The sequence below is a fragment of the Arcicella rosea genome, assembly GCF_040543805.1.
GTDB classification, from domain to species: Bacteria; Bacteroidota; Bacteroidia; order Cytophagales; family Spirosomataceae; genus Arcicella; species Arcicella rosea.
Map to the genome: position 1 here is coordinate 115,343 of NZ_JBEUMS010000007.1, position 57,671 is coordinate 173,013.

The 57,671-nt window shown below is 33.6% G+C and carries 45 protein-coding genes (1 of these 45 cut by a window edge); 26 read left to right on the plus strand and 19 right to left on the minus strand.

The features are described 5' to 3' along the window. Positions 1-384 precede the first annotated feature (384 nt). Positions 385-1,140: a hypothetical protein gene (locus tag ABID42_RS10845; RefSeq protein ID WP_367283681.1), complete on the minus strand. Its 756-nt coding sequence runs from the start codon at positions 1,138-1,140 to the stop codon at positions 385-387. Positions 1,141-1,213: 73 nt separating this feature from the next. Further along, the gene (locus ABID42_RS10850) at positions 1,214-1,876 is read right to left on the minus strand and encodes a hypothetical protein (RefSeq protein ID WP_367283682.1); all 663 of its coding nucleotides are present in this window, start codon (positions 1,874-1,876) and stop codon (positions 1,214-1,216) included. 280 nt (positions 1,877-2,156) lie between these two features. On the opposite strand from ABID42_RS10850, the gene ABID42_RS10855 reads away from it, so the two are divergent. Next, the gene (locus tag ABID42_RS10855) at positions 2,157-3,035 is read left to right on the plus strand and encodes an exonuclease domain-containing protein (protein ID WP_367283683.1); all 879 of its coding nucleotides are present in this window, start codon (positions 2,157-2,159) and stop codon (positions 3,033-3,035) included. A gap of 71 nt (positions 3,036-3,106) precedes the next feature. On the opposite strand, the gene ABID42_RS10860 is transcribed toward ABID42_RS10855, so the two are convergent. After that, the gene (locus ABID42_RS10860) at positions 3,107-5,374 is read right to left on the minus strand and encodes an aconitate hydratase (RefSeq protein WP_367283684.1); all 2,268 of its coding nucleotides are present in this window, start codon (positions 5,372-5,374) and stop codon (positions 3,107-3,109) included. Between the two features lie 441 nt (positions 5,375-5,815). Between ABID42_RS10860 and ABID42_RS10865 the strand changes: the two genes are divergently transcribed. From ABID42_RS10865 to ABID42_RS10890, 6 genes are all read left to right on the plus strand, one after another. After that, on the plus strand, positions 5,816-8,587 hold the full coding sequence (locus ABID42_RS10865) for a bifunctional aconitate hydratase 2/2-methylisocitrate dehydratase (RefSeq protein WP_367283685.1): 2,772 nt from the start codon (positions 5,816-5,818) through the stop codon (positions 8,585-8,587). 359 nt (positions 8,588-8,946) lie between these two features. Next, the gene (gene topA, locus ABID42_RS10870) at positions 8,947-11,442 is read left to right on the plus strand and encodes a type I DNA topoisomerase (protein ID WP_323258964.1); all 2,496 of its coding nucleotides are present in this window, start codon (positions 8,947-8,949) and stop codon (positions 11,440-11,442) included. Positions 11,443-11,601: 159 nt separating this feature from the next. After that, positions 11,602-12,300 carry an SIR2 family NAD-dependent protein deacylase gene (locus ABID42_RS10875; protein ID WP_367283686.1) on the plus strand — a complete coding sequence of 233 codons (699 nt, stop codon included), beginning with the start codon at positions 11,602-11,604 and terminating at the stop codon, positions 12,298-12,300. 87 nt (positions 12,301-12,387) lie between these two features. Continuing rightward, positions 12,388-13,269: a tetrahydrofolate dehydrogenase/cyclohydrolase catalytic domain-containing protein gene (locus ABID42_RS10880; RefSeq protein WP_323258968.1), complete on the plus strand. Its 882-nt coding sequence runs from the start codon at positions 12,388-12,390 to the stop codon at positions 13,267-13,269. A 169-nt stretch (positions 13,270-13,438) separates the two neighbouring features. After that, entirely contained in the window at positions 13,439-14,380 is a 942-nt protein-coding gene (locus ABID42_RS10885) for a ribose-phosphate pyrophosphokinase (protein WP_323258971.1), read from the plus strand. 79 nt (positions 14,381-14,459) lie between these two features. Further along, positions 14,460-15,026 carry a 50S ribosomal protein L25/general stress protein Ctc gene (locus tag ABID42_RS10890; RefSeq protein WP_323258973.1) on the plus strand — a complete coding sequence of 189 codons (567 nt, stop codon included), beginning with the start codon at positions 14,460-14,462 and terminating at the stop codon, positions 15,024-15,026. Positions 15,027-15,105: 79 nt separating this feature from the next. Here the strand turns inward: ABID42_RS10890 and ABID42_RS10895 are convergent, their stop codons facing one another. From ABID42_RS10895 to ABID42_RS10910, 4 genes are all read right to left on the minus strand, one after another. After that, on the minus strand, positions 15,106-15,966 hold the full coding sequence (locus ABID42_RS10895; protein WP_367283687.1) for a nucleoside phosphorylase: 861 nt from the start codon (positions 15,964-15,966) through the stop codon (positions 15,106-15,108). Positions 15,967-16,051: 85 nt separating this feature from the next. Continuing rightward, on the minus strand, positions 16,052-17,032 hold the full coding sequence (gene trhO, locus ABID42_RS10900) for an oxygen-dependent tRNA uridine(34) hydroxylase TrhO (protein WP_367283688.1): 981 nt from the start codon (positions 17,030-17,032) through the stop codon (positions 16,052-16,054). A gap of 279 nt (positions 17,033-17,311) precedes the next feature. Continuing rightward, entirely contained in the window at positions 17,312-18,637 is a 1,326-nt protein-coding gene (gene mtaB / locus ABID42_RS10905; RefSeq protein ID WP_367283689.1) for a tRNA (N(6)-L-threonylcarbamoyladenosine(37)-C(2))-methylthiotransferase MtaB, read from the minus strand. A gap of 152 nt (positions 18,638-18,789) precedes the next feature. Further along, positions 18,790-19,815 (minus strand): glutamine synthetase beta-grasp domain-containing protein, encoded by a 1,026-nt coding sequence (locus tag ABID42_RS10910; protein ID WP_323258982.1) that lies wholly within the window; start codon positions 19,813-19,815, stop codon positions 18,790-18,792. Between the two features lie 548 nt (positions 19,816-20,363). Here ABID42_RS10910 and ABID42_RS10915 point away from each other — a divergent pair. The 6 genes from ABID42_RS10915 to ABID42_RS10940 all read left to right on the plus strand — a co-directional run bounded on the left by ABID42_RS10915 (position 20,364) and on the right by ABID42_RS10940 (position 26,484). After that, entirely contained in the window at positions 20,364-22,568 is a 2,205-nt protein-coding gene (locus ABID42_RS10915; RefSeq protein ID WP_323258984.1) for a glutamine synthetase III family protein, read from the plus strand. A gap of 88 nt (positions 22,569-22,656) precedes the next feature. Further along, a complete protein-coding gene (locus tag ABID42_RS10920) occupies positions 22,657-23,220 on the plus strand; it encodes a hypothetical protein (RefSeq protein WP_323258986.1) in 564 nt (187 codons plus the stop codon). An 11-nt stretch (positions 23,221-23,231) separates the two neighbouring features. After that, positions 23,232-24,125, plus strand: coding sequence for a CPBP family intramembrane glutamic endopeptidase (locus ABID42_RS10925; protein ID WP_367283690.1), 894 nt, complete (start codon positions 23,232-23,234; stop codon positions 24,123-24,125). Between the two features lie 28 nt (positions 24,126-24,153). After that, positions 24,154-24,855 (plus strand): 16S rRNA (uracil(1498)-N(3))-methyltransferase, encoded by a 702-nt coding sequence (locus ABID42_RS10930; protein ID WP_367283691.1) that lies wholly within the window; start codon positions 24,154-24,156, stop codon positions 24,853-24,855. 31 nt (positions 24,856-24,886) lie between these two features. Then, complete coding sequence (locus tag ABID42_RS10935; protein WP_367283692.1) at positions 24,887-25,564, plus strand: DUF4159 domain-containing protein; 678 nt, start codon at positions 24,887-24,889, stop codon at positions 25,562-25,564. A 155-nt stretch (positions 25,565-25,719) separates the two neighbouring features. Continuing rightward, positions 25,720-26,484 (plus strand): acyl-CoA desaturase, encoded by a 765-nt coding sequence (locus tag ABID42_RS10940; protein WP_323258994.1) that lies wholly within the window; start codon positions 25,720-25,722, stop codon positions 26,482-26,484. A 137-nt stretch (positions 26,485-26,621) separates the two neighbouring features. Here ABID42_RS10940 and ABID42_RS10945 read toward each other — a convergent pair whose 3' ends face one another. Together ABID42_RS10945 and ABID42_RS10950 are read right to left on the minus strand one after the other, a co-directional pair. Further along, entirely contained in the window at positions 26,622-27,920 is a 1,299-nt protein-coding gene (locus tag ABID42_RS10945) for a dihydrolipoamide acetyltransferase family protein (RefSeq protein WP_367283693.1), read from the minus strand. Further along, a complete protein-coding gene (locus ABID42_RS10950; RefSeq protein ID WP_367283694.1) occupies positions 27,911-29,149 on the minus strand; it encodes a competence/damage-inducible protein A in 1,239 nt (412 codons plus the stop codon). The genes ABID42_RS10945 and ABID42_RS10950 overlap by 10 nt, the downstream gene beginning before the upstream one ends. 150 nt (positions 29,150-29,299) lie before the next feature. Here ABID42_RS10950 and ABID42_RS10955 point away from each other — a divergent pair, with 150 nt between their 5' ends. The 3 genes from ABID42_RS10955 to ABID42_RS10965 all read left to right on the plus strand — a co-directional run bounded on the left by ABID42_RS10955 (position 29,300) and on the right by ABID42_RS10965 (position 31,617). Then, positions 29,300-30,022, plus strand: a complete 723-nt coding sequence (locus ABID42_RS10955; protein ID WP_323258999.1) for a DUF4197 domain-containing protein — start codon at positions 29,300-29,302, stop codon at positions 30,020-30,022. Positions 30,023-30,111: 89 nt separating this feature from the next. Beyond that, complete coding sequence (gene gldC / locus ABID42_RS10960) at positions 30,112-30,462, plus strand: gliding motility protein GldC (protein ID WP_323324841.1); 351 nt, start codon at positions 30,112-30,114, stop codon at positions 30,460-30,462. A 126-nt stretch (positions 30,463-30,588) separates the two neighbouring features. Next, positions 30,589-31,617, plus strand: a complete 1,029-nt coding sequence (locus ABID42_RS10965) for a thioredoxin family protein (RefSeq protein ID WP_367283695.1) — start codon at positions 30,589-30,591, stop codon at positions 31,615-31,617. Positions 31,618-31,690: 73 nt separating this feature from the next. Here the strand turns inward: ABID42_RS10965 and ABID42_RS10970 are convergent, their stop codons facing one another. From ABID42_RS10970 to ABID42_RS10995, 6 genes are all read right to left on the minus strand, one after another. Then, positions 31,691-32,401 carry a hypothetical protein gene (locus ABID42_RS10970; protein ID WP_367283696.1) on the minus strand — a complete coding sequence of 237 codons (711 nt, stop codon included), beginning with the start codon at positions 32,399-32,401 and terminating at the stop codon, positions 31,691-31,693. A 461-nt stretch (positions 32,402-32,862) separates the two neighbouring features. Then, positions 32,863-33,483 (minus strand): fibronectin type III domain-containing protein, encoded by a 621-nt coding sequence (locus tag ABID42_RS10975; RefSeq protein ID WP_367283697.1) that lies wholly within the window; start codon positions 33,481-33,483, stop codon positions 32,863-32,865. A gap of 932 nt (positions 33,484-34,415) precedes the next feature. Next, the gene (locus ABID42_RS10980; RefSeq protein ID WP_367283698.1) at positions 34,416-35,054 is read right to left on the minus strand and encodes a hypothetical protein; all 639 of its coding nucleotides are present in this window, start codon (positions 35,052-35,054) and stop codon (positions 34,416-34,418) included. Between the two features lie 131 nt (positions 35,055-35,185). After that, the gene (locus ABID42_RS10985) at positions 35,186-35,926 is read right to left on the minus strand and encodes a hypothetical protein (protein ID WP_367283699.1); all 741 of its coding nucleotides are present in this window, start codon (positions 35,924-35,926) and stop codon (positions 35,186-35,188) included. Between the two features lie 87 nt (positions 35,927-36,013). Further along, positions 36,014-36,895, minus strand: coding sequence for a hypothetical protein (locus tag ABID42_RS10990; protein ID WP_367283700.1), 882 nt, complete (start codon positions 36,893-36,895; stop codon positions 36,014-36,016). A 314-nt stretch (positions 36,896-37,209) separates the two neighbouring features. Then, positions 37,210-38,157, minus strand: a complete 948-nt coding sequence (locus ABID42_RS10995; protein ID WP_367283701.1) for a hypothetical protein — start codon at positions 38,155-38,157, stop codon at positions 37,210-37,212. A gap of 737 nt (positions 38,158-38,894) precedes the next feature. On the opposite strand from ABID42_RS10995, the gene ABID42_RS11000 reads away from it, so the two are divergent. Continuing rightward, positions 38,895-39,545 carry a PAS domain S-box protein gene (locus ABID42_RS11000; RefSeq protein ID WP_367283702.1) on the plus strand — a complete coding sequence of 217 codons (651 nt, stop codon included), beginning with the start codon at positions 38,895-38,897 and terminating at the stop codon, positions 39,543-39,545. Positions 39,546-39,699: 154 nt separating this feature from the next. On the opposite strand, the gene ABID42_RS11005 is transcribed toward ABID42_RS11000, so the two are convergent. Next, positions 39,700-42,348: a glycoside hydrolase family 2 protein gene (locus tag ABID42_RS11005; RefSeq protein ID WP_367283703.1), complete on the minus strand. Its 2,649-nt coding sequence runs from the start codon at positions 42,346-42,348 to the stop codon at positions 39,700-39,702. Between the two features lie 432 nt (positions 42,349-42,780). On the opposite strand from ABID42_RS11005, the gene ABID42_RS11010 reads away from it, so the two are divergent. Then, a complete protein-coding gene (locus ABID42_RS11010) occupies positions 42,781-45,273 on the plus strand; it encodes a PIG-L family deacetylase (RefSeq protein ID WP_367283704.1) in 2,493 nt (830 codons plus the stop codon). Between the two features lie 83 nt (positions 45,274-45,356). After that, the gene (locus tag ABID42_RS11015; protein WP_367283705.1) at positions 45,357-45,791 is read left to right on the plus strand and encodes a CHRD domain-containing protein; all 435 of its coding nucleotides are present in this window, start codon (positions 45,357-45,359) and stop codon (positions 45,789-45,791) included. A gap of 143 nt (positions 45,792-45,934) precedes the next feature. Here ABID42_RS11015 and ABID42_RS11020 read toward each other — a convergent pair whose 3' ends face one another. Continuing rightward, positions 45,935-48,565, minus strand: a complete 2,631-nt coding sequence (locus ABID42_RS11020) for a DUF5686 and carboxypeptidase regulatory-like domain-containing protein (RefSeq protein ID WP_367283706.1) — start codon at positions 48,563-48,565, stop codon at positions 45,935-45,937. 169 nt (positions 48,566-48,734) lie between these two features. On the opposite strand from ABID42_RS11020, the gene ABID42_RS11025 reads away from it, so the two are divergent. After that, on the plus strand, positions 48,735-49,679 hold the full coding sequence (locus ABID42_RS11025; protein ID WP_367283707.1) for a glucosaminidase domain-containing protein: 945 nt from the start codon (positions 48,735-48,737) through the stop codon (positions 49,677-49,679). Between the two features lie 5 nt (positions 49,680-49,684). Here the strand turns inward: ABID42_RS11025 and ABID42_RS11030 are convergent, their stop codons facing one another. Continuing rightward, positions 49,685-50,491: an alpha/beta hydrolase gene (locus ABID42_RS11030; RefSeq protein WP_367283708.1), complete on the minus strand. Its 807-nt coding sequence runs from the start codon at positions 50,489-50,491 to the stop codon at positions 49,685-49,687. A 260-nt stretch (positions 50,492-50,751) separates the two neighbouring features. Between ABID42_RS11030 and ABID42_RS11035 the strand changes: the two genes are divergently transcribed. The 6 genes from ABID42_RS11035 to ABID42_RS11060 all read left to right on the plus strand — a co-directional run bounded on the left by ABID42_RS11035 (position 50,752) and on the right by ABID42_RS11060 (position 57,284). After that, a complete protein-coding gene (locus ABID42_RS11035; protein ID WP_323259031.1) occupies positions 50,752-51,456 on the plus strand; it encodes an esterase family protein in 705 nt (234 codons plus the stop codon). Between the two features lie 74 nt (positions 51,457-51,530). Next, entirely contained in the window at positions 51,531-52,514 is a 984-nt protein-coding gene (locus tag ABID42_RS11040) for an ATP-grasp domain-containing protein (RefSeq protein WP_323259033.1), read from the plus strand. 58 nt (positions 52,515-52,572) lie between these two features. Next, positions 52,573-53,670 carry a carboxylate-amine ligase gene (locus ABID42_RS11045; protein WP_323259035.1) on the plus strand — a complete coding sequence of 366 codons (1,098 nt, stop codon included), beginning with the start codon at positions 52,573-52,575 and terminating at the stop codon, positions 53,668-53,670. Between the two features lie 139 nt (positions 53,671-53,809). Then, the gene (locus ABID42_RS11050; RefSeq protein WP_367283709.1) at positions 53,810-54,682 is read left to right on the plus strand and encodes a type 1 glutamine amidotransferase; all 873 of its coding nucleotides are present in this window, start codon (positions 53,810-53,812) and stop codon (positions 54,680-54,682) included. Positions 54,683-54,705: 23 nt separating this feature from the next. Next, complete coding sequence (locus tag ABID42_RS11055) at positions 54,706-55,902, plus strand: hypothetical protein (protein ID WP_367283710.1); 1,197 nt, start codon at positions 54,706-54,708, stop codon at positions 55,900-55,902. A gap of 152 nt (positions 55,903-56,054) precedes the next feature. Beyond that, a complete protein-coding gene (locus ABID42_RS11060) occupies positions 56,055-57,284 on the plus strand; it encodes an exo-beta-N-acetylmuramidase NamZ family protein (protein WP_367283711.1) in 1,230 nt (409 codons plus the stop codon). 4 nt (positions 57,285-57,288) lie between these two features. Here ABID42_RS11060 and ABID42_RS11065 read toward each other — a convergent pair whose 3' ends face one another. Beyond that, a protein-coding gene (locus tag ABID42_RS11065; RefSeq protein WP_367283712.1) for a tetratricopeptide repeat protein crosses the window boundary here: on the minus strand, positions 57,289-57,671 show its 3' portion. Its footprint extends 169 nt past the window's final position; only the last 383 of its 552 coding nucleotides appear in the window; the start codon falls outside the window, past its right edge — the gene reads right to left on this strand; its stop codon occupies positions 57,289-57,291.

The following is a 57,671-nucleotide window of genomic DNA, read 5'->3' on the forward strand; positions in this document are numbered from 1 at the left end:
GCTTTTGTAAGAAATATTCAATATCTTTGTGAACCACAAGTTTGGTTTCTTGTGGTTTTGTTTTGTTATAAGAAAGCCCTCAGATAATATTTGAGGGCTTTTTACTCTTTAATAGCCCTAAAAAAAGGGCAATGGCAGTAAAATGGCACTTAGATTTACAAAAAATGATTGAGGATAAATCAGAAAAGAAAAGTCACCTATTAGTACCACCATCATTAGTGAAATCCAGCGGAAAATCTGGATGATACATCAAATTTTGGGCTTATAATATGGATACTAAGGAAAAAAGTAGAGTCCGTATAAAAGTAAATTTCTCCCAACAGAACAGATAACAGAAAAAAAAATCCTGCTGATATGGCAGGATTAGGCAGTTATTTTGGCAAGCTATTTTTTCTTTAACCTATCTGAAATTTCATGTATTTTTTTATTGTTTTCTTCAGATAACTTAATAATTTCCTTTTCACTTTGAATCGTTTTGGATAGATGTTTAACGTCAACATTTCTCAAAGCTTTTATTATATCATCTAATCCAATTGAAGCAATTAGTAAATATATATTAAGAAATCGCTTGAATAGTGATACATTTTTTTTGTCATCAAATTCAAACACTGGAAAATCTTCTAATATGTTACTAATCATGTATTCTATTAGAAATATTTTTGACAAATCATATTCTGATAAAGTATATTTTTGGTTATAAAATGATATTGCTGGCCCTTTGAGTCCAGCAAATATTTCAACATCTCTTTCTTCAGGTGTTGTGATTTCTAAATTATCCAAACACTGTTTAATGTTATCTTTGATTTTTGAAATATCAAATTTTTCATTATCAATAACTATACTTTCCAATTTATCAATCTGTTGAACTAAATAATCAAATTTATGTGTTTCTTCAATTTGTAAATTTGATTTCCTCTGCTCGTTAAAAGCTACATATACAAGTATCGCACCAGCTAGGTTAATAAAAGGGCCAGTCATACCACCAATTGTATCTCCAATTGTTCCGTATGGTTCTAAATTGAGTGCTGGAAATCGCTGGCATAAAATGTCAACATAAAAAATAGGGAAGTAGAAAATGAATGAGATTCCTAATAGAATAATAATCAAAGTTACAATCCAATGAGAATACCAATTTTTCATATTTTTTTTATTAATCTCTGATAAATTAAACACTGTAGATACCCTGTGATACTTATACTTAATTAACACAGAATTAATTAGGCATTTCAGCCTCATATTTATCAGCAAGTAATTCAGCTTCTAAATAACTTACTGTAATATCTATTAGAGTTTTTAAGTCATGAATACTCTTACTTTCCCATTTCCTGATATAATGTGTTTCATCATTTCCTAACCAAACGGCCCTTTCAGCAACTTTTTTTAACCTTGGATTGTCAATCCATTGTTTGATACAATTTCCAAGAAGAGCTTTTTTAATATCTTCTTCTTTTTCAGGGTGCTTTGAAATCAAATAGTCTTTAATTAAAAACTCAAGAGCTTTTCTATAACCAATCCCACAAATATCAATTAATTCCATTTGCTCTGCTTGAAAAGCCTGATTATAAATAGATTCAAATGATGGAGAAACTTCAGTTATAGTGTCATTAAAACTCTTTCGATTTAAATTTTGAAGAAATGAAAGCCCATTCAAATTATAAGAACCATAATATGAGTCGAAGCTATAATTTCCAATAAATGTTTTGTTACATTTTGTATTTGGACACTTCATGAAGACCTCAGCAATATTATGGTCAATAATTGTAGTTCCAATATAAATATTTGGAGTTATTTTTTGGAAACAGAAAGGGCACGTATCAGGTATTCCTATCATTTTTCTGGTTTCCCCAGATGTTAATTTAATTTGAAATGAATCCATATAATTTCTTCTTCTAAAACGGCAATCTCAAGCTTTTTTGAAATTCATGAGCTTTACCTTGATTTTTCCTCAAGGTAATAATTTCTTCCCCAAAAACTTTCTGTAATACTCAAAATCTTTTTGTTCAGCATCAATATTTGCAAATTCTTGGAGATCTTTTTAATCATAAATCTGATACTTTTATGATTATGTGATCCTAAAAAAGGCTTTTTATGTTTTAATTAGTAAATTAGTCCTGATTAAAATCATTAGACCTATCAATAATTATAAATATCATAAAATGAATTTTGTTGCAATAGATTTTGAAACTGCTAATAACGCTCAAAGTAGTGCTTGTGCTTTAGGGCTTGTGAAAGTGGAAAGTGGCGTTATTGTTGAAAGAAGAGAATGGTTAATAAAACCAACGCCTTTTGAAATGGGTTTTTATCAAAATAAGGTCCATAAAATTGAATTAATGGATTTGGTAGATAAACCTGCTTTTGACGAAATATGGGATGAATTAAAACCACTTTTAGAGAACCAAGTAGTCATTGCGCATAATGCGAGTTTTGATTTTGGAGTACTAAATAGTGTTTGTTCGCATTATAATATTAAGCCAATAAAGTTTACAAGGATGTGTTCGATTGCTTTGTCAAGAATGGCATGGCACAACGAGAGGGGTTATGGGTTAAGTACTTTGGTGAAATCTAAACTTGATAATTATAGTTTTAACCATCATGATGCTTTAGCCGATGCTGAAGCTTGTGCTCAGTTGGTGCTTAAAGTGTTAAACGTACTTTCTTTATCAAGTATTCAAGAAATTCAATATTATAAATCTAGCAGGCTACAAATTAAACGTTCCTCTAGGGTAAAGACAATCAAGAAGGTTTTTGAAGGAACTATCAATGAGTGCTTAAATAATCCTTTTAGAAAAAAAGAAGTAGTTTTTACTGGAACATTAGAGTATTTTGTCAGAAAAGAAGCTGAGGCTTTGGTGAAAAAAATAGGAGGGTTTCCTGCTCAATTTGTCAGTAGTAGAACAAAATATCTTGTTGTTGGTCAGTACGACATTAATAGAACTAAGTCTTCGAAAATTCAAAAAGCTGAACAACTGGCATTAGAAGGATATAATGTTAAAATAATTGGAGAAAAAGAGTTTATTGAAATGATGTCGGTATAAAATTAATCAAAACAAAAACAGCCTTCAACAATTTTACTTGATGAAGGCTGTTTTGCATATTGATGTAATAATTATTTCCCTAAATTAGCACGAATGATATTCAATGCACCACCTGCTTTAAACCATTCAATTTGTTGGTCGTTGTAAGAGTGATTTACTGCAATTGTATCGCTTGAACCGTCTGCGTGGTTCAAAACTACTTGCAATTGAACACCCGGAGCAAATGTTGTTAAACCAATGATGTCGATAGAATCGTCTTCTTGGATTAAGTCATAATCTGCTTCATTGGCAAAAGTAATCGCCAACATTCCTTGTTTCTTCAAGTTAGTTTCGTGAATACGAGCAAAAGATTTTACTAATACTACACGAACCCCTAAGTGGCGAGGTTCCATCGCTGCATGTTCACGAGAAGAACCTTCTCCGTAATTTGAATCACCCACTACGATTGTTCCGATACCAGCAGCTTTATAAGCACGTTGCGTTGCAGGAACTGGACCGTATTCACCGATTAATTGGTTCTTAACGTTGTCTGTTTTTTCGTTGAAGTAATTCAACGCACCAATCAACATGTTGTTAGAAATATTATCTAAGTGTCCACGATATTTCAACCAAGGACCAGCCATTGAGATATGGTCAGTAGTACATTTCCCTTTCGCTTTTATTAATAATTTCAAACCTTTAAGGTCTGTGCCTTCCCAAGCTTTGAATGGGTCTAACAATTGAAGACGGTCAGACGTTGGTGAAACTTTTACTTCTACTGAAGAACCATCTTCAGCAGGAGCTTGGTAACCAGCATCTTCTACGGCGAATCCTTTAGTTGGTAATTCATCACCTGTTGGAGCGTCTAATTTTACTTGCTCGCCAGCTTCATTAGTTAAATAATCTGTTAAAGGATTGAAAGTTAAATCACCTGCAATCGCCAAAGCAGTTACTAATTCAGGAGAACCTACGAAAGCATAAGTATTTGGGTTACCATCGGCACGTTTTGCGAAGTTACGGTTGAAAGAGTGAACGATTGTGTTTTTCTCACCCTTCTCAGCACCCGGACGAGCCCACTGACCAATACAAGGGCCACAAGCATTAGAGAATACTTTACCGCCAATGCTCTCGAAAGTATCAATAAAACCATCACGTTCAATAGTATAACGTACTTGTTCAGAACCCGGAGTGATTGTATATTCTGCTTTTGTTTTTAAGCCTTTTGCCGCTACTTGTCTTGCTAAAGAAGCTGCACGAGAAATATCTTCATAAGATGAGTTGGTACAAGAACCAATCAAACCAACTTCTACTTTGGTTGGCCAGCCGTTTTTCTCGGCTAATTCTTTCATTTTAGAAATAGGCGTTGCTAAATCTGGTGTGAAAGGACCATTCAAATGCGGTTCTAAAGTATCTAAATCAATTTCAATTACTTGGTCGAAATAAGTAGCTGGGTCAGCATAAACTTCTGGGTCAGCAGTTAAATGTTCTTTTACTGCATCAGCTAAAGCAGCCACATCAGCACGACCTGTTGAAGCTAAGTAGCGAGCCATAGATTCATCATAACCAAAAGTTGAAGTAGTAGCACCGATTTCAGCACCCATGTTAGCAATTGTACCCTTACCTGTACACGACATTGAAGTAACGCCTTCGCCAAAATATTCTACTACAGCACCAGTACCACCTTTTACTGTAAGGATACCTGCTACTTTCAAGATTACGTCTTTTGCAGAAGTCCAACCGTTTAATTTACCAGTTAACTTAACACCGATAAGTTTAGGGAATTTCAATTCCCAAGCTAAGCCAGCCATTACGTCACAAGCATCAGCACCACCCACACCAATGGCAATCATACCCAAACCACCAGCATTTACCGTATGTGAGTCAGTACCAATCATCATACCGCCCGGAAAAGCGTAATTTTCTAATACTACTTGGTGAATAATACCTGCACCGGGTTTCCAGAAACCTAAACCATATTTATCTGAAACTGAAGAAAGGAAGTCATAAACTTCTTTATTTTTATTAACTGCAACTGAAAGGTCAGTTTTTGATTCTACTTTAGCTTCAATTAAGTGATCGCAGTGAACAGTAGAAGGAACTGCTACTTTTGGGCGACCAGCCTGCATAAATTGTAAAAGAGCCATTTGTGCAGTGGCATCTTGCATGGCTACACGGTCTGGAGCAAAATCAACATAAGAAACACCTCTTTTAAAAGTACTTGTAGGAGTACCTTCCCACAAGTGAGAATAAAGGATTTTCTCAGTTAAAGTAAGCGGTCTGCCGACAAGTTTACGGGCTGCCTCAACACGAGCTGGCATACGTTCGTAAACTGCTTTAATCATTTCAATGTCAAAAGCCATAGTATGTTTTTTTTTAAGAATTCTTGAAACTTTAAGATTAAAGAATAAGGATTTATTTATAAATCTAAATAATCTAATTACTATTTTCAATATAAGAGAAACAAATTTCAAATATTTTAAGTTCTTTGCAACCTGTGAGCATACTGACAACGGCAAAAAAAGTAGATTATAACATAATAAGGTTTTATTCTTGATTAGGATTTAGGATGAATCTTATGCTAATCCTCTTAATTATCTAATAAAACAAATAAAAATTATACAAATCAAAGAAAATATATGTTAAAAACGCCTATTCGATAAAAAATTTTTAATTCGAAGTTGCTTTTTATAAATTTGTGAGACAGATTTTCACAGAAAAACGCTATTTTACCTTCTGACGAGAAGTTTGTTAATATAAAAATACTCAAGGATAAATACTATAATAACTGTAAATAATTCAATATGAACTTTTATAACGATTACCTTAAAGAAATCGAGGAAAGAAAAACACAAGGACTTCATCCTAAGCCAATTGATAGTGCTGAATTGGTAAGCGAAATCATTGAACAAATTAAAGTTTTGGGCAAGGAACACCGTGCTGATTCACTTCAGTTTTTCATTTATAACACTTTGCCAGGAACTACTCCTGCGGCTGGTGTAAAGGCTAAGTTTTTAAAAGAGATTATACTTGGTCAGTCTGTTGTAGAAGAAATAACACCTGATTTTGCTTTCGAATTGTTGTCACACATGAAAGGTGGCTCTTCAATTGAAGTATTATTAGATTTGGCTTTAGGAGATGACGTTGCTATTGCAAAACAAGCTGGGGATGTATTGAAAACGCAAGTTTACTTATACGACGCAGATTTAAAACGCCTGAAAGATGCTTTTGAAAGTGGTAATGCAACAGCAAAAGAAATCATCGAAAGTTACGCTAAAGCAGAGTTTTTCACGAAACTTCCAGAAATACCTGAAGAAATTAAAGTAGTTACATTTATCGCAGGCGAAGGTGATATTTCAACAGATTTACTTTCTCCAGGAAACCAAGCTCACTCACGTTCTGACCGTGAATTGCACGGAAAATGTATGATTTCTCCAGCTGCTCAAGATGAAATCGAAGCATTAAAAGCTCAGCACCCAGACAAATCTGTGATGTTAATTGCTGAGAAAGGAACAATGGGCGTAGGTTCATCAAGAATGTCTGGCGTAAATAACGTGGCACTTTGGACAGGTAAGCAAGCAAGCCCTTACATTCCTTTTGTGAACTTTGCTCCAATTGTAGGTGGTACAAATGGTATTTCTCCAATTTTCCTTACAACAGTTGATGTAACTGGAGGTATCGGAATTGACCTTAAAAACTGGGTTAAAAAAGTAGATGCAGACGGTAAAGTTGTTCGTAACGAAAATAACGAACCTATTCTTGAACAAGCTTATTCTGTGGCTACAGGTACTGTACTTACGATTAATACAAAAACGAAAAAATTATACAATGGCGAGCAAGAGTTGATTGATATTTCAAGATCTTTCACTCCTCAAAAATTGGAATTTATCAAAGCAGGTGGTTCTTATGCCATTGTATTTGGTAAGAAAATCCAAACATTCGCTTCTCAATTATTAGGTATTGCTATTGCGCCAGTATTTGCTCCTTCTAAAGAAGTTTCTCATGAAGGACAAGGGCTTACAGCGGTTGAAAAAATCTTCAACAGAAACGCAGTAGGTTCTACACCGGGCAAAGTTTTACATGCAGGTTCTGATGTTCGTGTGCTAGTAAATATCGTAGGTTCTCAAGATACTACTGGTTTAATGACAGCCCAAGAATTAGAGTCAATGGCAGCAACTGTTATTTCTACTACGGTTGATGGTGCTTATCAATCTGGTTGTCATACAGCTTCAGTTTGGGATAAAAAAGCGCAAGCTAACATTCCAAAATTGATGAAATTCATGAATGATTTTGGTTTGATTACTGCTCGTGACCCTAAAGGTGTTTATCACTCAATGACGGACGTAATTCACAAAGTATTGAATGATATTACTGTTGACGATTGGGCAATTATCATCGGTGGTGACTCGCATACTCGTATGTCGAAAGGTGTTGCTTTTGGTGCTGACTCTGGAACGGTTGCTTTGGCACTTGCTACTGGTGAGGCTTCTATGCCAATTCCTGATTCTGTAAAAGTTACTTTTAAAGGTAGCATGAAAGAATATATGGACTTCCGTGATGTTGTTCACGCTACTCAATCACAAATGCTTCAACAGTTTGGTGGAGAAAACGTGTTCCAAGGTAGAATTATTGAGGTTCATATTGGTACGCTTACTGCTGACCAAGCCTTTACATTTACAGACTGGTCTGCGGAAATGAAAGCAAAAGCTTCTATCTGTATTTCTGAAGATGCTACTTTGATTGAATCATTGGAAATTGCGAAAAGCAGAATCCAAATCATGATTGATAAGGGCATGGACAATAAAAACCAAGTGCTTCAAGGATTGATTGATAAAGCGAACAAGAGAATTGCTGAAATTCAATCGGGTGAAAAACCAGCGCTTAGACCTGATGCTAATGCAAAATATTATGCTGAGGTAGTGGTTGACTTAGACCTAATCGCTGAACCAATGATTGCTGACCCAGATGTAAACAATGCAGATGTTTCAAAGAGATATACTCACGATACTATCAGACCATTGTCTTATTATGGTGGCGATAAAAAAGTAGATCTTGGCTTTATTGGTTCTTGTATGGTTCACAAAGGCGATATGAAAATTTTGGCGCAAATGCTTAAAAACATTGAAGCTCAAAATGGTAAAGTAGAATTCCAAGCACCACTTGTTGTTGCTCCTCCAACTTACAATATAGTAGATGAATTGAAAGCAGAAGGCGACTGGGAAGTATTACAGAAATACTCAGGTTTTGAGTTTGATGATAATGCCCCTAAAGCAGCAGCACGTACTTCTTACGAAAAAATGTTATACTTAGAGCGCCCTGGTTGTAACCTTTGTATGGGTAACCAAGAAAAAGCTGCTAAAGGCGATACTGTAATGGCTACTTCTACTCGTTTGTTCCAAGGTAGAGTTGTGGAAGATACAGATGCTAAAAAAGGAGAATCTTTACTTTCATCAACACCAGTAGTAGTTCTTTCTACAGTTCTTGGTAGAACTCCAACTATCGAAGAATATGTAAAAGCAGTTGAAGGTATCAATTTGACTAAATTTTCTCCATCACACATCAAGTTGGTGAAATAATAGCATAGCATATATTAAAAAAGCCTGAGCATACACTCAGGCTTTTTTGTTGTTTAGATAAAGGAGAAAAAAATGAAGCTTTCTAAAACTTATTTCATATAATCAGTCAAATTAATGTAGGCTGTTGTCTAATTTTCATTTCGAATAAATAATAGAATTCTGCAATTTTATGACTGTTATCAAAAAAATGGACTACATTTTGAAATGAAGTTTATATATTTGGCAAAATATAAAAGGTAGTGGTCTTCTTATCAAGCATTTTATACCCCATAGGGCATCAAAATTGAAGGGTTTTAGCCCTAAAGAATAAATATTTCGTAAATAATTTCGATTGTTTACTCCACCAATCAAAATAATTAATGTCGAAAAACTTAGTAATAGTAGAGTCTCCAGCAAAGGCAAAGACCATTGAGGGATATTTAGGAAAAGATTTTACCGTAAAATCTTCATTTGGTCATGTCCGAGACTTACCTAAAGAAAATGATGCCATCGACATAAAAAATGGTTTCAAACCTACTTATATTATCTCACCAGAAAAGATAAAAGTAGTAAACGAACTTAAATCAGCCGTTAAATCAGCAGATGAAGTATGGCTGGCAACGGATGATGACCGTGAAGGTGAATCTATCTCATGGCACTTAAAAGAAGCTCTTGGGCTTGCAGACAGTACTAAAAGAATCGTTTTTCGTGAAATCACGAAAAAGGCTATTCAAAATGCCATTCAAAATCCAAGAACGATTGATGTAGATTTGGTAAATGCACAGCAGGCTCGTCGTGTATTGGATAGATTAATTGGTTTTGAACTTTCACCAGTACTTTGGTCGAAAGTGAAAAAAGGTTTATCAGCAGGTAGAGTTCAATCGGTAGCAGTAAGAATTGTGGTTGAAAGAGAAAGAGATATTGAAAATTTTGATTCAAAATCTTCTTTCAAAATCGTTGCTTTATTTCCCTTAGCAGGCGGAAGAGTCTTACAGGCTGAATTACCAAAGAACTTTGAAACAGAAGCCTTGGCGAAAGCATTTTTAGAAAAATGTATTGGTGCTGAATTCAAGATTAAGAATTTAGAAACAAAACCTGCTAAAAAATCTCCAACTGCTCCTTTTACCACTTCTACTTTACAACAAGAAGCTTCTCGTAAATTAGGTTATTCGGTGGCATCAACGATGATGTATGCTCAGAAACTGTATGAGGCAGGTAAGATTTCTTACATGAGAACTGACTCAACCAGTCTTTCTGATGAAGCAATAGGCAAAGCAAAAGAAGCCATCACCAATGCGTATGGTGTTGATTATGTACAAACTCGTCAGTATAAAACAAAAGATGAATCGGCTCAGGAAGCTCACGAAGCCATTCGTCCGACAGATTTTGCAGAGAGTACTATCGTTGGCGATGCCAAAGAAAGACGTTTGTATGAATTGATTTGGAAACGTGCTATCGCTTCACAAATGGCAGATGCACAATTAGAAAGAACTACGGCTACTGTCGGAATTTCAACTACTGCTGAAGAATTAATTGCTCAAGGTGAAGTTATTAAATTCGATGGTTTCTTGAAAGTATATTTAGAAAGTAAAGACGATGAAGAAGATGAGGATAATTCAAAAATGTTACCTCCTTTAAATATCGGTCAAATCCTGAATTTAGATACTTTAAAAGCAACAGAGCGTTTTTCTCGTCCTCCAGCACGTTATACAGAAGCTAGTTTGGTTAAAGCCTTAGAAGATAAAGGAGTGGGTCGTCCTTCTACTTATGCTCCAACAATTTCAACGATTATCAAGCGTGAATATGTTGTAAAAGAAGACAGAGAAGGCAAGGAGCGTAGTTTCAAGGAGATTGTGTTGAAAGACAATAAAATTTCTGAAAAGACAAGTAAAGAAACTTACGGCACAGAAAAAGCTAAACTTTTCCCTACTTCAGTAGGAATGGTGGTAAATGATTTCTTAGTTGAAAATTTCAAAGAAGTAGTAGATTTTAAATTTACTGCTGATATGGAAGATGAATTCGATGAGATTGCCAAAGGAAAAGTAGAATGGTCGAAAATGATTGATAATTTTTATCAAGGGTTCCACCAAACGATAGAAGACAGTAAAAGTGTTGATAGAAATACAGTAGGTTCATCTCGTGATTTAGGAATTGACCCAAAAACAGGAAAGCCTGTTTCTGTAAGATTAGGTAAATTTGGACCTTATGTTCAATTAGGCGAAGCGAAAACCAAAGACGATGAAAAACCTGTTTACTTCAACCTTAAGAAAGACCAGTTAGTAACTACGATTACTTTAGAAGAGGCTTTGGCGCTGATGGAGTTGCCAAAATTACCGAGAGAAGTAGGTTTCTTTGAAGATAAACCAATGGTAATTGGTGCCGGTAAAATGGGACCATATATTCGACATGATGATAAATATACCAGTTTGCCAGCCACTGAAGACCCTTTTACAGTTACTGAAGAAAGAGCGATTGAGTTGATTTTAGAAAAACGTCAAGTTGATGTAGGCAGTGCAATCGGTACTTTTGAAGGCGAGCCAATTACAACTGGCAAAGGTAGATTTGGTCCTTATGTAAAACATAATGGTAAATTCTACTCGTTAGGAAGAGGCGAAAATATTGATACTATTACGAGTGAAAGAGCGATAGAAATCATTCTTAAAAAGCGTGATAGCGAAGCCAATAAATACTTGAAAGAATTCCCTGAAAATGATTCAATTAAAGTAGTCAATGGAATGTATGGTCCATACATTCAGATTGGGAAAAGAAATATCAAAATTCCAAAAGATACCAAACCAGAAGATTTAACATTAGAGGATTGTATCAAACTAGGCGAAGAAGCACCAGCTCCTTCTGCTAGAGGAAAGAAAAAGTAAATTTAATAATTGAGTAATTTAATGAATGAGTGATTTGTGATTATTCTTTTTGAAAGTCATTTATACGAATGTCATTTAATCTTAAATATTTTAAAGAAAGGTTGTCGATTTTTGATTGGCGACCTTTTTTTGATTTGAAAATTAAATTTAAAATCAAAGATGAAATCTACCAAAAAGAAATTAGTCGTATTAACTGGTGCTGGTATTTCAGCAGAAAGTGGCATTCCTACTTTCAGAGCATCGGATGGACTTTGGGAAAACCATGCCATTGAAGATGTGGCTACTCCGCAAGGCTTCAAGAAAAATCCTGAATTAGTGCTACGCTTTTATAACGAACGAAGAGCTAAATTAGACCATGTTGAACCGAATGAAGGACATAAAATTTTGGCTCGTTTAGAAAAATATTATGACATACAAATCATCACACAAAATGTAGATAACCTTCATGAACGTGCTGGTTCAAGCAATGTACTTCATCTTCATGGCGAATTAACGAAAGCTCGTTCTAGCGTTGATGAAAATTTGGTCTATGAAATCGGCACTAAAGCAATTAATTTAGGTGATAAATGTGAAAAAGGTTCTCAGCTTCGTCCACATATTGTTTGGTTTCATGAAGATGTCCCTTTAATACATGATGCCATTGAAATTGTTGAAAGTGCAGATATTTTTGTGGTTGTTGGTACTTCTTTACAAGTATATCCTGCGGCTGGTTTGGTAAATTATGTGGCAGGTTTTGTGCCTATTTATATTATCGACCCCAAAAAACCAGAAACAGCCACCCGAAAAAACATGGCTTTTATTGAATATGTAGGCAGTGTTGGCTTGGCTAAATTGTGGGATATTCTGGTAAATGATTGAGATGTAGCGTACAGATAAACCAAATTCTTTTGCTTAACCAAAAACTAGCCGTAATTTTGTGGCTTCAAAATTACAAAAAACAGAACCATGCAAATTATAGACGGGAAAGCAGTTGCTGACGAAATCAAGAAAGAAATCGCATTGGAAGTAGCTGAAATCAAAGCATCTGGTGGTAAAACACCACATTTAGTAGCCATTTTGGTAGGAAATAATGGTGCTTCTGAAACCTATGTTGCCAACAAAGTAAAATCTTGTCAAGAATTAGGATTTAATTCAACATTACTTCGTTTCGACCCAAGTATTACTGAAGCTGAATTATTGGCTGAAGTACAAAAAGTAAATGATAATGATGATATGGATGGATTAATTGTTCAATTACCACTTCCAGACCATATCAATCCCGATAAAGTAATGGAAACGATTGCGCCAAGTAAAGATGTTGATGGTTTTCATCCAATCAATATTGGTAGAATGGCAAAAGGTCTTCCTGCTTATATTTCTGCGACGCCTCAAGGAGTATTAGATTTATTGGCGTATTATAATATTGAAACTTCTGGAAAACATTGTGTTGTGGTGGGTCGTAGCCAGATTGTAGGCTTACCGATGTCTATTTTGATGCAACGCAATACTAAAATTGGTAATTGTACAGTAACACTTACGCATTCAAAAACGAAAGATTTACCAGCTGTTTGTGCTAGTGCTGATATTTTAATTGCAGCTTTGGGTCGTGCAGAGTTTATCACAGCTGAATATGTTAAAGATGGCGCTGTAGTAATTGATGTAGGTTTGACTAGAGTAGAAGACCCAACTAAGAAGTCTGGTTTTGCTTTGAAAGGTGATGTGAAATTTGATGAAGTTGCTCCGAAGTGCTCTTTCATCACGCCAGTTCCTAAAGGAGTAGGACCAATGACGATTGTTTCCTTGATGAAAAACACTTTGCTTTCAGCAAAAAAGGTGATTTACCAATAAAATGTAGTACTTTATTTGGGTGTTTGAGGCTTAATTATTTATTGTTTGAAAAATCGACTGTTCAGTGCTGTTTAAGCGAATGATTTTTTGTACTTTTGCGGTAAATTTCAGAAAAAGTATTTCCAAGATAATTTTGAATTAAGAGAGCCTTACAAAACTCTCCAAAAAAATGGCTGCTATCAATCAAGTTAAGATTTTCACAGGATCATCTTCCGAATATTTAGCAAAAGAAATTGCTCGCTTTTACGGAAAAGATTTAGGTTTGTCTTCTGTTCAACGTTTTTCAGATGGTGAAATGTCACCAAGTTTTAACGAATCTATCAGAGGATGTGATGTATTCATCATTCAATCAACTTTCCCACCAGCTGATAATATGCTGGAGCTTTTGTTAATGATTGACGGTGCTCGTCGTGCTTCTGCTCACTATGTTACGGTTGTTATTCCTTATTTCGGGTATTCTCGTCAGGATAGAAAAGACAAACCAAGAGTAGGTATCGGAGCAAAATTAGTAGCTAATTTATTAACAGCTGCTGGTGCTGATAGATTAATGACTTTAGATTTACATGCTGGACAAATTCAAGGTTTCTTCGATTTCCCTGTAGATCACTTAGAAGGAACAGCTATTTTTGTTCCTTACTTAAAATCATTAGGATTAGATAATTTACTTTTTGCTTCTCCTGATGTTGGTGGTGTGGTTCGTACTCGTAATGTTGCTAAGTTCTTCAATGCTGAAATGGTAATTTGCGATAAACAACGTAAACGTGCTAACGAAGTAGCAACAATGCAATTAATTGGGGATGTTACTGGTGCAGACGTAGTTTTAGTCGATGACTTAATTGATACTGGCGGTACCATGTGTAAAGCTGCTCAGTTAATTATGGACAAAGGTGCAAAATCTGTAAGAGCCATCGTAACACACCCTGTACTTTCTGGAAAAGCGTATGAAAACATCAATAATTCTGTATTAACTGAGTTGGTTGTAACAGACACAATTCCATTAAGAGAAGCTAGTGATAAAATTAAAGTATTATCAGTAGCAGAATTATTCGCCAAAGCAATTGGCAGAATTCGTGACCATGAATCTATCAGTTCATTATTTATAAAAAATTAATTTAAACGGTTGATTGAAGATAGTGCTCAAGGAATAATTTCCTTGAAATCGACAGGCTTTCAACACAAATCACTCAAAAATGAGAAAGATTGAAATCGTAGGGTATAACAGAGAAACCCTTGGAACAAAATCAGCAAAAGATCTTCGTAACGAATCTTTAGCTCCATGTGTATTATACGGTGGTGAAAAACAAATTCACTTTGCTGTACCAATGATTCTTTTCCGTGAATTATTATATACTCCAGAAGTATCAGAAGTAATCTTAAACATCGAAGGTGAAATTCACCATGCTATCGTTCAAGATTCACAATTCCACCCAGTATCAGAAGTTCTTCTTCATGTCGATTTCTTAGAAATCGTTGAAGGTAAAGAAATCAAAATTGACGTTCCTGTGAAAGTTATTGGTGATGCACCAGGCGTTCGTAAAGGGGGTAAAATGGTTCAAAAATTACGTAAAGTAACTTTGAAAGGTTTATCAGACAATATTCCTGATTTTATCGAAGCTGATATTACTGGCTTAGATTTAGGACAAACATTGAAAGTGGCTAAATTGAAGGCTGAAAACGTTGCGATTTTAAATAATCCTTCGGCTCCAGTTGCTACAATTGACATCCCACGTGCTTTAAGAGGAAAAATTAACTCATAGTAGTTAATTTCCAATTTCACTGATAGGTTTTATAAAGAGGCTGTTTCTTCAATTATTGAAAGAAACAGCTTTTTTTATGTTATTTTGAGAGCTTTTCTAAAGCTAGTTTAATTAAATTATCAACCGCCCTTTCAGGATTTTTAGCAAAATCGTTCGTCATTCTACTGGCAAGAATAGCACTGATTGATAATACTTCATGACCTAGCACTTTCCCCATTAAATAATAGCCTGCTGTTTCCATTTCAAGATTAGTCAATAATAAATTATCATGTCTGAATGAATTAAATTTTTCTAACAGATTTTCAATTTTAGGACTATATCTTAAAATTCTACCTTGAGGAGCATAAAATCCTGGACAAGTAACGGTATTGCCTTCAAACCAATCGACTGGAGAATCTTCCATAAACAGGTTGTACAAAGGCTCACTTCCAGCATTAGCATAAGGCATAAAATCTAAAGCAAAATACTTTTTGATAGATTCTGTGATAGAATTGTTTTGAGAAGTATAAAAATAACCTAGTGCATCAAAGCCAATACCTTGTTTAGAAACTACGATGCTTTCCATTGGAATCTCTTTTTGTAAGCTGCCAGAGGTGCCTAGCCTAATAATATTTAAGGATTTATGTTGATCAAAAGGTGTTCTCGTTGCTAAATCGATGTTGGCTAAAGCATCAAGTTCATTCATTAAAATTTCGATATTATCAGTACCAATTCCACTAGAAATAACGCTAAGACGTTTTTTGCCAAGGTAGCCAGTATGAGTAACAAACTCTCGTTTATTAATTTTTACTTCAACGCTATCGAAATATTTAGAAACTTTTTCTACTCTTTCGGGGTCACCAACGGTAATGATAGTATCAGCAATATCGTCTGGACGAAGATTCAAATGATAGATACTTCCATCAGCATTTGTAATTAAATCAGTTGGTGAAATGGTCATAGTCTTAATGATTTTAAATGAAAAAACTAGAGGCATTGTAATTGCTACAATACCTCTAGTTGAATATACTCGTCAAATATATAAATTATGCGTTTTGTTCCAAAGGGCTTTTTGTTAATTTTCTACTTTTGAAACCAAATTCAGGAGTATAATTATCCGACTGCTTAGAATAATATCCTTTTACATTATAAGGGCGTTTGCGTGGATGATTTTTACATGCTACAGAACAAGCTCCATCCATTTCTAACAAACAAGTAGCACAAATAGGTAAATGCTCATTACATTCTGGATTAGCACAGTTTACCATATCTTCTGTATCAGTTTTACAGATATGGCATTTTGAGATAATAACAGGGTTTACAGTATTTACTTCTGTTTTTACTCTGTTATCAAATACATAGCATTTCCCTTCAAAATCTTCACCACCTTCTTCTAAACCATATTTAATAATTCCGCCATGTAATTGATAAACATTTTCGAAACCACGCTCAATTAAATAAGCAGAAGCTTTTTCACATTTTATGCCACCAGTGCAATAAGTAATGATTTTTTTATCTTTCAAATGTTCAATCTCTTGCACGTGTTCAGGCAATTCACGAAGCGTTTCCATATCAAATGTTACTGCTCCTTTGAATTTTCCTATGCTGTGTTCATAATTAGAACGCATATCAACTAAAACAACATCAGGGTCATTCTTCAACATTTCTTTGAAATCTGCTGGCTCTAAATGCTTTCCTGTTCTTACTCTTGGGTCAACTGGTAAATCAGAATTGACAATTTCTTCTTTTACTCTTACATGGAGTTTAGCAAAAGCGTGTTCTTCGTGCTCTTCAACTTTAAAGTCGAAATTAGAACCTGCAAAAATTGGGTCATTTTCTAACCAATTCATGTAACGTTCGCAGTCTTCAGCCAAACCTGAAACCGTACCATTTAATCCTTCAGAAGCAACAATGATACGACCTAATAAACGATTTTCTAAACAAAATAGATGATGCTTTTCTCGATAAGTATCCGCATCAGGGATAGGAGTGTAATTATAATAAAGAATTACTCTGTATGGCTTCATCTTCAACATGAGTTTACAGCGTGAATGTATTCTTATCAAAAAAACTTATTCGTGACCTAAAATATTTGATAAGAGATACTAAAACGAATAAGCGAGTGCAAAGATACGAAAAAGGGGAGTTTTGACGTAGAAATTTCTAATTTCCAAAAATGCTTTTTGTCATTTTTTATGTGATAAGAACAATTATAGGCTTTGTTTTTCAGCAATTTAGGAGTAAAATGAGAACGAGACCATCCTTTTAAGAATAGCCTCGTTAAAATATTGCAATACCAATAAATCTTAATGTGTTTCATAAACCTCAACTTCTTCAACTTCTACAAGCATATTTTCATTGATGGTCGAAAGCTTTACTTTTTTAGTTTCATTAATCAAAATTGGGTCATATTTGGCAGTTACTCTGATATAATTTTCAGTGAAACCCTGCATTTGTCCATTTTCAACATCTTCTTCAAAAAGTACTGTAAATGAATCTTCTAAATTTTCTTCGTAAAAAAATCTTCTTTTTTTATCAGATAAGATATGAAGCATTTTTGAGCGTTCTGATCTTTTACTCATTGGTACCACAGGTTTGATAGCCAATGCTGAAGTATTTTCTCTTTCTGAATAAGTAAAAACGTGCAAATAACTGATTGGTAATTCGTTCAAGAAATTATATGTTTCTAAAAACTCTTCGTCTGTTTCTCCTGGATGACCTACAATTACATCAACGCCAATACAACAATTAGGCATTAATTCTTTGATTTTGGTAACTCTATCTACATAAAGCTCTCTTTTGTAGCGTCTTTTCATCAAGGCCAATACTTTATTTGAACCGGACTGTAAAGGGATATGAAAATGAGGAACAAAGCGTTTTGAGCTTGCTACGAAAGCTATAATTTCATCAGTCAATAAATTAGGCTCAATTGAAGAAATTCTAAAACGTTCAATTCCTTCAACTTCGTCCAAGGCTTTTACTAAGTCTAAAAAAGTATTTTCTCTTTTTCCGTTTTGAAGACCAAAATCTCCAATATTTACGCCTGTTAAAACGATTTCTTTTGCGCCACTTTCAGCAATTTCACGAGCTGCTTTTAATACATTTGCTATGGTATCTGAACGACTTCCCCCTCTAGCTAAAGGAATCGTGCAATAAGCGCAAGGATAATCACAGCCATCTTGTACTTTCAAGAAAGTACGAGTTCTATCGTTCAATGAATATGAAGTATGGTATTCTACAGCTTCTTCAATATTTTGATTATAGACTTTAGCTTTATTGCCCGAAGGTTCTTTTACAAAACCATCTAATAAATCTATCAATTGGAATTTTTCTGCTGCACCCAATACCGCATCTACTCCTTCAATATCAGCAATTTCCTGTGGTTTCAATTGTGCATAACAACCAATGATTGTTACGTAACCATCAGGATTTATTTTATTGGCTTCTTTTACAATTTTCTTACACTTCTTGTCAGCATTTTCGGTCACTGAACAAGTATTGATGATGAATATGTCTGGCTTTTGATTGAACTCAACTTTTTGATAACCTTTTTGCTCAAACATTCTTGAGATAGTTGAGGTCTCAGAATAGTTAAGTTTACAGCCTAATGTATAAAATGCTACTTTTTTCATACTGCAAAGATAGTTATCAAGATTGAAATTTATAGCTAAAAAAGTAAAAGTAGCTGGATATTAGATTCATAATTAGCTGATTATCTGATATAACAATAAAAAAGCTCGACTAAATTAGCCGAGCTTCCTTATTATTATATGTTGTATCAAAATTAGATAACTGCAGTTTTAACAGTTTTAATGATACGAGCAGCCACTTTGTATGGATCAGCAGCAGAGTTTGGACGACGGTCTTCTAACCATCCTTTCCATCCTTTTTGAACTGCAGCGATTGGAATACGGATTGATGCACCACGGTCAGATACTCCATAAGAGAATTGATCGATAGATTGAGTTTCGTGTTTACCAGTCAAACGTAAGTGGTTGTCAGCACCATATACTTCGATATGTTCTTTCACGAAAGGAGCGAATGCTTGACAGATAATGTCGTAAGTTTCTTTCTTACCAGCTGTTCTAAGAGCAGTGTTAGAGAAGTTAGCGTGCATACCTGAACCATTCCAGTCAGTATTACCAAGAGGTTTACAGTGATAGTTAACCCAAACACCGTATTTCTCACAAGTTCTTTCCAATAAATAACGAGCTACCCAGATTTCATCACCAGCTTGTTTAGCGCCTTTAGAGAAACATTGGAACTCCCATTGACCAGCAGCAACTTCAGCATTGATACCTTCAACGTTCAAACCAGCTTGAAGACAATATTCTAAATGCTCTTCAACGATATTACGTCCATAAGCATTTTTAGCTCCAACTGAACAATAATATGGTCCTTGTGGACGAGGGTAACCGTTTGAAGGGAAACCTAAAGGAAGATTTGTAGCTAAATCGTATAAGAAGTATTCTTGTTCAAAACCAAACCAGAAATCATTGTCATCATCTTCAATCGTAGCACGACCGTTAGACTCGTGTGGATTACCTTCAGAATCTAAAACTTCGCACATTACAAGATATGATGGAGTTCCCAATAAAGAACGCTCAGGATCTTTGCAAATGAAAACAGGTTTCAATTGACAGTCAGAAGAACCACCTGGAGCTTGTTCTGTTGATGAACCATCAAATGACCACATGTCGCAATCCTCTAATTTACCGCTAAAATTATTTTCAATTTTAGTTTTACTACGAAGGCTCTGAGTTGGTTTGTAACCGTCCAACCAAATGTACTCAAGTTTAGCTTTTGCCATGATTTTGTTATTGGATTTTTATTTATTTGGTTAATTTCCTTATTTCTTGCTACAAATTTATACTTCAAAAGTTGAATTTCACAAGAAAAAAATGATTTTTATGAAATTTTTAAACATGGCTCTGTTTTTTCGATTGATTTGAACTATTCTAATGCGTCAAACAATTGCCATATTTCAATTGATGAAATTATATTTTGTTATTATCAAAATTACAATACTTTATTTTGTAAATCAAAATTTTCGCAGAATAAAATGTAAAGTTCTTGAAATAGTTAAATTTTTTCTTTAGTTATTTTAATGCTGATAAAATTGTGATATTTGAAGGTTATTCATTTTTGATAAAAAAGTTGATTTTTGGCTATTTTTTTAAATTTTAAGAGGGATTAATTAATAAAAAATAAATTTCAATTACATTTATGCGTGAGTTTATTATTTAGTGGAATTAAAAGGTAGAGATTGAAATGTAATCAGTAGTTTGCTTGAGGCTTCAGTCAAAACCCTGAGTGAAATATCCATTAACATTAAAAAAATAATCTGAAAAATTTTATATGGCAATTGCAAGATTTAAAGCACTTGAGTTAGCTCAGTCTCGTCCGACTGTACCGGTTAAAATACCGACAGAAAAAGTAACCGATTATTACGGAAGTAATACTTTTAATGATGAAGTAATGCGTTCCTTATTAAGTCCAGAAGCTTATCTGAAAATTACAAATGCGATTGAGGATGGTAAGAAAATTGATAGAGAAGCCGCTGATGAAGTTGCAGCTGCGATGAAATCATGGGCTTTGTCGAAAGGAGTAACACATTATACACATTGGTTTCAACCATTAACGGGTACTACTGCTGAAAAGCATGATGCTTTTTTTGACATTACAAGTAAAGGTAAAGCTGTTGAAAAATTCAAAGGTTCAGCATTAGTTCAACAAGAACCTGATGCTTCATCTTTCCCAAATGGCGGCATTCGTTCTACTTTTGAAGCCCGTGGTTATACAGCTTGGGATCCTTCGTCTCCAGCCTTTATTATGGAAAACGTAGCAGGTACTGCTACTTTATGTATTCCTTCGGTTTTTGTTTCTTACACTGGCGAAGCATTAGATTACAAAACACCTTTATTGAAATCAAGTGAATTGATTGATAAAGCTGCAACTAAAGTAATGAATGAATACTTTAGTCGTGAAGTATCAAAAGTTTCTGCTTCTGTTGGTATTGAACAAGAGTATTTCTTGGTAGATGAAGCATTGTACAATGCTCGTCCAGATTTGATGATGTCTGGAAGAACAGTTTTTGGACATTCGCCAGCTAAAGGCCAGCAATTAGAAGACCATTACTTTGGATCAATTCCTTCAAGAGTAAATGCTTTTATGGTTGACTTTGAATTGGAAGCTTTGAAATTAGGCATGCCAGTTCGTACTCGTCACAACGAAGTTGCTCCAGCACAATTTGAGGTTGCTCCAACTTTTGAAGAAGCAAATTTAGCTTGTGACCACAATGCTCTTTTGATGGATTTGATGAATAAAGTAGCTGCAAAACATAAAATGCGTGTGCTTTTTCATGAAAAACCATTTTCAGGTATCAACGGTTCTGGTAAACACAATAACTGGTCTTTGGCTACAGATACTGGTGTCAACCTTTTAGGGCCATCAACTAAACCAAAAGAAAACCTTCGTTTCCTTACTTTCTTTGTAAACACAATCAAGGCTGTTCACGATTATGCTGATTTATTACGTGCTTCTATCGCAACAGCAGGGAACGAACATCGTTTAGGCGCTAATGAAGCTCCTCCAGCGATTGTTTCAATCTTCATTGGAACAGAAATGACTCGTGTATTGAACGATTTAGAAAATCTTTCAGAAATGCACGATATTAAATTAGAAAAAGGAGATAATGTTTATTTAAGATTGGGAATCAATAAAATTCCAGCACTTTTATTAGATAACACTGATAGAAATAGAACATCACCTTTTGCTTTTACAGGTAATAAATTTGAATTTAGAGCAGTTGGTTCTTCTGCCAATTCTGCCGCACCTATGACAATCCTTAACACGATTGTGGCTAACCAATTATTACAATTCCGTGAGGAAGTGGATGTTTACTTAGAAAAAGGCATCAAAAAAGAATTAGCAATTGTTGAAGTATTGAAAAAGTATGTAAAACAATCAAGAAAAATTCTTTTTGAAGGAAATGGTTATTCAGAGGAGTGGACAGAAGAAGCTGCAAAAAGAGGATTGTCAAATCTAAAAACTGCTCCTGAAGCACTTAGAAAATATTTGGATAAATCGGCAATTGATTTATTCTCGAAACATGGTATTTTCAATGAAATTGAAATGCACGCACGCTATGAAATCGAGATTGAAAATTATATCAAGAAAATCCAAATTGAATCAAGAGTTGTTGGTGATTTAGCTATTAACCATATCGTTTCAACTTCTTTGAAGTATCAAACTCAATTAGTTGATAACGTTCGTGGACAAAAAGAAATTGGTATTGATCCTCAATATTATGCTCCTACGATTGAAATCATCAAGAAAATTTCTATTTACACTGCCAAAATCAACAATTTAGTTGATGAAATGACAGAAGCTAGAAAAGAAGCCAATAATGTAGAAGATACTGCTGAAAGAGCTAGACTTTACAGTACAAAAGTGAAGAATTACTTAGAGGAAATTCGTTATTGCGTAGATAAATTAGAACTTATCGTTGATGATGATGAATGGCCTTTACCAAAATACAGAGAATTATTATTGATTAGATAAGTAAACAATAAGCCTGAAAATGCCCACAGCACTTTTGTGTTAGTGGGCATTTTTGTTATCTTTGACTCATAAATTAATCTATTGTAATATGTCATTAAAATCGAATCCGGGACTAGACCCTAAAGAAATTGAACAGTTAAAAAAGGAATGCAAAGAAGCAGGAAAGAAGTTTGTTTATTTTGAAGACGAACTGAATGATGAACCTGATAACGTTGAAGAATTTGTTCACGTTCAGTTTGTAGGTGAATACAAAGGTCAAGAAGCAATTTTTGATGCTGTTATTTACTCTCTTCGTTTGCATTACAACAGTATTGTTTATGAAACTGCCGAGCGTCAAGCGATGAAGTCGTTTCCTTTGTATGTTCCTGTAGAGAACCGTGATGAGACTTATACTTCAAATGAGGCAATGGATGAGGAAGTAGAATTATTCATTACTGAATTGATTGAAGAAATTGAAGAAAACGAAGAAATTAAACTTTCTGAGCATTTGGAAATTGATGAAGATTTTGAATTCGGAATCGGATTAGAAGTATGCTTGAATGTTGATGAAGTAAATGATAAAGTAGTTACTAAATTTGTGGACGATTACTTATCTGGTAACTTCAAATTAAACCCAACTTTGTTTTCTTTCAAAACAGAGGCTGAAGACTAATTTCTTTATAAATGTTTAGTAATTATCCCATTTGGTTAAAGTCACTTATTAAAGTCTTTGGATTTGTGTTGTTCTTCATCTTTTTTGTTGGAATTGGAAGAGCTTTCGTTGTATTTCTTTTGACTTTGGTTTATCAAATCGACTTCAATAAATTTTATGGAATAGTTGCTTTTCCTCAGCACTACGACAAATTACTGGTGTATGAAATAGGGGGACTATTCTTTGAAATATTAGCCGTTTGGCTTTATCCAAAGATGCTTGGAAAAAGTATTTCACTCAAAAGTTTGGGGCTAGATTGGAAAAACAAAAGTAAGGATTTTGCCTTTGGATGTATTATTGGCATCTTTTTAATAAGCACTGGATTTATCATATTGAAAATTATGGGATTCGTTCAAGTCATAAAACTTGAATTTAATCCCATAATTTTCGTTTCGTATATCTTCTTTTTTTTAGCAGTTGCCATTTCAGAAGAACTTATGGCACGTGGATATGTGCTGAGTACTTTAATGGAAGGCATGAATAAATACGCAGCCCTGAGTACTTCTGCGTTTATTTTTGCAGGTTTACATTTGATGAACAATCACATTGGCTTCATTCCTCTTGTCAATCTTACTTTAGCTGGTTATTTATTGGGAATTTATTTTATTTTCCGAAAAAATTTAATGTTTCCGATTGGACTACATTTTACTTGGAATTTCTTTCAAGGAGCAGTTTTTGGCTTTGAAGTATCAGGACATGACGTTCAGGGTATTATTACACAAAATGTAATTGGAGATATTTTATGGACTGGTGGCGCTTTTGGTCTTGAAGGCTCAATCGTTTCTTTACCCATTGTGATACTTGGTATTGCATTTATTTACTTTTTTTATCGTAATTCAAACATTTCTTCAGCAGAATCTAATTGATTTATTGCCTGTAAAGAAGACAAATTTCATGAATATATTTTACGAACCCAATATCAAGCAAACTTTACTGTTGAATGAAGAAGAGTCTCGTCATGCCATAAAAGTACTTCGTTTGTCGGTCGGAAGTAAATTGTATGTTGTAGATGGTAAAGGTGGTTTTTATACTTGTGAAATTAAGGTTGCACACGAAAAAAAGTGTGAAGTAAAAATTGTAGAAGAACAACAAAATTATGAACGTCACGATTTTTATATTCATTTAATCATTGCTCCAACAAAAAACATGGATAGAATTGAATGGATGGTTGAAAAATGTGTAGAAATGGGCATTCATGAAATTTCTTTTATTCAAACTCGTTATTCAGAACGCAAGGAAATAAAAACGGCTAGAATTGAAAAAATTGCGATAGGAGCAATGAAGCAATCTTTAAAAGCATTTTTGCCAAAAATCAATGAAATGATTACTTGGAAAGCTTTTTTACAGAAAGAAATAGCTGAATCGCAGAAAATGATTGCTCATTTGGAAGAAGGAGATAGAAAGTTAATCCAAGATTTAGCTACTCCAAAAGGAAATTACGCTGTGTTAATTGGACCAGAAGGAGATTTTAATTCAGATGAAATTGAACAAGCTTTGAAAAAAGGTTTTCTCCCTGTTACCTTAGGAAAAAGTAGATTAAGAACAGAAACCGCTGGTTTGGCAGCTTGTTTTACTTTGAATTTAATTAATCAATAATGAAGTAAGTAAACAATCAAGTAATTCAACAATGAAGAATATCCGTAAAAGTATTGCTAGTATTTTATTGTTAACTTTTTTCTTGGTTTTTAATCATCAAAGCTTTGCTCAATATTCATTTAAAATTGCCAAAATGAAGTATGGAGGAGGGGGCGATTGGTATTGTAACAAGACTTCATTAACGAATCTAATCAAATTTTGTAACAGTAATCTCAGAACAAATATTGCTCCAGAAGAAGACATTGTAGAACCTTCAAGTCCAGAATTATTTACTTACCCATTTGTGCATTTAACAGGACATGGAAATGTTGTTTTTAGCGATGGAGATGTGGCTAATCTTAGAAAATATTTAGTAGGCGGAGGCTTTTTGCATGTTGATGATAATTATGGTTTAGATAAATTTATTCGTAGAGAAATGAAAAAGGTTTTTCCAGAATTAAGTTTTGTTGAATTGCCATTTAATCATCCTATTTATAATCAGAAATTCAAATTCCCGAATGGTTTACCCAAGATACACGAACATGACAATAAACCACCGCAAGGTTTTGGTTTGATTTATGAAGGTAGATTAGTCTGTTTTTATAGCTTTGAATGCGATTTAGGCAATGGTTGGGAAGATCAAAGTGTTTATAAAGACCCAGAAACGATTCGTTTGAAAGCTTTACAGATGGGTGCAAACTTATTGGCTTACTCGCTTACTTCTTTTTAAAGCTTGCAAATGTCAGAATAAAAAATATTTAAACCCTTTTTAATAAACATTCGGTAACTTTGTTGACGGTTTACTGTTAAAGTTTTAAAGAACTTAGATAGTAGCTGTCTTTTAAATTCTCAATCACAAGAACAAATTAAAATAATAATATAATCATGCAGTTGGTATTGCCCGCTTTTATCATTCATTGGTACTTATCTTTATTTAGCCAAACGTTTTTTTTACACCGTTATTCGGCACACAAGATGTTTACCATGAATAAGTTTTGGGAGAAATTTTTCTATTTCCTCACTTACGTTTCTCAAGGTTCATCTTATTTAAGTCCACGTGCTTACGCAATTTTACACCGTATGCACCACGCTTTCAGCGATACCGAGAAAGATCCACATTCACCACATTTTTCTGATAATGTATTCGCAATGATGTGGAAAACAAAAGATATTTATAACGCATTGTTGAACAATAAAGCTAAAATTGAAGAGCGTTTCGATCATAACTATCCTTTTTCAAAAACGATTGAAAAATTAGGTGATCATTGGATTTCAAGAATTGGTTGGGGCGTTTCTTACATTGTTATGTATGTAGTAGCTTTTGTTTATTTTGATATGCACTGGGCATTCTTCTTTTTATTGCCTATCCACTTTTTGATGGGTCCTGTACATGGAGCAATTGTAAACTGGTCGGGTCATAAATATGGTTATCAAAATCATGATAATAAAGATAAATCTAGAAACTCTTTAGTATTTGACTTTTTGATGATGGGAGAGTTATTCCAAAACAATCATCACAAATTGCCAAACAGCATGAATTTCGCTTCAAAATGGTATGAATTTGATCCAACCTACCCAATGATTAAATTATTAATCTGGTTAAGAATCATCAAGCCAAATTTAAGTAAACCTGCTGATGCAGAGTTTTAGTTATTGATATTGAGTGAATTAATGAATGAGTGATTCTCAATATTTGATATAATCAATAAAAAAGTCCTGATTGAATTTCAATCAGGACTTTTTTATTGATTATGGCTCAAAGCTCAAAACTGGTAGCTGAAAGCTTACTACAATTTTCTGTCAATTTCAAAAGCCTCCAAGTAATCAGATACTCTCTTTACAAATTGTCCGCCTAATGAACCATCAACAATTCTATGGTCATAAGAATGAGAAATAAACATCTTATGACGAATACCTAATAAATCTCCTTGAGGCGTTTCAATCACAGCAGGTTTTTTCTGAATAGCCCCAAATGCCATAATCGCTACTTGTGGTTGAACAATAATAGGAGTACCCATAATGTTCCCGAAAGTACCGATGTTAGAGAAAGTATAAGTACCGCCTTCTAAGTCTTCTGGTTTTAGTTTATTTTCTCTGGCTCTTTTGGTTAAATCATTAATTTTCTTTGTCAGACCAATTAAATTATATGAATCTGCATTATGAATCACTGGGACAATTAGATTACCATTTGGCAAAGCAACTGCCATTCCGACGTTGATATTCTTTTTATAGATGATTTTATCACCATTTACAGAAGCATTGATTTGTGGGAAATCTTTAATGGCATTTACGATAGCTTCTACTAAAATCGGCGTATAAGTAATGTTTTCGCCATATTGTTTTTTGAAAGCATCTTTAGCATTGTTTCTCCAAATCGCTACATTCGTCATATCCGTTTCAACGAAAGAAGTAACGTGTGGAGCAACCCTTTTAGATTCTATCATACGCTCTGCAATCATTTTGCGCATTCTGTCCATCTGAATAATTTCATCAGTACCAGAAGTGAAAACAGGAGCGGAGTTTGAAACAATTTTTTCAGGTGCTTTTGCTACTGGGATACTTACTTTAGCTGTTTTTCTATTTTCTAAATAAGCTAAAATATCATGTTTGGTTACTCTTCTATCAGCTCCAGAACCTACGATAGCATCTAATTCAGCCGTTGAAATGTTTTCTTCTTTAGAAATACTTAATACTAAAGGCGAATAAAATCTTGCACCAGCATTTGAAACTGTTTCTTGAGCTGTTGGGTCAAGATTAATGCCTGTTAAGCTTTTAATTTCTTCAATTTCTTGAGCAAGCTTTTCAGAAATAACTTCTGCTTTTGGTGAAGAATCTGCTTCTTCTCCATCTGTATCAATGATACATATTGGTTTCCCAATTTCTGCAATTTCTCCTTCTTGAATCAAAATTTCTGTTAAAATTCCCGACTCGGTACAAGGTACTTCTGTATCAATTTTATCAGTAGCTACTTCTAATAAATATTCATCGGCTTCAATTTTTTCGCCTATGCCTTTAAGCCACTTTAAAATAGTAGCTTCCATGATACTCTCGCCCATTTTGGGCATAATTACTTCGATTAAAGCCATGTTGTTCTTAATAAATTCAGGATGTTGATTGCTGTAAGATGAATGTTTTGTTCACGAAATCCACCCAATTGCAATTTCTTTGTGATTGTTTGTTTTTCTGAAGCGATGGCAATCCAGATAGTGCCTACTGGTTTGTCTGCTGTTCCTCCATCTGGTCCTGCGATGCCACTTGTTGCCAAACCAAATGTTGTTTGGCATAATTTGCGAATATTTTCTGACATTTCGATGACTGTTTGCTCTGAAACTGCTCCGAATTGTGTTAATGTTTCAGCTTTTACACCTAATTGATTGATTTTAACAGTATTGTCATACGATATAATTCCGCCCATAAAATAGGCTGAACTTCCTGCTACTTTCGTGAATTGATGTCCTAAATAGCCACCAGTACAACTTTCTGCCGTAGAAACGGTAAAGCCTTTTTCTTTCAATAAACGACCGATCGCTTCTTCTAGTTCTTCGTTCCCAAAACCATACACATAGTCTTTGATGATAGGCAATACTTTTTCAAATTCATCTTCTACTTCTTTTTCAAGTGCATTAATGTCTTCTCCAAAACCTGTCAGCCGTAACTTTACGCTTCCCATTGCGGGTAAATAAGCTAATCTGATGTGAGGAGGAAGGGCATCTTCCCAAGCATCAATGATTTCTGCTAATAATGATTCACCAATACCAACAGTACGAATTACTTTATGGAAAATTACGGGTGTTTTAAAATACTCTTGAATTTTAGGCAATAATGAAATCGTCATCAAACCTTTCATTTCAAAAGGTACGCCTGGCATTGAAATATAGACTACACCATTTTGTTCAAACCACATACCGGGCGCAGTTCCCATTGTGTTTTTGATATAAGTAGCATTGGCAGGTAATTCTGCCTGACCAAGATTTAAGCCTGTTACTTCTCTTCCTCTTTTTCTAAAGAATTCTGTTAAATCACTTAAAGCTTCTGGATGTACTTCTAATGTTGTATTGAAGTATTTGCAGAATGTCTTTTTGGTAATATCATCTTTGGTGGGTCCTAATCCACCTGTTACAATCACTAAATCTGCTCTTTTTGTTGCTTCTTGAAAGATTTGTAAAATGGCTTCTTCTGTATCGCCAACGGATGATTTTCTAACGGTGCGAATCCCTATTTTATCAAGTTCAGCACTAATCCACTGTGTATTGGTATCAGTAATTTGTCCATATAATATTTCATCACCAATGGTAATTATCTCTGCTCGAATCATTTTTATTTTTACCTTTTAGCTAAAGGCTTAGTCCTAATTGATTATTTTTGTTCAAAATTACACAAATTCAAGTGTTTTGGCGTTTAAATGACAATGACTTTCCATAAAATTTGTCAGTTTTCATATTGTTAAACATTGAAATTTAAAAAAATGAAAAGAATTTTCTTAGGCCTATCCTTAATGTTTTCTGTGAGTAGTTGTAATTCACAGAATATTGGTAATATCCTCAAACAAGCGAATGATGTTTTGAGTGGTACACCCGGTGCTTTGACAACGGATGAAATCGGGAAAGGTTTGAAAGAAGCTTTAACGGTTGGTATTAAAAACAGTTCATCAAAGGCTTCTGCTTTAGATGGTTATCTTGGCAACCAAACCATTAAATTGTTATTTCCGCCAGAAGCACAGAATGTAGAACAAAAACTTCGTCAGATTGGCTTGGGTGCGCAATGCGATAAATTTATTACTGCTTTGAACCGTGGAGCAGAAAAAGCCGCAGAGAAAGCCGTTCCTATTTTTGTGGATGCAATTACTAAAATGACGATTCAAGATGCTTTGAGTATTTTGAAAGGTGATAAAGATGCCGCTACCAATTACTTAAAAAGAACATCTTCGGTAGCTTTAACCAATGCTTTTGCGCCAGTAATGGAAGAATCTATCAATTCTACAGGTGCTACTAAACTGTATGGAGATATTGCTACAACATACAATAAAATTCCTTTTACGAAAAAAGTAAACCCAGATTTGAAACAATATGCAACTCAAAAAGCAATTGATGGGTTATTCCTTTTAGTCGCTCAAGAAGAACAGAAAATCAGAGAGAATCCTGCTGCTCGTGTATCGGATTTATTGAAAAAAGTTTTTGCAAATCAATAGCCTATTAGCTATCAGCTTTGAGTCATCAGCTATCAGTTTTTTGCGATTCAATTAAAAAACAATTATATAAAAAGTACCAATCTTTTATAATGAAACATTCTGAAATTAATTTTAAAGTAACATTAGACGACCAAAGTATCCCAGAACAAATTCAATGGTCAGCAACAGACAATCCAAACGAAGGTATTGAAGAAACAAAATCTATCTTTGTGGGTGTTTGGGATCATTATCACAAAGGAACTTTAGCTTTACCACTTTGGACAAAAGATATGGACGTTTTAGAAATGAAACGTTTTTACATTGAAGTAATCGGAAGTATTGGAAATACCTTAGTAGATGCCACTGGCGACCAAAAGATGTCCACTTTAATTGATAACCTTTGTAGAACTTTAACTAAAAACCTGCAAGAAGAAATTAAAGCCGCTGAACAACAGCAATAAAACCTCACCCCCGACCCCTCTCCTGTTGAGAGGGGAGCAAGCAAACTCTAAAGATTAATGCTCCCCTTCTCAACAGGAGAAGGGGTTGGGGGATGAGGTTTTTTATTGCAATTCCCATTTTTAACCATGAAAAAATTCTTTACTCTTTCTCTCTTTTTATTCCTCACGCATTTAGTTACTGCACAAAAAGGAACAGCTTTTTTACAAAGCGGAAACCTTAGAACAGTTTTCGATTTAGCTAAAGCACAAAACAAACCTGTACATTTAGAAGTATATGCACCAACATGTCATGTTTGTAATGCTTTTAAACCTACTTTTGAAAATGCCCAAGTAGGAAGTCTTTACAATCAAAACTTTGTAAACTATAAGTTAGATATTACTTCAGCAGAAGGAGCAGCTTTCTTGAACAAACAAGGTATTTGGATTCCTTCTACTCCAACGCTTTTGTTTTTTGATAAAGATGTAAAATTAATGCACATTACTGTTTTGGGCGAAAACTATAATACTCCACAAGCATTAATTGAAGCTGCCAACAAAGCTATCGACCCTAAACAACGTACAAGCAATTATAAAGCAAGCTATCGTTCGGGGAATCGTGATGCCAACTTTTTGATTGAATATGGTTTTATGGCGAGAATCATGCGTGATACACTTGATAATATCAATGTGATGAATAATTATGCGAAAATCGTTCCTGCAACACAATACGGCAATAATACCAGTTTCTTATTGTTACAAAAAGTCATCATGGACGATGAGAATAATATCTTTGAATACATGATTAGCCATTTAGGAGAATTTAATGCCAAATATGATAAAAACTTGGTAAAGCAAACGGCTGAAAATATTATCATGTATTCTTTGTACAGTAGTCGTGGAATGAAATACTCTGTAGCAAAAATCAATCAGGTAAGAGCAAACTTGGCTAAACTAGGCGTAGATAAAAAATCTATTAATGGCAGAGTTTGGCGAGAAGAATCAACAGCTTATTTCCGAGAAGGACAAGTACCGAAAGCTCTTGCTGTGTTAGATAGTTTAGTGGATGCAACAACAGATAAGAAATCATATAAATTCTTGAGTAACTGGATTAAAGCCAGAAGTTCTGATAAAGCCGCTTTAGCAAAAGCTGCTCTTTGGGATGCAAAGAGTAAGTAAGTTAGAGCATAAACAAATAAAAAAGCGTCTTGAAAATTCAATTTCAAGACGCTTTTTATTGCATGTCACTCATTTACAATAATTTATAAGTTACTCCAAAACGTATTAGTCTTGAAACACAATATGGTGAGCCTCCTTCAAAACCATCCAAATAATTCATAAAACCATAAGAATATCCAGCATAAACCCCCATCTTGTTATAATTTGCAGCAAGCTGAATTCTTGGTCTAACTTCTGTATTGATAGTTTTTCTATCTCTTTCAGTGGTAAATACTGTACCATCCACAGCGGTTGCTTTTCCGTTTTCTTGTGTTTTGAGATTGATACCAATATCAAAGCCCCCAGTTAAATCAATGGCTATTTTTTTAGCATGAAAACGATGTCCTAGCGATGGAAAGATATTAATAAAATCTGCACTTAAAATTGTACTCCCTTTAGTTGCTAGTAGATTACCAGGAGACTGTGGTGTTCCATACACTCCAAGAATGTTTACTTTACTTCTCAGGCTTTCATAGCCAAAGTCAAGACCAAGAATAAAATTCTTTTTGGTAACTCTCTTCAAATTCCCAGAAAAACCATAAGAAAGTGCCGACTTTGTGCCATAAGGATTATTGGTGTAACCACTCTTACTGTCAGCAATGTAATTAATAACTGAATTAGCATTGGATGATTCTCCATGAAATGAAAAAAGCCCAGAATTTAAAGCAAAATGTAATTCTGTTTGTTGAGCAAAAGTACTTGAGAGTGCCAAAGAAGCAAAAACGGTGAGTAATAGTTTTTTCATGATATGTGTATTTTATTGAAATGTTTAGAAATATTAATTGATTCGATAAATATAATTAAATGTTGATATGATTAAAGAATTAATAACTCGACAACAATTTAATGATGTAATATTTTCACTATTGATTCAATAATTAATGGTAATTTAAAACAGCTTCTCAATACTGTCTTTTATTACTTTATTGAATGTAACGTTGGTAATGAAAAATTAAAAATCTACCTGAGGCAAAATCAAACAGAACGTGAATTGACTATCTTTAAAATCGAACTTTTGGAATAAGTTTTTAATTCAGAGTAAAATTAAAACTCTTCCACATTTGTAATAAAATTTATTTAGCTGTCAGAGTGACATAGATAATCAAAATAACATTTTAGCGATAAAAGAAAATATATTACTTTATTAAAAATGGATTGATGATAGTTTTTTCATCAATCCATTTTTAATAATATGTGTTTGAAGTCTCACAAAACATAACTAAACACCACATCCGAATACACCAAGATTGGTTCTTTACCTACTGCGGCTACTTTAATGGCGTATTCTGTGCCTGATTGTAGGTTTTCAATTTCAATTTTTTTACGACTGGAGACATGCGTTTCCCAAATACTTGTTTCTGTTAGGGGGGAAGTTGTAATCTGATAAATATAGCTTTTGGCTCTGTTTATTCTATCTATATTGGCGATTAAAGTACCTTTTACTGGACCGTTAACTATTGTCAAATTGCTGGGTTTGGCTAAAATACCAACGGGCTTTCCTTTCTTTTTAACATCAAATCCTGAACTTTGGGCTATTACTTCATTGTCAAAACAATTCATATTTACATACAAGCCCAACAATTCTAATTGTTTTTCTAAAATACTTCTACATTCTTTTTTATAAAGAGTTGCCTGTTTGCTTCCAGTCTTAGATGCTACCAAAGCATCCAGAAACGCTATTCTGCTTTGATTAATTTCTTCTAAACTGGGTTGCGGAGTAGGAAAATGAGGGTTTCCTGTTAGGCTTTGAATAATTGCCGAAGTCTTGATGTTTAATTCATCTTCTCTGTATCTTTTAAAACTTCTGAGGATTGTGATTTTAGGCATATCAATGGGTATTTTAAATGTTGAACATGTATGGAATAAAGTAGATGATTAAAGCATTGATTTGTAATGATTTAATCTTTGATTTTTTATTTAAAGATAATTTTTTTTTGAATAATAAGCTTAAATATTTCTTTAGAAAATTGATTAATAGTCTCTCAGAATATCTTTATTTATGAGTAACTTCTCTTTTTTTCTTGTTTAAAAGACTTTATTATAGTGTAACAATGGATAATTGTAACACGCAAAAATTATATAGTAGTATAACAATAACTAATTGTAACACGTAAAAATTATATAGTAGTGTAACAATAATTAATTGTAACACGTAAAAATTATAAAATAGTATAACAATTACTAATTGTAACACGTAAAAATTATATAGTAGTGTAACAATGATTCATTGTAATACGCAAGAATTTCATAGTAGTATAACAATTACTAATTGTAACACGTAAAAATTGTATTGTAGTGTAACAATGGTTAATTGTAATACGTAAGAATTATATCGTAGTATAACAATAGTTGATTATAACATGCAAAAACTATAAAATAGACTTACAATGGATTACTGTAGCCCGTATAAAATATTTTATACGTCTTTGTTGATGTTTTTTTAACAACAAGCTTTGCGTCAGGTACTGTCTGAAATGGGAAGGATGATAGAGAAATTATAAAATAGGCTATTATAATTGAATATTAATACAAATTAGCTAAAGGAATATCAGAGGAGGAAATAAACTAGCATTTATGATTTTTATTGAATTATCATAAAATGATAAGGTTGGGATTTTTAGGGTAATAATCAATGTAATATATTGTTTTTTAGGTGTTTATGATTTCGTTTAAACCTATAAGGTTTTAAAAACCTTATAGGTTTAATGCCCACGCTTGGCGGAGTGTTTTTCACTACACCAAGTAAAGGTTTTTAACGTCTATCTTCTTACCGCTCTACCTCTTATAGATTTATCAACTTTTGAATAATCTACCCCACACTTCACAAAATACTTTTGGTCTTCTATATAAATATATTGACGTTCTTCTTCCATTTGGTATTTTTCATAATCCAACCCTAAATACTTCATCCACTCTAGCGTTATGCGATGTCTCATATATCGTAAATTTGTAAAGACAATTATACTTAAATGCTTCACATCATCATAATTAAATGTAATATCTGGAAATCGAGAATCAAGAGATGTACTAGAATAAACTAACCATTCACTATCCTCTGGTTTTGGATAACTCTCATAAATAAAGGGAGATGTAAACTCTGGACAAGACAAATCTTCTTGACTCAAGGGAAAATAATCCAGTTTTCTCCATTTATGATCTCCTCTCTGTGGTGGTGGATTGATTCCTAAAATCGGTGTTGACAAAAAATCAAATTGCTCAAAAAAGGTTGTTGATTTTTCTTTACGTGGTTTATCGCTTCGATAATTAAGCACTTTTACTATTGTACCTATATGTCCAAACTCTGCCAAACAAATTGTTTGTACATAAGCAAAGCCTAGATTCTGAGCCATAGGGACTTCCCAAAGCATACCGTGATGACTATCAACTAATTTTTTCATTTTAAAAAAACTATGATGTTTATTTACTGCTATTTATTTTTTCAAATAACTAATACATGAATAACACGCTAATGACAATTAAGAAAAACTAATTATAGCCTTTGCAGTTTGCTAATGCCCATTTTTTAAATCTATATTCCCTTTATTTCAATTTTTTTTATGATAAAACTGCTATCACTTAAGTCTTGTATTATTTTTTTCATACCTATATCAGCAGCACTTCCTAAATCTATTTGAAAGATTGCATAGTCTTTATTTTTGAATTCTTTTAATGAAAAAGAATGTATTAATCCTTCAAAACCTGCTATTCCTTGCTGATTATTTTCATTATAATTACTAATTGATTTACCGATAAAATGCTCAAGGGCATCAGCTTGTTCAACAGAGAGATTTTCATCAAAAATAATCTTCACGCTAATGTCAATATCTGGTTTTTTAAGTACTACAACAAATCGATATCCATCCAAAAATACTTTCCGTTTTAGATAAGCATATTTGATAAGATTATTTTTTAAATATTCTACGTTCAAATCTTCAATCCAAAAACGGATACTATCTTTTTCGATTTTTTCTCCACAATTGATTGGATTATCACCTTTTAGATTTTCCCAATAGAGTGTGGCATCAGTGGCATAATGCGTATAATAAGATAGTAGAAATGGATATACTGTTGTTTTTGATGTATTTTCGATGATTTGAGGAAAATCTTTAAATATTATTAAGAAATCTTCAGGGTCAAATATTTCGCCTAAAAACTGTTTTAGCTGAATAGATACTTGTTTCATTAATTCGTTTTTAAATGTCTTAGAAGTGTCTATAGACAAAAGTTTGTTTAATGAATAATCCCAATAGTCATAAGTCTCGAATTTCATATTTTATTTTAGTTAAATATTATTACTTAATGCTGATGAAAATTTGTACCCTTGTCTATTTTTTACATACAACCAATAACTAACTTTTCAATCCGCTCTCCAATTTTGTCCCCATTCTGCTTTAGTGCTTCCAATAGGGATGCGCATTCCAAAATGTTCCAAACAATATTTATATATGCTCTCAATATCAATAGTTTCATTAAATTTTTGCTGAATTTCTCTATTGTATGGTTCATTTGAATCAAAAGGATTATCATATAATTCTATAAACCGTATCCCATTTTCAAGCAAAATATTCTGCATACCTTCTTCGAATCCTTCTACTTTTTCCCTTTTTATCATTTCATAAGCTTGTTCCCCAAACCACATTCGCCAACAAGACCTCAGCATCATATTACACACTTGTCGGTTTCTTCCCGGGTTTCCATCAATATTTATTCGCTTTTCACCATCAATACGTAAAACTTTTCTTTTGTCAATTGGTATTTCTTTTTCTAGATAGTTTCTCACAAATGTTTCATTTTGTAAAAACTCATCTAAACCCCAAAAAGAGTAAGCACATACAAAACCTTTATGAGTAAAAAAAGGCTCGAATACTGGCAGGTTAAATTTTTCAATACTTCCTCTCCATATTATTCGAATTAATCCAGGACTAACAATTGGGACAATATTTGCTATAGTCAATCTATGCTTATTTTCTGTATCATAAAAAAGATGTCCATAATAGAAAAATCGTTCTTTTTTCATTTTGGAAAAAAAGGTATTCCCTTTTTCTATTGAAAAATCTTTATATCCTGTCCAACGTTTAAGGATATAACCCATATTTGGATTATTGACAAGGTCAATAATTTCAGATACTTCTAGGGTATCTAGTTTAAAACACATCTCAAAGGTAATATCAGGATATTTTTCTGCTAATGCTTGTGTATCAAGTGGCTTAGGTCTATAAAACCATTCTAGTATTTTCATGGAGCATTACGTTGTTTCTATTTAGTTTGTGTTGTAGTTATAAACCTATAAGGTTTTAAAAACCTTATAGGTTTAATGCCTTTATTAGTGTTCCGCCTTTGTTGGTGTTTTTTCACCAACAAGCTTTGCGTCAGCAACACGCTAATTTCAATTAAGAAAATCAATTATAAAAGAAATGATGCGTTGCTGACGCCTGTCTTGTTGGAAATAATTCCAACAAGGGCAAAAACGGTAACTGCAAGAGTTACCGCTACAATGATTTTAATAAGAATTTATCTTTATGAACAAGAGATTTTTAAGTCAGCTTATCCATTTTAAATAATTTCATTCCTTACTTCAATACCTTTTATGTTTAATTGTTCTTCTAATTGTAGCCAAGTAGTATCGCTTAATGTGGATGCTTTGTATGAGGTGGATTTAAAGTCTTTAGTGATGATTCTGATAGCGTTAGGGTTTTTTCTGGCAGTTTCAAAGACTATTTCTTTGATGTCTTTTAAAGCATAAATATTTTGCCAAAACCAGATGTTATGATTTTTGATGACCAAATAATCGTTGGCAATAATGATGTAATTCATCATCCAAGAAAAAAATAAAATGCCTGCTATCAGAATAGGTATGACATAAATTATTGAAAGACTATAAGGATTGTTAATTATTGATGGCATTGCACAAACAAAATAGGCAATAAAAGACCAAAGTAGAATACCTCTAAAACTTGTAAATTGATTCCCTTTAAAAACTTGCTTTTCAGTCAAGGATAAATCAATAGATTCATACTGATTTACTTCAAATGCTTGGTAGGCTTGTTGTTGTTCCACTACTTGATAAAGGAAAGATTTTATTTCCCATAAATTCTCATACAAATCATCATAAAGTACTTTTTCTGTACCGTTTTTAAACTGAATAATCATCCCTTCTAATTCATTTCTATAAGTTTTACTAAAAGGTATTTTTGTGGAGAAAGTAATGTATGTAATGTCTTTGATAAGGAATGATTCACTATCGCCAAAAGTAATAGTATCATTTTTGATAGTAACCAAAGGCGTTTTTTTGAAATAAGTAAATGTATCATAAAGTGAGTAGGTAACCACGCCTAATCCAAATAGGAAGAATATCCCATCACCCACTTCCAGTTCATCATCTGCTAGTTTATCAATTGTGGATAGTAAGATTGTTGAACCATAGAAAAGAAAGAAAGCACAGGTTATCGTAAGGATGATGTAAAATCTATACAGATGTCTTTGTGTCGAAATTGTTGTCATTGTTTTGTGCAGTTTATTGATTTGTATGTAATTGATAAAGATAATTATTTGGCTTTAATTTCTTTATCGTTTTACATATTTTAGAAGTAGTTAGTTTGTTGTAGAGGCAAAATCTGTAGAGGTAATCCCTTGCGGTTGCCTTTATTGGTTGGAATAGAAAACGGTAATTGCAAGAGTTACTGCTACAATGATTTTATTAAACATTCCGCCTTTGTTAAAGATAATCAACAAGCCTAAAAAGCAAACAACCTCTATACAATACGATGGCGGTCGTAAATGTATGAGGTTGTTTTATTAAGAGATAGTGGTTATTTCATTAGTGGCGGATTTAATCTTATGTTTAACAAGTAATGAGTAATACTTGGCGGTAATAAATATTACTTGAAATGTTCATGACCTTGATTATTAATGCTTTATTAAATTTCTTATTCAAAATTATAACTTTTGTTAAGGCTAGTGAATGACTATCAACATATTGTTTCATGAGTGTTATTGCCCAATAAAATGACAAATATCATTTATTAAAATGATGCAAAAAGAATATGTTTTAGCGTAACTTAATAGATTTTAATCTACTGAAAGTCAAAACTTTGAAAGATATGAAAGAGTGCTTTGGCTTTGTTCTTATAAATCGTTGTCTTATCTACTTAAAAAACTGCTTTTTGTCAGTTTTTGAGGCTTTAAAATGCAAATGCTTAATTTTGCTCTTTGAATCTATTAAAAAGTGATACACATTTATGGCAGAGAACTATACTTTTAAAGATAAGTCGAAACTGGAGTTATTAAGGTTTCTGGAGGCTTATCAAATGGCGATTGACGAAAGTATCATTTGTTCTGTTACTGACACAAAGGGAGTAATTGTTTATGTCAACAAGAAATTTTGTGAGGTTAGTAAATATCAAGAGGAGGAATTGATAGGTAAAAATCATAGAATTTTAAATGCTAATTATCATGCTGGAACATTTTTTAGAGAAATGTGGCAAACGATTTCAGCAGGAGAAATGTGGCGAAACGAAGTGAAAAGTATTGCAAAAGATGGTACTTATTTCTGGCAGGATAGTATCATTCTTCCAGTTTTTGATGAAAATCGTAATATCATTCAATATTTTTCTATCAGAATTCCTATTGATGATCGTAAAAAGGCTGAGGAGGAAAGAGAACAGCGTATTAAGGATTTAGAAGGGCTTTTATTTAAGATTTCGCATGAGGTGCGTCATCCTGTTACTTTGATGTTGGGAATTTGTAATTTGTTTGATGATGTTTCTCTTTCGCAAGAAGAGCTTGCTACTTTTATCAATGGCATCAAACATGCTGCGGAAAGATTAGATATTTATACCAGAGAAATTACTGAAGTACTTAGTAAGCTTAGGGATAAGGAAGATGCTTAGGAGTTTTTTTGAGTTTATGAGTTTAGGGTTTATGAGAATAATGTTACAATGATAAAATCGCCGTTGTTCGTGAGACACGAACAACGGCGGAAGAATACTTAACATCAAACAAAAAACTCTTCTCATCAACATTAAACTCATCAACTCATAGACTTTAATTAACGTTAAAATACTTCAAAGCGTAATTCCAGCCTTCAATTGATACTTGTGATTTTGTTTGTAAAGGAACGTTGTCGATGATAATAGTTTTCTCTGCACCCGGAGCGATAGAAACATAATTATCATTATAAAATACTGGTAAGATTCTCTCTTTGCTAGTGGCATCTACTAAAGATACTCTATTAAAGAAAGCGATTGGATTATTTGCTGGGTTTGTTAATGTGACTTGTACTTTGCCCGATGCAATACTTTTTACTGAAACTTTTAAATTTTCAGCAGCTTTCATTTTTTGTAAACCAGTATATTCTCCTTTTGCATTCGGATACCAATACATATTATCACTTACGATTTGTTTGTTTTCATCTAATAATTGTAAAGACAAAAACGAACCATCTTCTGCACCGATTTCATCTAAAATCTTTTTCACCGAAAGAATCTTTTTCACAGAACTTGCTTCGATATAAGTAAATACTTGGGTAATTTCTTTAACAGTACCGTCTATCTTATACGCTTTGGCAACCAACATCAAATTTCTACGAGCTTTGAAATCATTGTTTACCATCATTAACATACCATCTACAGGATTTGCCATGATGTGTACCAATTCGCTTCCATTTCTTAAACCATACAAACAAGCGTTAGGGTCTAAATAGTAATCATACATTTGTCCACGCATGGCAGTCCAAGGATTTTGTGTTTTCCAGATGATTACGCCTGTGTACCAATCCCAAATATGTGAAGAGAAACCTTCAATCAAGCCACGATATTGATCATAATTTACTAATTGTGCTTTCAAACCAAAATCTTTGATGTCTTTAGGTTTTCCATAAGGATTAATAAATTCATTATAACCAACGCCTGTATAAGTATGATATGTCCAAACAGAATCAGGCTTTTGGTTAGCATCATGGTATGGAACAACAAGGTTTTCTTTAGGAATGAAGCGTTTCAAAGATTCATAATCACCCGTACCTACTGAACCAACTTCTGAATTGAAAGGGAAAGTACGTTGATTCCAGAAAACATCTAATGGTTGAATGCCATAAGGACCGTCGCCATTACCACCTAATGAATTAAATGACATTTCATCAGAATTGGAATAATCAATAAACCAACGAGTACCATCTAATTTAGGCAAAATCTCATCTCTTAAAGGAACAAGGATGTCTTCTGGAGGGGTAATCTCATTTCCGCCACACCATATTGCTAAAGAAGCGTGATTTCTCACCATTTTAATCATGTCGGCAGCAGATTCTAAGAATAATTGATGATTATCAGGATAATTTCTTCTAGTCCATTGGTCTTCTTTCTTCATTGGGTCAACCCAGCGACCATTACAATCGCCTGACATCCAGAAATCTTGGAAAACCAACATCCCATATTTATCACAAGCTGCATAAAACTCAGGACGTTCTACTAAAGCACCGCCCCAAATACGAATAAGATTTAAGTTCATATCACGATGAAAACGAATTTCTGCATCATAACGCTCGTCAGTAAAACGTAACATCGCATCAGAGATAATCCAATTACCACCTTTGATAAATACTTTTTGTCCGTTTACATAAACCTGACGGCTAGCTGTATGTGCATTCCAATCTGTTTGGATTTCACGGACACCAACTTTTACAGCTTCTTGGTCGGATACTTTATCATTGACGATAAATTCAAATTTAGTATCATACAATTCTTGTTTTCCATAACCAGCAGGCCACCATAAACGAGGATTCTTTAAAGATAAATCAGCTAAAGAAACAGTAGTTGTGCTATTCGGAGGAAGGATTACTTTTTTCGCTACCTTCATTCCATCCATTGTATAAACTAAAGTACCTTCCACTTTTTGGCTAGAAGGATTCTCTAAATCGGCAGAAGCTTTGATAATTGCAGGTTTTTGAATCGCATCAGGCATTCTTTTTTCAGGAACTAGCGTAATGATATGCGGGTCTTTTAGATTTACTTTTCCTGTTTTTTCAATATAAACTTTATCCCAGATACCTGTATTTCTATCACGGATTGGGCGAATCCAGTCCCAACCAGCAGTATATTGTAGTGAAACGTTTTTAGCTATAGTTCCATCACCGCCTTGTCCACCATTTGCATTTCCGACAGTATAAGGAGGATAGACAATCACCGCTAAACGATTGTTACCATCTTTTGCCAAGAATTTAGTGATGTTGAAAGACTGACGTAAAAACATTCCTTCAAATACTTTCTGGTTTACTTTTTTACCATTCAAGAAAACATCACAGCTATAATTGATACCTCTGAATTTTAACCAAACTTCTGAACCATCAGCAGGAATACTTTCTTTAAAATCTTTGGCAAACCAATAAGTATAATACTCTCTGCCAGTATTATAAATATCTGGAATTTTCTCATTGTTCATGCCATAAAAAGGGTCTGGCACTTCTTTATTAGCCAACATACTTGTAAGCACCGTACCCGGAACAACGGCGGTTTTCCAATTATGAAGCGAAAAGCTAGGGGAGGAGATGAGTTCGCCACTTTCTTTGGTGCTTTTAATGGGATTACATTTCCAAGCACTATTCAGTTCATACTGATTTTGTGCTTGGATTTGTTGTACAAACAATAGCATCAGAATAAGATGAAATTGCTTGAGATTTAGTTTTAAAAAATTGGACATAGTAAGATTGAAAATTATTAATATTTTTAGAAGTACTCAGTTGCCTGACGTTCACAAGGAAAGCCAAGCCTTCTTCATTGCTGATGAATGATGTGCTAAATTTAATACATAATATTTGGGATTATTGTACTTCTTTGTATGATTTGATTCAAAAATAAGCAAGAATACTTAATTTTTATTTTGTAATCGGCAATATATGTAAAATATTAAAATATTTTTTAATGATTGAGAGAAGCTATGAAATTGGAGTATTGATGTTGAATAATTGTAAAATATTGAGAATAAAGGTTTATTGTGTTTTCTGCCTTTTTCAATGCGTTTAACGTCATTCAGCGAATTAATTTTATTCCTGCTATTAAATCCATTATTTTTCTCTCTTTAATATTCTTAATGTTTTCCATTAATTTCACGTTGAACTATAAAATTTCTCAGATGAATATCAAATCGAACAAAACCATTTTTCTATTCTTAATACTGCTTGGTTCATTGTTCAACATTACTGCTCAACCCATTAAACCAATGCCCGCTGGCGAGCTTTTGTTGAACCTTAAAAAATTGAATGTACTTGGTACAGCCATGTACATAGCTGCTCACCCAGACGATGAAAATACTGTAATGCTTTCGTGGCTTGCCAAAGAACGTAAAGTAAGAACAGCGTATTTATCAATTACCCGTGGAGACGGCGGTCAGAATTTAATTGGTTCAGAATTAGGCGATTTATTAGGCTTGATTCGTACCCAAGAATTATTGGCGGCTCGTGCGATTGATGGTCCAGAACAATATTTTACTCGTGCCAACGACTTTGGTTTTTCTAAAAACACTGAAGAAACACTTCAGATTTGGGGGAAAGATGCGGTTTTAGCAGATGTGGTATGGAGAATCAGAAATCTTCGTCCAGATGTAATCATTTGTCGTTTTCCGCCTGACGCTCGTGCTGGTCATGGAAATCACTCTGCTTCGGCAGCTTTGGCAGAAGAGGCTTTTAAAATTTCAGGCGACCCCACAAAGTTTCCAGAACAATTGAAATATGTAAAACCTTGGCAAGCAAAAAGAGTGGTTTGGAATACTTTCAATTTCGGAGCAGTATCACAAAAGCCAGCAGAAGGTACTTTTATTCAAGTGGAAATTGGCGGATATAATCCTTTGTTGGGAAAAGCTTATTCTGAAATTGCGGCAGAAAGTAGATCACAGCATAAATCTCAAGGTTTTGGTGTTCCTCGTACTCGTGGTTTACGTCCAGAATATTTTGTCCATAAATTCGGTGAACTTGCTCAAAAAGATGTTTTTGATGGTGTTGATTTAAGTTGGAGCAGAGTAAAAGGTGGAAAAGAAGTAGAATCTTGGATTAACCTTGCGATTAATAGTTTTAATCCAGAAAATCCTTCAACGATTGTTCCGTCTTTATTAGAAGCTTATAAAACACTTGATAAAATTGGCGATGAGTATTGGAAAACACAGAAGAAAAAAGAAATTGAAAACCTGATTATTGCTTGTACTGGTTTATATTTTGAAGCGAATCCTAATGAATATTCAGCTTCTTCTGGAGAGAAAATCAATATTCTTGCTACAGCAGTAAAACGTTCTGATTTTGGCGTAAACTTACAGAAAATCAAATTAATTGGTTTGGGAAAAGACAGTACTTTCAATGTTAGTTTAGCCAATAATGAATTGCAACGCATTAATTTCTCAGTTGAGATTCCGAAAAATCAGCCATTGACACAACCTTTTTGGTTGGCTGAAAAGAAAATGGGAAAAGGAATGTATCGTGTAGATGACCAAACTTTGATTGGTTTACCAGAAAAACCAGCAGATTTACAAGCAGAATTTACTTTCGTGATTGATAATCAGTCTTTCACTTTTAGCACGCCAGTTATCTATAAATATACGGATGAAACTCGTGGAGAACTTTATCGCACCTTTGAAATTCGTCCAGAAGTAACTGCGAATATTTCAGATAAAGTATATGTTTTTGCCAATGAACAAGCCAAAGAAGTAGAAGTAACTTTAAAATCTGGAAAGAGTAAAACTTCTGGTTCGGTAAGTTTAGATTTACCAACAGGTTGGAAAGCAAATCCTGCAAGTATAGATTTTTATTTAGCAAATAAATACCAAGAATTGAAATTGGTCTTTAAAGTTACTCCTTCAAGCACAACCCCAGAAGGAACAGTAAAAGCCATTGTAAAAACAGCCAATGGGACTTATGACAGAGGGATTTTAACCGTTGCTTATGACCATATTCCTCCGCAAACACTTTTCCCAGTAGCAGAAGCTAAAGTGGTGAAACTAGATATTAAAACGAAAGGCAAAAATATTGGTTACATCGTAGGAGCAGGCGATGATGTTCCAATGGCTTTGCGCCAGATTGGCTATAATGTGACGATTTTAACGGAGAAAGAATTAAACGAAGATTTATCGAAGTTTGATGCCATCGTTGTTGGTGTAAGAGCTTACAATACCGAAGAACGTATTACTTATTATCAGAAGAAATTGATGGACTACGTTGAAAAAGGTGGAAACATGGTTGTTCAATATCAAGTAAATAGCAATTTGCAAAAACTAGAGATGGGTATTGGTCCTTATCCTTTTAAATTATCAAGAGATAGAGTAACGGTTGAAGAAGCAGAAGTTCGTTTTTTGAAACCAGAAAGTATTTTATTGAATAGTCCGAATAAGATTACTTCAAAAGATTTTGATGGTTGGATTCAAGAAAGAGGTTTGTATTTCTCGAACGAATGGGATGGGAAATATGATGCTATTCTGTCATCAAACGACCCGAATGAAGCACCAGCGAATGGCGGTTTATTATATGCTAAATACGGAAAGGGAAATTATATTTTTACAGGATATGCTTTCTTCCGTCAATTGCCAGCGGGTGTATCGGGTGCATACAGATTATTTGCTAATCTTATTTCAGCAGGAAAATAATTGTTGAAACGCAACCAAAGTAGAGAAAGAGCCGTAAGTGTGTGTAAGGCGCAAGTCTTACATTCACTTAAACAAAAAATATTATGAAAAAAACGCTCTTTACGCTCTTAATCTCTGCTTTGTTATTCGCTACTTCTTGTAAAAAAGATGAAGAAGTAGTTTCTCCAGAAGTAAAATTCAATGTTAGCCTCAATGGCTCATTAGAAGTACCCACCAATACTTCTACAGCTACAGGTTCGTTTGTTGGTACTTATAATAAGACTACGAAAGTTATTTCTTACACCATCAACTACAATGGAATTACGCCAACAGCTTGGCATATTCATAAAGGAGCGGTTGGTGTAAATGGTGCAGTAATCTTTCCTTTGGGAACAACATTCAATACTGCTTTTAGTAGTACAACAGCTGCATTAACAGCAGAACAAGAAACAGATTTAATGGCTGGAAATTACTATGTTAATATCCACAGTGCTTCAAAACCAGGAGGCGAAATTCGTGGACAGTTGATTTTGCAATAGCTTTTAGCTGTGAGTTGTAAGCAATGAGATTTAATAATCTTTATACTAATAAAAAAAGCGGTCAAAATTAGTTTTTTGACCGCTTTTTTTGTAATTTTTAGATATAAATAACCTCAAAGCTAGTAGCTCATTGCTCAAAGCTATTATCGATTAAACTTAATTCTCAACACCGTAGCATCATATTTTCCATTCACAAAATTACCGACTACTTCTAAACCAAATAATTTTCCAAGACCTAACAAACCATAACCAACTTCTAGGTATTCAAATTGTTGATTAGGTACTTTTAAATAATTAGCAAAGATTGATTCTTTCAAACCGTAAATTCTTAAAGGAGTAATTTGAGTTAGCAATAATTTATTGAAATCTTGTTGAGCAAAAACTTCTAAATAATTACCTGTTGTGCTGTGTAAATAATAATCTAAGTTTCTATAAGCATCAAATCTGAATGAACGAAGAATAGTTTGATTACCATTAAAATGACGGTAATCAATAAAGTACGTTGGTTTTTGTAAGTATCCTCCATAATTGGCAAGGATATGTAAATTTCCTAATTTTTCTAAATCAAAAAACTGTTCATAAGAACCTTGTAAACGTGAAAATTTACTTTCAGTCAATAATCCATTGGTTGATTTTACTCTAAAAATAGGATTTCCTTCGTTAATCGTGTACTCTCTGTCATTGAATTTGCGTTTCTTGGCAAAAGGTCTCCAAGCAATTAATGCTTCTGCCAAAAAGCTTTTATGGGTGTTAAAAGCAGTATTGGCTAATTCACTATTCGTAGGATTGTTCGGACTGAAATCTCTATCTTTTACATCAATCCAAGGTTTGAAAGTACTTAGGTTTTCTAAAGCCTTTCTTTCTGCATATTCCCCACTGGCTACGATGGTTATTTTTTCAGAAAGTCGATTTCTGTATTCTGCACTGATATAATCTTTCTGGTAAATTTTCTGATAATTTCTTTCTGCCAACATCGTATAAATAGTATTGGCTGGCGTAGAAATAGGGTTTTCATTGTTAAATTGTTGAATGTATCTACCCGTTTTGATTTCAATAGTATGTTGATTTTTTAAATAATAATATCCAAGATTCCAGTTTAAAGCTTTTCTACCCAAAGCGTATCTTAAATCTCCATAAAAGGATTCTCTTCTGGTTAGTTTTTCACGAATGTCGTATCTTAAAGAACCTTGTAGGAAATATCCATCAACACTATTCACAAAATCTAAAGCAGGAAGCTGAATCAATGGAGAACTATAAGTAAGCGATTTCTGATGAAAACCGAATAGATTATCTCTTTTGCCATAGTTATAAGTTTTTCCAAAAATCAAATGAGAAAATTTGAAAGCAGGCAAATTTCGAACAGAATCTTTTTTGAATTGCTCTTCATTGGTTTGTGCAATGCTATCAGCCTGAGCGTAGCCTTTTATTTCTAATGGAGTAAGTGGTATTTGTCTTTCTTCATTCCAGAAATCAGCATTTCGTTTATTATGAAGACTATCAATTTCAATGTTATAAGAACGAACCAAATCTACATCTTCGCCCTTTTTCTTTCTATCTTTTTTGTCTTCTTTCTCTGCTTCTTTCAAGAATTTATTCAGTTGCTTCCGAGTTACTTGTTTTTGGCTGAGTGCTATTTTACTATTTACTTTTTCACCTTTTAACGATTTTGCTTCGGCTTTGTCTATTTTCTCATCAATTACAACGGGTTTTTGATGATACTTCTCATTAACTGATACCGTATAATTTCTAACGTTGGTTACATAATTAAAGAAACCTTTAAAACCAAAAGCATCAAAATCTGAACGAAAAGTATAATTGATGGGCAACCAAATTTCTTTGTTGGGGGCATAAATCATTTTTACGCTGTTAGAAGTATTATCATCACTAAAGCGCAAATCTAAACTATGGATGTACCAAGAATCTTCGATGATATTAATAATTCCTTCAAAAACATTTCCATTTCTTGATTTAGGCGTTACTCTTATTTTATTAACCGTTTGTCCATTTTCAGTAAAAAAACCTTCGTATTTGAATTTATAATAAGCCAATGCTACTGGAGAAAGTGGCGAAACCATATCGCCAAAAGGTTTTGGATTATAGAAATTGGTACGAGAAACAGGAATAAAGTTTGTACCCTGACTTTGTAATTGCTTCGGTAAGTTGTTTCTGGTAGAAATTACTTTTTCCTTCACTACCGAAGGTTGTTTTACATTAATTTCATTGATTGATTCCAAAACATATACTTGTCCAATTTTCAAGCCTGATTCTTTTTCAATTTTTTTGCCTGCAATAGCTTTCATCAAAGCAGAAACTTCACTTACTTGTCCAGTACCTTTTACATAGGTTCTGGCAGAAAATTCGTTGATTTCTAAAATTTTGAAACGAGCCATCGAAATGGCTTTTCGCATAATAGTATAAGCTGGGTCTTCGCTTTTGGCTGAGAATTCTACTTCTTTTAGACTGATGGATTGTTCCTCTAAAATTGCATCAACATTAATAATTTCATTGGCAACAGTTACTTTCTTTTCAAGTGTTTTGTGTCCTAAAAATTGGTAGATGATGGTGTATGTGCCAGCGGCTAAAGTAAGTTCGTACTTGCCATCTTCATTTGCCATTGTGCCTTTCCCAGATTCTTTAATAATGATTGAAGCAAAGGAAAGTAATTCATTTTTTGTATTTTTAACGGTTCCTTTGATTCCAGTACTCCAAGCAAAGGAGCTAAAGAAGAGCGTAAACAATAAAGTAGTTGAGAGGTTTTTAATAAACTTGTTCATAATCAGCAATTTGAGGTGAATTAATCATGTTTTAAAAGTGCAAGTTAAAAGAAAAGCATGGCTAAGGGATAAAATGCTTTCTTAAAAAATCTTAAATCCTTGTTTTATCGTAGTTAAACCCAGAATTATTTAAATGTTATTTCATGGGTTGATTTTAAATTTAAACATAATGCGTGCAAAAATCTTAGTTTATACTTCATTGAGTTTATTATTGGGTTTATTGATACAGAGTTGCCATCGGCATACAATAGTAAAACACTCGAATGAAAATAGTGATTTCAAGGTAAATTATAAAGATGTTGTAAGTCTGGGTGACTCTACCCAATTTCAATTTGAAGCTTTTGAAAAAATAAACCAAGTGAAAGTCCTTTCTGATAATGTTGTGTTAGGAACTGCCAAGTTTGTCAATAAAAAAGCGATTGTGAAAATTAAGTTTGCAACAAAAGGAGAGAAGGAATTGGTTTTTGTTGGTGAGAAAGATGGGAACAAGCAAACGAAAAAAATCAAAGGTTTAGTGGTAGTTGTGATTCCACAAAAGAGTATTCCAACACCAGTGGCAAAAAAGTCAGTGGTGAAAAGTAAAAAAGTAGTAAAACCAAATCAACCTGTGATTTCGGATGCACAAATTTTTATCAATGAAATTTCACTGTATCTTGTTGAGCGTTGCAAAAAGAACAATCTCCCGACCAGTGTAGTAATTGCGATGGCAGCTTTAGAAAGTGGTTATGGAAAAAGTGAATTGGCGATGAATGCCAATAACTTTTTTGGCTTAAAAGATTGGACAAAAGATCGTGCGCAAGCTTATCAATATACCCGACAAGCTTATGCTGGTGAAGTAGGAAATTGGTACAAAAAATTTAATTCTAGAGAAGAATGTTTCGATTTTTTTATGGAAGAACTGCTAATGCACAAAACTGGAAAATGGCGAAATGATTATTCGCCAGCAGTAAGAACTTATCAAGAAAACATGAAAAAAGGAATGGAAGAAGCGGAGGCTGTTGAAAAATTTATGGGACATTTAGTCGATTTAGGTTATACAACGCTACCCAAATCTCAATACATCAGCCGTTTGAAAAAAATCATCAGTACTTATCATATTGATGATTTAGACTAATGATTTTATTTCCCGATTGCCCAAGTAAGAAATTCGGGCATTACTTTACTCCAAGTTTGTTGATTATGCTCGCCGCCTTCTACTTGTCTGTAAATAATGTCTTTATTTTTCTGATAACCGTGTTTTTCTAACTCTTTCATCAAATCTAAAGTATCGTCGATGGCGTCAATAATACCATTATGATTTCTGTCTGAAGTTTCGTCGTTGGTACCAGCTTCAAACCAAAATTGTTGATTTTGGTGATAATTCCCTTTTCTGACAATATTATGAATAATTCTATCATTTTCGTCGGTATAACCATCTTCTTCAGATTTTTGTCTCCACCATAACGCACCCGAAAATACGCCTACTTTGGTAAATACTTTTGGCGAATTCCAAGCAATATCCATTGCCGAAAGTCCGCCTAAAGAAAAACCAGCCATTACTTTATTTTCAGAAGATACTAAAAAAGTATTTTCCAAATAAGGTAACAATTCTTTCAAAACGAAGTTTGAATGTTGATGCGCTTTGTTTCCTCTGTTTTTATAATCTGCTTGCGAAGCCGTTCCATATTCTTGTAATCTTTCTTCGTTGGCATGAATCCCTACACAAAGAATCGGAGAAATTTTGTTTTCATCGCTTAATGAGGCAATCCATTGTCTGATTTTTAAAGATTCAAAATCTTGACCATCGTTAAAAATAACAAGTTGAAGAGAATTATTTTTTTTAGGATATATCAAAGTGAGCTTAACAGTTCTATTTAAATAGGCAGAATAAATATTATCTTCGATTTGAATGATTTCAGGGGAAGTATTTTGTGAATATATCGTCATTTCAGGATTGCCAATTTTAGGATTATTCTCGAAAATAAACAAATTGTTAAATATTTCACAGAGAAATTATTCTAATTTTTGTTTTGAAAGTTAAAAACAGTTTCTATTTTAGAGTAAAGATTCTACATAAAGATGGAAATCTTTGTAAAATGCCGAAACGGATATAATTTTTGACAAATGGTAATTTTATAGCTATACGAAAATACTCTAAATCTAGCTGTGAATATTTTTTAACATCATGCAAAACCCTCACCATCAAAATGCAAGAACGTTATATCAAGTATTACTCTCATCATCTCGGAGCAGATAATGAATTATTGATTTTTGGCAATTGGGGCTATCCGGTAATCGTCTTTCCTACCACAATGGGACGATATTATGAAGCAAAAGATTTTAAACTGATAGAATCGGCAAGAAGGCAAATAGAAGAAGGGAAAGTAAAAATTTATTGTCCAGACAGTATCGATAAATACTCTTGGTATGGCAAACATCTGCATCCTTCAGAGCGTATTCAAAACCACATTTATTATGACCAATATTTAAATGATGAATTGATTCCTGCCATCATGCGTGAATGTAATACTTCAAAAGTAGCAGTTGCGGGTTGTAGTTTTGGTGGTTTTCATGCTGCAAATTTTGCTTTTCGTCATCCAGATAAAGTTTCTCATCTTTTTACGATGGGAGCTGCTTTTGATATTCGCTCATTTTTAAATGGCTTTTATAACGAAAATGTATATTTCAACAATCCGCCTGATTATTTGCCCAATGCTACTCAAGCAGATTTATGGCAAATGAACATCGTTTTAGGAACTTGCAATGCAGATTTTTGTAAACCTGAAACAGAACGCCTTTCTAAAATTTTGAGTAATAAGAAAATTAATCATTGGTTGGATATTCGTTGGCATGGCACACACGATTGGGATATTTGGCGTGAAATGTTCCCAGAATATTTAAACAGAATTTAATTAATAATTATTAGCGTGATGAAATCGCTCAACTAATTTCATTCATCAAACCTGTAAAATTGAATTTAAACATTATGAAAAAAATTGGTATCCTTCACGGAATGGAATCTTCATTTCCAGAAGCGTTTGTTGAAAGAGTCAATCAAATAGCACCTACGGGCATTACAGCAGAGCGAATGGTGGTAGAAAAAGTAATACAAGGGGAATCTAGCGGATATGATGTAATTATAGATCGTATTTCTCAAGATGTTCCTTTTTATAGAGCAATGCTTAAAAATACAGCCTTGACTGGTACAGCGGTTATCAATAATCCTTTCTGGTGGTCGGCTGATGAGAAATTTTTCAATAATGCTTTGGCATTGAGTGTAGGTGTTCCTGTTCCTAAAACAGTATTGTTGCCTTCAAAAGAACGTCCGACGGATACTGCTGAATCCTCTTTTAGAAACCTGAAATTTCCTTTGCCTTGGGGCGAAATGTTTGATTATATCGGTTTCCCTGCCTATATGAAACCACATTCTGGCGGAGGTTGGAAAAGTGTTTATAAAGTAAGAAATCCAGATGAATTGTTTTCTGCTTACGACGAAACCGACCAATTAGTCATGCTTTTGCAAGAAGAAATTACTTTTACTGACTACTTCCGTTGCTATTGCATTGGTGGAAAAGAAGTAAGAATAATGCCTTATGAACCCAGAAATCCACATCATTTACGCTATGTAGCCGAAATGCCAACAGGACCAGCTGCTAAGAAATTATTGGCAACTGTGAAAGATTATGTGATTCGACTGAACAAAGCTTTAGGTTATGATTTCAATACTGTAGAATTTGCGATAAAAGACGGAATTCCTTATGCCATTGATTTTTGTAATCCTGCTCCAGATGCAGATATTAATTCTGTTGGACAAGAAAACTTTGATTGGGTTGTAGAAACCGCTGCAAAAGTAGCGATTGACCGTGCTAAAAAGCATAAACCCGGTAAGGATAATCTTACTTGGGGAACATTTCTCACTTCGTCGATTGCAGGAAGTCCAAGAACTGGTATTATTGAAAGTAAAAAATAATCATGTTGAAGAAGGGAATCATTATGATTCCCTTTAAAGCCCTTAAACCTTCTAAATTATGCCTTTATTTACCATTGGAATTGAAGAGGAGTTTCAAACGATTGACCCTGTAACTCGTGAATTGCGCTCGCACATGAGTAAGATTGTTGAGGGCGGTCAAATTATCCTACAAGAAAGAGTAAAAGCAGAAATGCACCAAGCTGTTGTGGAGGTTGGAACGAATATTTGTCATAATATTCAAGAGGCAAGGGCAGAAGTAACAGAATTAAGACGACATATTATCGACCTCGCAGACCAAAACAATCTTCTAGTTGCTGCCGCTGGAACACATCCATTTTCAGATTGGCAAGACCAGCTCATTACTCCAAGTCCACATTATGATTCATTAATTGATGAAATGCGTGATGTGGCTCGTGGAAATTTGATTTTTGGTTTGCACGTTCATGTAGGTATTCAAACTCGTAACGAAGGCATTCAAATATTGAACGCTGTTCGTTATTTTTTACCGCATATTTATGCGCTTTCTACGAATTCGCCTTTTTGGTGCGGTAGAAATACTGGTTTTAAATCGTATCGTTCAAAAGTATTTGATAAATTTCCAAGAACGGGTATTCCTGAATTTTTTGCTTCTGCTAATGAGTACGACGAATACATTGATTTGTTAGTAAAAACAAAATGTATTGATAGTGGCAAGAAAATCTGGTGGGATATTCGTTTGCATCCATATTATAATACGATTGAATTTAGGATTTGTGATATTCCGATGCGAGTAGATGAAACCATTTGTTTGGCAGCTCTGATGCAAGCCTTGGTCGCTAAGATTTACAAATTGATGAAGCAAAACTTGAATTTTAGGTCGTACCGTAAAGTATTAATTAATGAAAATAAATGGCGAGCTGCCCGTTATGGAATTCAAGCAAAATTGATTGATTTCGGAAAACAAGAAGAAGTACCTTACAGTGATTTATGTGATGAATTATTAGATTTTGTGGATGATGTTTTGGATGAATTAGGCAGTCGTCAAGAAGTAGCATATATCAAAGAAATCTTAAAAAATGGCACTGGTGCCGACCGACAATTAGCAGTATTTGAAGAAACCAATGACTTGAAAAGTGTAGTGGATTATATCGTACAAGAAACAAAATTTGGCATTTAATGAATGAAAGTTTCAATGTTAAATTTATCGTTGTTTTCTGTAATTGATTGATTTTAAGGCTGTTTTTCGTAAATTGCGTTGTTTTTATGATTAATTAAAGATTAAATCTTTGATAAATTTCCACATCAACAAATTTACGATGCAAAATATTTCGCTTGAAAAACCACTAAAAATAGCCGTTTTAGATATGTACGACAACGTAGCCGGAGAAGGTATGCGTTGTATCATTAATTTGATTAACGAATTCAGAACGCAAAAAAATATTGAAGTAATTACGGAGGTTTTTAATGTTCGTGCCAATACTGAAATTCCAAGTTTGGAACACGATATTTATATTTCTTCAGGAGGACCGGGAAGTCCGCTTCCTTCGGATGAAGCTTGGGAAAAACCTTATTTTGCCTTGATTGATTCAATTTTTGAGCATAATAAATCAGAAGAGGTTTTAAACGGCGAAAGTACTCCTAAGTTCATGTTCTTGATTTGTCATTCGTTTCAATTAGTGGCTCGTCATTTAGAAATTGGGAAAGTAACGAAACGAAAAAGTACTTCATTTGGAGTTTTCCCAGTGAATCCAATTGATAAAACCATCAAAGAATCATTGTTTGAAGGATTACCAGAACCATTTTTTGTAGTAGATTCTCGTGATTATCAATTGGTTAGTCCTAATTTGAAGATTATTAAAGAGTTAGGAGTACAGATTTTACGCATGGAAAAAGAACGTCCACACGTAAATTTAGAGCGTGCCATTATGGCAATTCGTTTTTCAAAAGAAGTATTTGGTACGCAATTTCATCCAGAAGCTGATGCACAAGGAATGCTAAAATTGCTGTCATCTGATGAAAAACGTAAAGCAGTGATAAAAACGCATGGAATTGAGAAGTATAATGACATGATTACAAAGCTTGATGACCCAGATAAAATCATGTTGACAGAATCTATCATCATTCCAACATTTCTTGAAAAAGCCTATTCTACCATTAGTCAACAATTAGTTCTGGGGGAAATGGCATAAATTGTTTTAAACATACTCTTTTTATGCAAAAAGACATTAGAGCTTCATTTAACCAATCTTTTTCTCAAGAAAAATATCAATACTTTTTGGCAGATTTGAATAAAGCGACTCAAGATTCAATTGAATTTAGAGTCGCTGAAACGCCAGTTTTTGTGCCTAAAAGTCTGAAAGATAAGCTTATTAGTACTTGTGAAAGTATTATAGATGTGATTGCACAAGATGATTTTAAGGCTAAAACAGATAAAGCAATTCCTGCACATCAAAATGTTCCTAATGAAAATAAGCATACTTCATTTTTAGCGATAGACTTTGCTGTTTGTCAAAATGAGCAAGGTGATTTCGTTCCCCAATTGATTGAATTACAAGGTTTTCCTTCACTTTTTGGTTTTCAATATTTACTTTCAGAAACTTTTCAAAAGCATTATCAACTTCCTGAAAACTATGACTTTATGTTCAATAGTTTTGATAGAAAAGCTTATATAGAAGAATTTTATCAATTGATTGTTGGCGATTCAACACCTGAAAATGTAATCATTTTAGAGATTTATCCTGAAAAACAAAAAACAAGAGTTGATTTTGAAGTAACAGAAAAATTGATTGGAGTAAAAGCCGTTTGTCTTACTAAAATTATCAAGGAAGGTAAAAAGCTTTTTTATCTCAATGAAGGTGTAAAAACGCCAATTGATAGAATTTACAATCGTTTGATATTTGATGATTTAACTAATTTTCCAGATTTAAAAACAGATTTTAATTTAACAGACGATGTTGAAGTAGAATGGATTGGTCACCCGAATTGGTTTTTTAGAATTAGTAAATACACTATGCCATTTTTGAAAAATCCTTACATTCCTTCATGTAAGTTTTTGAGTGATTATGATGGCGAATTTCCAGAAAATTTATCCGAATATGTGCTAAAACCTTTATTCTCTTTTGCAGGAACAGGCGTGAAAATCAATATTGATAAAAGTGATTTAGCGTCAATTCCAGACCCTGAAAATTATATTTTACAGAAAAAAGTAAAGTATGAACCCGTCATACAAACCACTGATGGAAGTTCAGTAAAATGCGAAATCAGAATGTTATATATCTGGAAAAAAGACGAAGCCAGACCAATATTATTAAGTAATTTAGCCCGACTTTCAAGAGGAGAAATGATTGGAGTACGCTTCAATAAAGATTTTGATTGGGTTGGGGGAAGTGTTTGTTTTATGGAAAGGTAGAGGTAATTAAGCTACTTAAACCTGTGAAATAATACATTTTCAATTAGCTGGTGAATTAATTCACCAGCTAATTGGAAAAATGAGGAAGCTTAAACTACTTAATCTTTTAATAAGACCTAAATATATTTTGTTTTCCAACTTCATCAAAAACTATGAAAATATTTCAATTGATAGCCCTTATCGTAACACTTAGTATTTTTGGGATAAAGAGTAATTCCATTCAGAAAGACAATGCTTCTTTGGGATTTAAATCCAAACCTGTCCAAACTGCTGCAGAGCAAACCAATCAATATTTCTCTTATTTAAAGCATAAAAGAATAGCGATTCTGGCTAACCCAACAAGTATTATTGGTGAAAAACATTTGGTGGATAGTTTGTTAGCTTCTGGAATTAATGTGGTAAAAGTATTTGGACCTGAACATGGTTTTAGAGGCAATGCAAGTGCTGGGGCTAAAATAAGTGATGAGAAAGACCCAAATACAGGCATTAAAGTAATTTCATTATATGGTTCTAAAAGAAAACCTTCAGCTGATGATTTAAAAGATGTCGATTTAATGATTTTTGATATTCAAGATGTGGGTTGCAGATTTTATACTTATATCAACGTTTTGAAGGATGTAATGGAGGCTTGTGCTGAAAATAATAAAGAATTATTGATTTTAGATAGACCGAACCCAAACGGTTATTTAGTGGATGGACCAATTTTGGATATGCGTTTAAAGTCGGGTGTTGGTAAATTCCCAATTCCAATTGCTCATGGAATGACAATTGCTGAATTCGCTCAAATGATTAATGGAGAAGGCTGGTTACCCAATAAAATGATTTGCAAGCTTAAAATCATTCCTGTGAAGAATTATACGCATGACACTCCTTATACTTTGCCCGTAAAACCTTCTCCAAATTTGAATACACAACAAAGTGTGATGTTGTATCCAATTACTTGTTTGTTTGAAGGGACTATTATTAGTCAGGGAAGAGGGACTTATTTTCCTTTTACTGTTTTGGGAAGTCCTGCGCTGAAAGGTATTTATAGTTTTTCATTTACACCAAAAAGTATTAAAGGAATGAGTGAAACGCCTTTGCATTTGAATCAAGAATGTTTCGGGATAGATTTCAGAAATTACGATATTGAAATACTGAGAAAGAGTAAAAGAATCAATATTCAATGGATGATTGATTTTTATCAAATTTATCCTTTCAAAGATAAATTCTTTGATAAAACCCAAAGTGACCAAATGCTTAATATTGATGTTTTGGTAGGGAATTCTGAATTCAGAAAGCAAATTATTGAAGGTAAATCGGTAAAAGAAATTCAAGATTCTTGGGAACCTCAATTATCTGAATACAAAGAAATGAGAAAGAAGTATTTAATCTATCGCTGATAGATTAATACTTCTTTTTTAAATATTCGAATTTTGTTCTGAGAATATAATCAGCATCTTCATCTCCTAAATCAACGGCTCTTTTGAAATCATTGATGGCATTTTCTATTTGACCGATGCAATAACGAGCCATTCCACGCCAACGTAAAGTTTCTGGATTTTCACTTCTGAAATACCAATCTGCTTTATCGAACTCTAAAAAGGCTTTATCATATTCTTTTAATTGATAAAGGACTTTCCCTTTAATTACATAAGCTTCTCCAATGGTATTATCAAATGAAATTGATTGTTCGATGTCATACAATGCTGAGAAGTAATTTTTAAGCATAAAGTTTGCTTTACTTCTATAAAAATAGGCTTTGGCTGATTTGGGAAAGTACTTTAGTT

What these genes read in the sequence shown, in the direction of transcription:
- ABID42_RS11055 (WP_367283710.1), top strand. Translation starts at nt 54,706, where the DNA reads ATGCAAAAAGACATTAGAGCTTCATTTAACCAATCTTTTTCTCAAGAA.
- ABID42_RS10955 (WP_323258999.1), top strand. Translation starts at nt 29,300, where the DNA reads ATGAAAAGAATTTTCTTAGGCCTATCCTTAATGTTTTCTGTGAGTAGT.
- ABID42_RS10910 (WP_323258982.1), bottom strand. Translation starts at nt 19,815, where the DNA reads ATGGCAAAAGCTAAACTTGAGTACATTTGGTTGGACGGTTACAAACCA.
- ABID42_RS11050 (WP_367283709.1), top strand. Translation starts at nt 53,810, where the DNA reads ATGCAAAATATTTCGCTTGAAAAACCACTAAAAATAGCCGTTTTAGAT.
- ABID42_RS10865 (WP_367283685.1), top strand. Translation starts at nt 5,816, where the DNA reads ATGAACTTTTATAACGATTACCTTAAAGAAATCGAGGAAAGAAAAACA.
- topA (WP_323258964.1), top strand. Translation starts at nt 8,947, where the DNA reads ATGTCGAAAAACTTAGTAATAGTAGAGTCTCCAGCAAAGGCAAAGACC.
- ABID42_RS10920 (WP_323258986.1), top strand. Translation starts at nt 22,657, where the DNA reads ATGTCATTAAAATCGAATCCGGGACTAGACCCTAAAGAAATTGAACAG.
- ABID42_RS10855 (WP_367283683.1), top strand. Translation starts at nt 2,157, where the DNA reads ATGAATTTTGTTGCAATAGATTTTGAAACTGCTAATAACGCTCAAAGT.
- ABID42_RS10915 (WP_323258984.1), top strand. Translation starts at nt 20,364, where the DNA reads ATGGCAATTGCAAGATTTAAAGCACTTGAGTTAGCTCAGTCTCGTCCG.
- ABID42_RS10975 (WP_367283697.1), bottom strand. Translation starts at nt 33,483, where the DNA reads ATGCCTAAAATCACAATCCTCAGAAGTTTTAAAAGATACAGAGAAGAT.
- ABID42_RS10970 (WP_367283696.1), bottom strand. Translation starts at nt 32,401, where the DNA reads ATGAAAAAACTATTACTCACCGTTTTTGCTTCTTTGGCACTCTCAAGT.
- ABID42_RS11035 (WP_323259031.1), top strand. Translation starts at nt 50,752, where the DNA reads ATGCAAGAACGTTATATCAAGTATTACTCTCATCATCTCGGAGCAGAT.
- ABID42_RS10860 (WP_367283684.1), bottom strand. Translation starts at nt 5,374, where the DNA reads ATGGCTTTTGACATTGAAATGATTAAAGCAGTTTACGAACGTATGCCA.
- ABID42_RS10895 (WP_367283687.1), bottom strand. Translation starts at nt 15,966, where the DNA reads ATGACCATTTCACCAACTGATTTAATTACAAATGCTGATGGAAGTATC.
- ABID42_RS10925 (WP_367283690.1), top strand. Translation starts at nt 23,232, where the DNA reads ATGTTTAGTAATTATCCCATTTGGTTAAAGTCACTTATTAAAGTCTTT.
- ABID42_RS10980 (WP_367283698.1), bottom strand. Translation starts at nt 35,054, where the DNA reads ATGAAAAAATTAGTTGATAGTCATCACGGTATGCTTTGGGAAGTCCCT.
- ABID42_RS10990 (WP_367283700.1), bottom strand. Translation starts at nt 36,895, where the DNA reads ATGAAAATACTAGAATGGTTTTATAGACCTAAGCCACTTGATACACAA.
- ABID42_RS11060 (WP_367283711.1), top strand. Translation starts at nt 56,055, where the DNA reads ATGAAAATATTTCAATTGATAGCCCTTATCGTAACACTTAGTATTTTT.
- ABID42_RS10950 (WP_367283694.1), bottom strand. Translation starts at nt 29,149, where the DNA reads ATGATTCGAGCAGAGATAATTACCATTGGTGATGAAATATTATATGGA.
- ABID42_RS10985 (WP_367283699.1), bottom strand. Translation starts at nt 35,926, where the DNA reads ATGAAATTCGAGACTTATGACTATTGGGATTATTCATTAAACAAACTT.
- ABID42_RS10945 (WP_367283693.1), bottom strand. Translation starts at nt 27,920, where the DNA reads ATGGCTTTAATCGAAGTAATTATGCCCAAAATGGGCGAGAGTATCATG.
- ABID42_RS11015 (WP_367283705.1), top strand. Translation starts at nt 45,357, where the DNA reads ATGAAAAAAACGCTCTTTACGCTCTTAATCTCTGCTTTGTTATTCGCT.
- ABID42_RS11025 (WP_367283707.1), top strand. Translation starts at nt 48,735, where the DNA reads ATGCGTGCAAAAATCTTAGTTTATACTTCATTGAGTTTATTATTGGGT.
- ABID42_RS10890 (WP_323258973.1), top strand. Translation starts at nt 14,460, where the DNA reads ATGAGAAAGATTGAAATCGTAGGGTATAACAGAGAAACCCTTGGAACA.
- ABID42_RS10995 (WP_367283701.1), bottom strand. Translation starts at nt 38,157, where the DNA reads ATGACAACAATTTCGACACAAAGACATCTGTATAGATTTTACATCATC.
- ABID42_RS11000 (WP_367283702.1), top strand. Translation starts at nt 38,895, where the DNA reads ATGGCAGAGAACTATACTTTTAAAGATAAGTCGAAACTGGAGTTATTA.
- mtaB (WP_367283689.1), bottom strand. Translation starts at nt 18,637, where the DNA reads ATGAAAAAAGTAGCATTTTATACATTAGGCTGTAAACTTAACTATTCT.
- trhO (WP_367283688.1), bottom strand. Translation starts at nt 17,032, where the DNA reads ATGAAGCCATACAGAGTAATTCTTTATTATAATTACACTCCTATCCCT.
- ABID42_RS10885 (WP_323258971.1), top strand. Translation starts at nt 13,439, where the DNA reads ATGGCTGCTATCAATCAAGTTAAGATTTTCACAGGATCATCTTCCGAA.
- ABID42_RS11045 (WP_323259035.1), top strand. Translation starts at nt 52,573, where the DNA reads ATGCCTTTATTTACCATTGGAATTGAAGAGGAGTTTCAAACGATTGAC.
- ABID42_RS10845 (WP_367283681.1), bottom strand. Translation starts at nt 1,140, where the DNA reads ATGAAAAATTGGTATTCTCATTGGATTGTAACTTTGATTATTATTCTA.
- ABID42_RS10935 (WP_367283692.1), top strand. Translation starts at nt 24,887, where the DNA reads ATGAAGAATATCCGTAAAAGTATTGCTAGTATTTTATTGTTAACTTTT.
- ABID42_RS11010 (WP_367283704.1), top strand. Translation starts at nt 42,781, where the DNA reads ATGAATATCAAATCGAACAAAACCATTTTTCTATTCTTAATACTGCTT.
- ABID42_RS11030 (WP_367283708.1), bottom strand. Translation starts at nt 50,491, where the DNA reads ATGACGATATATTCACAAAATACTTCCCCTGAAATCATTCAAATCGAA.
- ABID42_RS10940 (WP_323258994.1), top strand. Translation starts at nt 25,720, where the DNA reads ATGCAGTTGGTATTGCCCGCTTTTATCATTCATTGGTACTTATCTTTA.
- ABID42_RS10930 (WP_367283691.1), top strand. Translation starts at nt 24,154, where the DNA reads ATGAATATATTTTACGAACCCAATATCAAGCAAACTTTACTGTTGAAT.
- ABID42_RS10880 (WP_323258968.1), top strand. Translation starts at nt 12,388, where the DNA reads ATGCAAATTATAGACGGGAAAGCAGTTGCTGACGAAATCAAGAAAGAA.
- ABID42_RS10875 (WP_367283686.1), top strand. Translation starts at nt 11,602, where the DNA reads ATGAAATCTACCAAAAAGAAATTAGTCGTATTAACTGGTGCTGGTATT.
- ABID42_RS11005 (WP_367283703.1), bottom strand. Translation starts at nt 42,348, where the DNA reads ATGTCCAATTTTTTAAAACTAAATCTCAAGCAATTTCATCTTATTCTG.
- gldC (WP_323324841.1), top strand. Translation starts at nt 30,112, where the DNA reads ATGAAACATTCTGAAATTAATTTTAAAGTAACATTAGACGACCAAAGT.
- ABID42_RS10965 (WP_367283695.1), top strand. Translation starts at nt 30,589, where the DNA reads ATGAAAAAATTCTTTACTCTTTCTCTCTTTTTATTCCTCACGCATTTA.
- ABID42_RS11040 (WP_323259033.1), top strand. Translation starts at nt 51,531, where the DNA reads ATGAAAAAAATTGGTATCCTTCACGGAATGGAATCTTCATTTCCAGAA.
- ABID42_RS10850 (WP_367283682.1), bottom strand. Translation starts at nt 1,876, where the DNA reads ATGGATTCATTTCAAATTAAATTAACATCTGGGGAAACCAGAAAAATG.
- ABID42_RS11020 (WP_367283706.1), bottom strand. Translation starts at nt 48,565, where the DNA reads ATGAACAAGTTTATTAAAAACCTCTCAACTACTTTATTGTTTACGCTC.